The sequence below is a fragment of the Methylobacterium platani genome, from assembly GCF_001653715.1.
GTDB classification, from domain to species: domain Bacteria; phylum Pseudomonadota; class Alphaproteobacteria; order Rhizobiales; family Beijerinckiaceae; genus Methylobacterium; species Methylobacterium platani.
In genome coordinates this window covers 1-51,449 of the sequence record NZ_LWHQ01000011.1, presented here as the reverse complement: position 1 = coordinate 51,449, position 51,449 = coordinate 1, and the positions used below count along the sequence as shown (strand labels likewise).

The following is a 51,449-nucleotide window of genomic DNA, read 5'->3' as shown; positions in this document are numbered from 1 at the left end:
ACGGTGGAGGCGCGCAACCTGCTGCGACCCATAGGTCTGCGGCAGCAGGCTGAGGAGCTCGATGACCCCTCTGAAGGCGAGCAAAGAGGGGGTGAACGGCGGCGCGCAGCCAGCCGTCGAGAACTGCATGTGCATGGTGGACCGTGCCCTGGGAAAGCGTCGGTCCAATCATCAAAGCATGGTCTCAAAGCGACGTCAAGCGGTTCAAAGTGAGATCGCGAAGCCGAGCAAAGCGGCGCCTTGTTGGGCGCGGGTGGCAGCCTGGTCACGCACAGGTTTCTCGTCGCCCAACGCAACGCGAAAGCCCCCAGACCGGGGATCCCGAGCTGGGGGCCTCAACCGCATGGGCGCAACACGGCGTTACTCTTCGGTTGGTAAGCTGATAATGCGACCGAATGCGAAAGGTTTCAGGGCCTTAGCGGCTTCGACTGCCGTTCGCGCGCCTTGCGCCGGGTCGTCCCCTGTGCGCGCGGTGTATAACTACGCGCGCTCGCGGGGATTAGAACCTAACTTATAACTACAGGGCCGACAGGCGGCGGGATCCGGAGGGTTCACCATGAACCGTTCTGACATGCTCGTCGCTTGTCGGTTCTGGGTCCGAACCAAGAAGAAAATACCTATGGGAGATGCAGCATTCCGAGGGATGGTCTCTATACTCGTATGGCGCGACCCTAGATGCTCAACAGCTCGTCCCAGGGTACAACTCGATGCAAAGACTTGACCCGTTCGCGCTCAAACTCGATCTCAGCGGGCGGGTTGAACTGCTCGACGACGATTTTGGTTGGCGTGCGCCTCACGAGGCGCTTGATGTAGCCCTTGCCTGACTTGTGCTGAAGATCGTCGCTCTCACTGTCGGAATATAGCTCGATAACTACATCGTCTCCGATGGATGCCGGCCGGTCCGGATTAACATAGAGAACAGAGCCCTCCCTATGCGCCGGGTACATGGACTGACCAACGACATAAGCTGCGTAGGCACGTCTGGCATTTGCTAGGCCCGGAGGCCTTCTGACGTGATCCACTGTTGCCCCGTTGAACTCGAAATCTGCATCCTCACCTCCGACTGTAACCCCCATCACGGGGACGTCCAGAGGTAGCAACGCAACACGACTGGCGAGATCAACAGGATCAGGGCCAGCTATGCGCGCATTGGGAGGGGCTGCTGCAATCGTTGCAGGGGCCGGCGGCGCTGAGGCATCCGGCTGCTCGTGCGCCAATACCTCTTCGACTGCACGGCGGTAATCATCTTCGCTAATCCCGTACAACTCACATATCTGACGCTTACGGGTAGGTGATGGGATAGTTCTTCCCCGCTCCCATTGGTTTATCGCCTGGTTCGTAACGCGCAATTTGTCCGCGGCCTGCTGAAGCGTCAGGCCGGCGTCTGTCCGAGCCTTGGCGAGGAGGCGAGCCAGTGCGTTTGCCATGGAGGCACTGAACGCCATGTGCTCGAGTTGTCCACCAAGCTTGATCAAGTTGGAAACCCCTTGCAAAGGCTTTGAAGCCGTGCTTTGAATGAGGGATGACCCCTGACGAAGCTCTCAACCTCGCCATCAGGTGTGCCGGCAGCCGAGTTGCGCTCGCCAAGCGCCTCGGCATCAGCTCGCCGGCTGTTGACCAGTGGGTCAAGGTAGGGAGGTGCCCGAAGTCTCGGGCGCTCGAGGTGGAGCAAGTGACTGGGGTTCCCCGTTACTTGCTCCGCCCGGATCTCGATCAGGAGCCATCGCGACCTGTCGTTCCGCAGTACGACATGGTCATTTTGGGTAGCTGATCTTTGTATTCCTTGCCTGTTTTGCCTTCCTCCTCGGGTCGCTCGACGTTCCCAGCGACTTACGACCCGAGGATTTCAGACTTTGGTGTTCCCAGCACCTCGTCGCGTTGGCCTAGCTATAAAAGGACTTTGTGATGCTCATGTCCAGCGCGATCGGGGGACAGATGTCCCAGGCCTCAACTGCACAGTCTGCGGTTGCAGGTCGCGTCGGGGATTACCTCCGTAGTAAATACCCGAACAAGACTGCAGATAACGTGGCTGCCGATACCGGCTTGAAGGCAGATGCCGTCAAGAAGGCGCTGGCTCGCGGTAGCCTGCTCAACGGTGAGGGCATGCTTGCGCTGATCAGGGCCTATGGCCTCGACTTCCTCGCCTACGTCATGGCGGGTGGCGAAACGCCGGCATGGCTCACGTCATCTGGACAGGAGGAAGCAATTTCGTCTCGTGATCAGAAGCTCGCTCAGATCAAGGCGCGTCGTACCGCCACGAGCTGCTGATCTAACTACGAAGAGGGGTAATCCCCATGATGCACAACTGCCTCAGCTTCAAACCCTACATCGTCGCGCTTCCGCTATTGATCCTCGGATCGGTCGCGGATGCGGCGATCAACTGCGCCGAAGCCGCCCAGGGCGCGGCCCGGCGCATCAAAGCGTGGAGCGCCCGGCAGTAGGCCGGACCCACGTCACCACCATCAAACCCAGGAGTTGCGTATGGGCGCGGACACGAACCCCACGGCAGCCGAGGAGATCCGGCTCGGCGTGGCGAACAGCTGCCTGAAGCTGCCCAAGGACGCCACCGAGCGCCGGGAGCTCGTACAGGCTCTTTTCGACAAGGCGGACCGGCAGAAGAACGACATCGCCAACGCGAAGTCGGAGGCCGGGCTGCAGAGCCACGAGAACCGGCTGCAGAACGTCTTCGGCGTCGCCAGGGCGACCCAGCGGATCCTCAAGGTGCTGGGCCCGCTCAAGCCCGGCGACCGGGCCGCGGTCCTGACCCAGACCGGGCTCCTGTCGCAGGACATGGGCTGGTGCGACAAGGACCTGGTCATGATGGCCGAGGAGGCCGAGGCGGTCGCCGGCCAGGGTCAGGACGATCAGGGCAGCATGTTCGACAAGACCACCGCCGGCGCGCGGATGGGCGGCGAGCCCACCCCTGTCGAGCCCGGGTCGACCCCCCCCGAACCCGGCCCGACGCCGGGCCTCTCGGTCGAGGAGTACACCCGGCGGTTCCAAGAGGCGCACGACGCCTGGAAGGCGAAGGGTGGGCGCGGCCGCCGGCCGAAGGCGTTGGTCGACGCCGAGAAGGATCTCGAGGAGGCGAAGCGGGCTGCCGAAAAGCCGACCCACGAGCAGATGCGGGAAGCCAACGCCGAAGGCGACGCTCACATCCGCAAGCAGGTCGCGGAGAGCGGCGGCTCCCCGGTCCCGGACACCGCCCACCGCGGTGACGAAGACGAGGACATCGACGACGAGATCCCGGGGCGGGGCCCGCTGGCCGGCGCCACCGGCCAGGGCACCTACACCATCAACTGATCCGCGCGATGCGGATCCTCGCCCTGGACGTCGCGACCCGGACCGGCTTTGCCATAGGCCGGCCCGGGAAGATCGAGAGGTCCGCCTCTGTCCGGCTCAAGCGCCCCGATGAACCGCTCTACGTGGCGGGTCGCAACATCGGGTTCTTCCTGCGGGACATCTTCACCATCCGGAGCGAGCGGCCCGACGTGATCGTGGTCGAGGCTCCGCTCCCCCCGGGCGCCGAGCGCGGCGCGATGTCGGCGATCCTCGCGTGGGGATGCCTGTTCGTCATCGAGTTCATGGGCGCCCTGTTCGAGATCCCTGTCCGGCATGTCGACGCCGGGCAGGTCCGCAAGTTTTACACGGGCCGCGCGCGTTGGGTGGCACCCCCAGGCTTCTCAACCGCCAAGGATTCGAACCGTAAATACGGCAAGCTGAAAGTCATCGAGCGGGCGAAACAGCTCGGTCACATTCCGTCCGACTGCAACGACGACAACCGGGCCGACGCCTGTGCAGTCCACTACTACGCATCGGTCAAGTGGTACGGCCACCGCGAAACCGAGCTGACCCTCTTCGGGGCTCCCACCCCGAACCGCGCGGCCTGATCGCCGCATCCTCCCCCGCTCTATCCCAGGAGAGCACCATGTCCGATACCGCCCTCAACGACATCGAGAAGCAGACCGCCGTCGCCGCCATGGTGGCCGCGCTCGTCACCGAGTACGTCAAGAACCAGCCGCTGACCGTCGAGCAGATCCCGACCGTCTTCGCTACCTTCAAGACCGAGATCGAGGCGCTCTGGGGGTTCACCCCGACTGCCGCTGCGTCTGCGGCGGAGCCGGCGGAGGAGGCGGTCGAGAAGCAGACGCCGGCGGCGATCCGCAAGTCAATCAAGCCGGAGGCGCTCACCAGCTTCGTGGACGGCAAGCCCTACAAGACCTTGACCCGGCACCTCACGAAGCACGGTCTGACCCCCGACACCTACCGGCAGAAGTTCGGCCTCCCCGCCGACTATCCGATGACGTGCTCCGCCTACAGCGAGCAGCGGTCGCAGCTCGCCAAGAGCAGCGGTCTCGGGCAGAAGCGGGTCGCGTGATGGCAAGGTTCCGCAAGAAGCCCGTCGAGATCGATGCCGTCCGGTGGACAGGTCGCGAGATCGAAGGCGGGGCGCCTGACTGGATCAAGGCAGCGAACGAGTTGGACCCGCTGGTCCCCGGCGGCATCATCCGGATTGATGACACGGTCCACGTCTTCACACTCGAAGGCAGGATGATCGCCCAGCCCGGGGATTGGATCATCCGCGGCGTGAAGGGCGAGCTTTACCCCTGCAAGCCGGACATCTTCGCTGCGACCTACGATCCGGTCGCCTGACATTCGACCCGCCTGTCCCAGCAGGCGGCACTACCCGAGCCCGGCCGGGATCGCCGGGCAACCTCCCCTTCCCCCTGAACCATATGAGGCCGCGGTGTCCCAGCACCCGAACGCTTCCCCGTCCGCGCTCGCCAGCGCGCTCCTCGCCACCGTAGGCGAGCTGCTCCACGTCACCACCCGGCTAACCCAGATCTCCCGCGACCTGGTCGAGAGTACCGCCCTGCAGACCGGCGACGTGCAGCTGCGCCAGCGGATCGCGGATCTGGCCGACAGCATCGCCACGGCCGGTGCGGAGATCGTCCCCGCCGCCGCGGCGCCCGGCTCCCGCGAGGAGCGCCGCGGCATGGTGCTTGACCTCTACGCGACGACGGACCTGCCGCTCGTTGCTATCGCCCGGCGGGCCGGCGTCGACATCGGCACCCCGAAGAAGATCCTGCGCAAGGCGCGCGCCGAGGGCGACCGCCGAGCCGCTCAAGGAGATCTCTGCCGCCAGCCCGCGGCGGACCAAGCTGCCCCCCTCCGCTACTCAGCCAGCGCCCCACACGACGGGCTGCCCGAGAGTGCCGGGAAAGCCTCACCTGATCAGCCGGTGGAGGATGGGGCGACGCAAGAACCGGCTCAAGGTGAGGAAGTCGTGCCGACGTCGAGGGCGGGGGAGGAGTTAACGACTTCCGATGATCCCGCCCCGGCGCCGGAGTTGATCGTTGGGGTGGACCTCGGGTCGACCCCGGACCGGACGGGCGTGTTCGTCCACACCCCCGCCGGTGACGTCCTCGAGGTCCAGGCCCCGACCCAGATGGAGCTGGCCGACGAGCTGACGGACGAGCCGGCCCCCGTCTCCACCCGCAGCAGCGAGAGGCAGATCGAGCGTATCGCTGAGGCCGCGAAGCGCGTCGCCGCCAAGGCGCAGCCGAAGCCCAAGACCACGCCGGCGGGGCTCGCCCGGCGCGTCGCCCCGAAGCTCGAGAAGACCCCGGAGCCGGCCGCGCCGCCGGCGCCGGTCACCCGGGCGGTCGTGCCGACCGAGAGCGAGGTCGGCCTGCCGATCCTCCTTGTCGACCGGAAGGCCAAGACCGTTACCGGCCCTACCGGGGTCTGGGGCGGCTGCTCGTCCATCGTCCTCGACGTGTGCGAGCGGCTTGCCGATGGCCGGCTCTACGGCCACCCCCTGATCCAGGGGATCGCCAAGGTCGCGCGCGAGGAGACCTTCGGCCTGATGCTCGCCCGCTGGAAGAGCGAGCTGAAAGCCATCGGCGTCGAGGTCTACGACGGCAAGGGCTACGGTATCCGCCTGCAGCGGCAGGAGCCGGCGTGATGGGTACGCCGCGCCGGATCTGGACCGATCCGGAGGTCGCGTTCCTCCGGAAGAACTACCCGCAGAAGGGCGGGCCCTGGTGCGCCGAGCGATTGGCGCGCCCCCTCGTTGCGATCCAAGACAAGGCGCAGCTGCTCGGTCTCCGCTCGGCTATCCCGCGTGGCGGCAAGACCCTCCGGGTATCCTCGGGGCTGATCGACGACGCGATCCGCGCCGCCTACCAGCAGCCGAAGGGCAGCGGCGCCATCGACAAGCTCGTCCGGCAGTACGGCGTCTCGCGCACCTACGTGAGCCGCCGCGCGCTCAAGATCGGCGCCCGGACCCTGCTCAACATCACCCCCTGGTCGGAGGAGGAGATCGAGATCCTGCGCCAGAACGCGCAGGCCTCGAACAAGCACATCTCCCGGCTCATGGCAGAGCGCGGCTACCGGCGCACACCGTCGGCGGTCAAGACGGCCCGGTCCTCGGGCGAGATCGACCGAACCGAGAGCGAGCTCCACACCACGGGCGACGTGGCGCGCCTGCTCGGCGTCTGCCCGGCGACACCGTGCGGCTGGGTCAAGCGCGGCCTCCTGATCCCGGAGCCCGGCACCGGCGCCGGCGAGGCCCGGGTCCTGATCTCCGACCTCGAGCTGGCGCGGTTCATCGTCACCAACCCGGCGGCGATCAACCTCCCGAAGCTCGAGCCCTCGAAGGAGTGGTTCATCGACCTGCTGGTCCGGAAGGGCGCTCTGGCGCTGCTGTCCAGGCCCCGGTCGAAGCGCGACGCGATCCTGCAGGCGGCCCTCGCCAACCCGGAGATGTCGCGCCGCCAGATCGCCGAGCTCCTCGAGATGGAGCCGAAGATCGTCACGGTGGTGATGTCGAAGCTCCGGTCCGAGGGCCTCCTCCCCGACGCCAAGAGGGAGGCCGCATGAGCGCCGACCTCGCCTTCTACCCGGGGATCCACCAGCCTGGGAACGCCTGCACCTTCCAGCGGGCGTTCATCAGCATCAACCGGCTGCGCGGCCGGCTGAAGCCCATTACCTGCCCGGACGTCGTCATCGACAGCGGCGCTTTCACCGAGCTGGAACGGTTCGGCCGCTATAGGCACGGGGTCGAGGAATACGCTCGCGAGCTGCGGCGCCTCCACGCCGCCGGCGTCGTCAGGATCACGGCTGCTGTCGCCCAGGACTTCATGTGCGAGAGCTTCATGCTCGCGCGCACGGGCCTGACGGTCGCCGAGCATCAGAGCCTCACCATCGAGCGGTACGATGCCCTGATGGTGGAGCGGCTGCCGTTCCCGATCCTGCCCGTGCTGCAGGGGTTCGCCCCCCAGGACTACGTCGCCCACCTCGAGGCCTACGGCGACCGGCTCGAGCCCGGCCACTGGGTCGGCGTCGGCTCGGTCTGCAAGCGCAACGGGCGACCCGAGCAGGTGGTCGCGGTCCTCTCGGCCATCAAGCGCCGGCGGCCCGACCTCCGGCTCCATGGCTTCGGCGTGAAGCTCACCTCCCTGATGCACCCGGGCGTCCGGGAGATGCTCCACAGCGCCGACAGCATGGCGTGGAGCTACTCCGCCCGGAAGCAGGGTCGGAACGGCAACGACCCGCTCGAGGCCAAGCGGTTCGTCGAGCGCGTCATGGCCGCCGCCGGCCGCGCCTTCGAGCCCTGGCAGATCCCCCTCCTCAGCATCGGAGCCGCCGCATGATCCCGCGCAGCGAGAAGGACGCGACCGACGTCCTGCGGGCCCTCGAGGCCCAGATCCGGCAGGCACGCCAGCAGATCGAAAACCACATCGTCCAGCGCACCAACTGGGAGGAGCGTCTCGCCTACCTGCAGGACCAGGTCTGGGCGGTGAAGACGCTGTGGCCCGGCGCCGGCGGCGAGAAGCCGGAGGCGCGGTCATGACCCGCGTTCTCATCTGCGGTGGCCGCGACTTCGTGCTTTACGCCCGCGGCCGGGCATTCCTCGACGCGCACCACCAGCGCACGCCCTTCAGCCTCGTGCTGATCGGCCTCGACCCGCGCCGGCAGTTCGGCGCCGACGACATGGCCGACCGCTGGGCGGAGGAGCGCGGGATTGATCGTATCCTGTTCCCGCCGAACTGGGTCCTCCGCGGCAAGGGTGGCGGCCCGCACCGCAACGGGCTGATGATCTCGGCGCTGAACGTCGACTTCCAGCCGGAGAAGGTGATCGGCTTCCAGACCGGCGGGCCGGGCACGACCGACATGCTGAAGCGCGCCCGCGCCGCAGGCCTCGAGGTCGTGGAGGCTCGAGCCTGATGGCGGGCATTGAATTCGAGGCATTGGGCGACTGGGCTCGCAAGCAGGAGGAGGCGGAGGCTGAGAAGGCCGCCGCCGTCCGCGTCCACGAGGATCACCCCTGCGAGGTCTGCGACCGCCCTGCCAGCTTCGGCTTCGGCCCCGGCGGCTGGCACGGCCTGCGTAAGCCGCGCGCCTGGTTCTGCGGGAAGCACAAGCGGTTCGGCGAGGAGCTGCTCAAATGATGGCGCTCCCCTCCTCCACCAAGATCAGGGCCTATTACAACGAGATCGATCCCTATGCCGCGCAGTGGCTACGCAACCTCATCTCGGCGCGGCTCATCACGGACGGTGAAGTCGACACCCGATCAATTGTCGATGTTCGACCTGCTGATCTCAGAGGCTTCCACCGCTGCCACTTCTTCGCTGGCATCGGCGCCTGGGACTACGCCCTCGACCTCGCCGGCTGGTCCCACCGGCAGGTCTGGACCGGCAGCTGCCCCTGCCAGCCCTTCAGCCTCGCCGGCAAACGAGGGGGGTTCGCCGACGAGCGCCACCTCTGGCCTGTGTGGTTCGACCTCATCCGCCAGTGCCGTCCTGAAGTCGTCTTTGGAGAGCAGGTTGCGAGCAAGGACGGCCTCGCGTGGCTCGACGCTGTTCACTCTGACTTGGAAGGTCAGGCTTACGCCGTCGGGGCTGCCGATCTGTGCGTTGCGGGCGTCGGCGCCCCGCACATCCGGCAGAGGCTGTGGTTCGTGGCCGACGCCCGTGGCCACCGACGCGGCCAAGCGGGGGGAGGTCTCTCCGCGGCCGGGCGCGATGGGTCTGTGCGAGACGGTGGTGCTGGCGCACTGGCCGACCACCCAGGCGAACGATGGGACGGGTGCCAACTCGCCGGAGCGGCAGGAGCGCCGGCGGCTCGAGGCCCCGAAGCGGGAGGGCGGCGGGCCGCCGGGGTTCGCGAACCTGCGGGATGCGGCGCAACTGGCGGCGTGGGCGACGCCGGCTGCCAGTCCGACCAACTCGTCGCCAGAGGCATTTCTGGCGCGCAAAGGGAGGGGGAGCGACGGAGCAATCACGGATCTGGGAGCGCAGGCGCAACTCGCCTCCTGGGCCACGCCGCAGAGCCGGGACTGCAAGGGCTCGAGGACTGGGGACGCGCTCTACAAGCACAACGCTCGGCCGCTGAACGAGCAGGTGGCGATGCTGGTCCCGGAGATCCCGTCTCCGGCTTCTGGGCCGACGCCGACTGGATCCTCTGCCGGGACGGCAAAGCCCGGCCAGTTGAACCCGGCACATTCCCGCTGGCTCATGGGCTTGCCGGCCGCGTGGGACGCCTGCGCGCCTACGGGAACGCGATCAATCCGGAAGTCGCGGCCCTCTTCATTGAAGCGTTCCTCGACGTGAGGCCCTGAGGACCATGACCGAACACGTCCGCGCCCTCCCGATCAACCTCGAGAGCGAGCAGGCCCTCCTCGGGGCCGTCCTGCTGCACAACAACATCTATCCGAAGGTCGCCAACATCGTGTCGGCCGACCACTTCGCCGAGGAGATCCACCGCCAGATCTGGACAGTGATGTCGGCGATCATCGAGAAAGGGGAGGCCGCCACCCCGATCACGCTCAAGACCTACCTGGGCGACGCCGATCTCGGCGGGCTCACCGTCAGCCAGTACCTCGCCCGGCTCGTGGCGGAGGCAACCACCATCGTGAACGCACCGAGCTACGCTCGCACGGTGCGGGCGCTCGCGGCCCGGCGGATGATCATCAGCCTCACCGGCGACATCTCGGGCCTCGCCTACGACATGCCGGTGGAGGAGACCGTCGAGGCGCTGTTCGCGAAGCTCGAGAAGCGGATCGAGCAGGTCCGCCCGACGATCTCGCCGGACGACGAGGGCTTCGTCGACTTCGGCTCCATCGACAGCCGGGACGTCTACGAGGCCTACCAGAACGGCGGCGCCATGACCGGGGTGTCGACGGCGCTCGAGGGCCTGGACGACAAGCTCGGAGGCCTGCAGTCGTCCGACCTGATCATCCTGGCGGGCCGGCCGGGGAGCGGCAAGACCGCCCTCGCAACCCACATCGCCTACCACGCCGCGGTCGACGCGAAGCTGCGGATGGATCGCGGCGAGGACCCGGGGGTGGTCGGGTTCTTCTCCCTCGAGATGGGCAAGCGGCAGCTCAAGAACCGCATTATCTCGAGCCTCGCCGACATCGAGTATTGGAAGCTCCGGCAGGGCAAGGCCAGCCGCGACGAGATGGAGCGGTACTTCGAGGCGGAGCGCGCGCTGCGGAAGCTCCCCCTGGACATCGACGAGACCGGCGCGCTGTCGATCGCCCAGGTCGCCATGCGGGCTCGGCACCTCAAGCGCCGCAAGGGCCTGCGCCTCCTCGTGGTCGATTACCTGCAGCTGATGCAGGGCACCAAGAGCCGCGGCGACAACCGCGTGCAGGAGGTGACCGAGATCACGACCGGGCTCAAGGCGCTGGCGAAGGAGCTGGGGGTCCCGATCATTGCGCTGTCCCAGCTCTCGCGCAAAGTCGAGGAGCGCGACGACAAGCGCCCGATGCTGTCCGATCTGCGCGAGAGCGGCAGCATCGAGCAGGACGCCGACAGCGTGATCTTTGTGTACCGGGAGGAGTATTACCTCAAGGACCGGGCACCGAAGAACAACCCGGAGGCCTATGCGAAGTGGGAACGCGCCATGGCGCTGGCCGCCGGCGTCGCCGAGCTGATCATCGGGAAGAACCGGCACGGCGGCTCGGGCTGGGTCGAGGTCGGGTTCATCGCCGATTACACCCGCTTCACGAACACCCCGCCGCCCAAGCCGATCATGCCGGAGGAGGCCCAGGAGCGCGTCCGCAACTTCAAGCCGTCCAAGCTCGGACAGCAGGTGCTCGACGTGCTGCAGGCCCTGCTGATCAGCAAGGGCCAGGACCCCAGCGAGGAGGTCCGGAAGGCGAACCCGCGGCTCTCCGCTGGCGCCAAGGTGATCCCCCTCGAGGTCTGCGTCGAGGCTTTCAAAGACAATTGCTACCCGATGCTCTCGGATAACGCCCTCAAGACCAAGTTCTCGGAGGGCATGAACAATCTGAGGGACGGAGGGTGGGCGGCCTACGCCAAGACGGGCGACCAATATTATTGCTGGTTGCCCGCCCGTTCTGCCGAGTGATCCACAGCGTGAGTGCGTATCCCATGCCGTTCGACGACAAGGTCTTCGAGACCTACCGCGCGACCATTGACCGTCGCGACCTGCTGCGCAAGGAAGCCGGCAACCTGCGGGAAAGCGCCCAGCGCCTCGAGGAGGCGGGCGCCGTCGCCCAGGCGGATCTCGTGCGTGGCCGCATCGGCCCGCTCGAGGAGGAGGCGGACAAGGCGGACGAGCACGCCGAGCACCTGTCGGCCAGCTCCGGCCAGAACCTCGCCCGGCGCCTGCGCTCCGCCCTCAAGCGGGAGCTCGCCCTCGCCCAGGCCGATGCCGCCCAGGCGCGCAGCTTCAAGGAGCTGGACGCCGGCCTCGAGTTCGATCGCCGCACCGCCGGCGGCAGCCGCGAGATCCGGATCGGCAACGCCCGTGGCCGGGCCGACCAGCGCGTGACCCTCGCCAGCTATTCCGCCCTCATCAAGGACCAGGCGGAGCGCACCGAGGCCCGGCTCCGCGCCATGGCGGCGTTCGACGACCTGTGGCACAGGGCCGAGAAGGGCCTCTATCCGGAGCCGCGGTTCGAGCCGCCGGTCGACACTACCGCCGGGCCGTCGGGCGTCACCGCGGACCGCGTGGATGGGCTGGCGGAGATGCAGCGCCTCGTCGCCTACGTCGGCCGGCAGGCCCAGGCCATGCTCTACCTCCGGATCGTCGAGCGGATGGAGTTCACCGCCATCGCCCGGCTCATCGGCCGCGACAAGCGGGACGTCTCCGCCCTGGTCCTGTCCGCGGTCGACAGCGCGGCAGCGTTCTTCGGCTACGCCCGGCCGGCGCCGGAGATCGAGCGCCTCAACGAGGTGCTGGCGTTGCCCTGACCCATTCGCCCCAGAGGGGGCGTTTCCCCGGGACCGACCCAGCGGAACCCGGGTTTTTCACCGTGACAATCCCAGGAGAGAACCGTGAAGGGACCTGAGTTCACGAGGCGGCTGTCGGAGCTGTCCGGCGTCGCGATCGGCGACGTCGAGGCTGTGCTGCAGGCCCAGGGCGACATCATCGAGAGCGCCGTCCGCCAGGGCGACGAGGTGTATCTGCCCGAGGTCGGCAAGATGCAGGTCCGCGACCGCTTCGAGCCGACCACCCGCCACCGCGGCACGGGCGAGCTCATCCCCTCGCACGCCCGCAAGAGCCTCCGGTTCAAGCCGCTCAAGCGCCTGCGCGACGCGGTCCGCGCCTTCGAGGGCGCCTGATCCGGGTTGGCGGCGGAACGCAGCTTCCCAGGGCACGGTCCCGCCGCCTGACCCACCAAATTCCCAGTGGCAGGTCCGCCACGGCCACCCTCATCCCAGTGAGGCCGACCATGACGAAGCGAGCTCATACCACAACCGAGTTGATCCCGTTGGTCGAGGACCAGGGCGACCCGGCCGCCGGCGGTCGCGGCTGCACGGAGGGCAGTTGATGAGCCTGGATAGCTCTCGTCACGACCGGCTTGTGGAGCTCGAGGCAGAGAACGCCCAACTCCGTGCCAGCGTCAACGCGCTCTGCGATGCCGCCGCAGCGATCGTCTCCTATGACGGCGATGACGCCAAGCCACCGATCACGGACCTGCTTCTCATGCTCGAAGCCGAGGTTGCGCGTGCCCGCCCCGCCAGCGACGATGGATCCTGATCGCCTCGAGTACCCCCTCTCCCGATCCGGAGAGGGGATCTGATGCCCTCGAGAGGGGGTGCTTGATCGCCGAGCCGGCGGCGTGCCACCTCTACGGGATGAAAGCTGCTCCCGTTCTCCTCGCGCTTGCCCTGATCGCCGCTGCCGCCCCGGCCGCCGCCGAGATCCACCGCCGGGTCGCCGTCGACTACGCCCGGTTCGGCGCCTGCGCCTATCAGGCCCTCGATCGGGCCTATCCCGGCTACATCCGCTACGCCGATCTCCGCGGCGCCGACACCATCCAGATCACCCACGGCGGCCAATCGGCCGGCTGGCTGTTCACGGTCGACGTCAGCGCCTTCTCCATGGAGATCCGGAAGGCCGGCAAGGGCGCCGACGTGGTGATCAGGTCGAAGGGCTCACTGCTGGGCCCCGACAGCCAAGGCGAGGACGCCTGGAAGGAGATCGCCCCCTGCGCAGGGGCTTGATGCCCTCGAGAGGGGGAGGCTCAGACGGTGCGCTCCGACGGGTAGTTCCAGACGTCGACCTCCGGCTCACGAGGGAGCTTCCACTCCGCGGCTCGGAGCGCCTCGAGCGCCAGCTCCTGCAAGTCGATCATCCCGGTGAAGAACACCTGATGCTCTCCGAGTTGACCGAGCGTGCCGTCCACATCCCCCACGTTCATGATCGCCAGATGCAGCTTGATCGCCTGGACGGCGCGCTGGACCCGGTCCTTGGGTGTCGGAAGGTCGGACTGCTGTTCCGGGGGCGGCCCCTCGTCCTGCGTCATTTCGATGTCCTTGGGAGGGGGGGGTCGATGCCCTCGGGTAGGGGTCAGACGTCGCGGCGCGCCCACGCCTTGAAGCGGTCCTGCTGATCCGTCGGGATCGCCTCCGCCTCATGCAGCAAGGTCCAGGCTTCGCGCGCGCCTCCCGGCACTCTCAGCGTCGCCAGCAGGACGTCGAGGTAGACCGGAATATCCTCCTGCCCTGACAGCCAGGACCGCACCCGCTCCACCCGGGTCGACAGCAGGGTGGCGAGCATCTCAAGATCCAGCCCCCCAACGCGAAGGGCCTCCTGCAGCTGGGTCGCCGACAGCCGGCGCCGATCTCCCGCCTTCTGGCGCAGCTGCTGGAACTTCTGCGGGGTCATGTTCGACATGAGGAGCTCCTGAATTTTGGGCCTAATGCCCTCGAGAGGGGGTGTCCGGTTTGGGGGTTAATCCCCTCGGGAGGGGGTGGGTGTCGATGCCCTCGAGAGGGGTGTTGATCGCCTCGAGAGGGGGTGACGGGGCGCGCTCCCGGCCGGGCGCCAGCGCCTGCCCGGATGCGCCTGCGCCCGCCCGCCCAGTCATGCGCCCGCCGGCGCCCGCCCGCCCGCCCGCGCCCAGGCGCCCAGGCGCCCGCACCCCCGCGCGACGCCCGCGACGCCCGCGTGAGGGCCTCGAGGGGGCGGATAGGGCCCTGGATCCCCAGATTTGAGCCGTGGCGCCCGTCGGCGGGTCGCGACCTACATCCGGACCAAAACGGGCCGGAACGGGCGCCACGGGCCCGCTAATGGGATTTTTCCTGTACAGGCCTATTATCCCCCAAGGTCCATAGGGGGACGGCCCCGGGACAGTCCTGGGATTGAGCCTGCAGAGGTAGGCGCGCACGACCGCCCCCGGGGGAGCACGCCCGGGATCGGGCCCGCCCTCCCGGGATGGGCGCACGACAGCCGACGGCCCCCGGGGTGCTCGAGGCACGCCCGGAGGCCCTACGGCGCGCGTGGGTAGCGCCGTCGCCCTGCGGATGATGTGAGGCACGTCCCGCCCTCCCGCGGCGCCTGAAACGGCTACGGAGCCCCGCCACGGGCCCCGGCTGTCGTCTCACGGTAGCGTCAGGCTCTCCGGCGTGGCATCGCGGCGTGGAGCATGTACCCCCAGACGCGGCGCGCCTGATCGTCGGTCGGCTCCACCGTGCCATTACCAAACTCAGTCCATGCTGAAACCTTGCGAGATCTCGCGCATAGACCTGGCATCTCAGCAAATTGATTAAGTACTTCGTGCGGATCATCGCCCTCATACAGTCTGGGGCCGTAGGTTGCTTCGGTCTCGCACTTAGATAATGAGACTTCGTCGCTGTAGATTTGGCGCAGGCGTTCCGCCGCCTCCGCATAGACACCACCGCCGAATAGCGTCACGGCCTCGTCGATAGACGGATACCGCCGGGCGATACCGAATTCCGGTGCTAGGTCGTCGGTGGGGTTAGTGATTGACGTGTCGCAGACGGTGATCAGACGGCGCGCCTTCTCCGTGAGACGGTCCGGGTCGAGGCTGACGGGCGTTGCGTAGAGCAGATGATCCGGGAAACGCTTCGCCTCGACGGAGCTATTGCGGCGGTAGGTGGTCGCGAACGTGAACGTCAGCATGGTGGTGCCTCCTCGCATGGTGCGGCTGGAAGGGCGGGCTGAAGCACGCCCCTCGGGTCGCATCACAACGGCAGGTCGAACGCATCGGCGATCGCGCGGGCCTCGGCCTCTGAGAGGAGACCGCGGCGGGTGAGTTTGTCCAGATGCTCCCGCATGGCGTCGTCGAGATCTTCGACCGGGATCCATCCTGCCAGCGCGGCGAGTTCCGGGCCCCACTGCTGCAGGGTCGGAGACATGGGGGCGAGATCAGCCACGGGCAGCCCCCAGAGCAGTGAGCACGCTCCGGAAGGTGGCGGAGCCGGCCGACGAGGGGTGCATCTGGACAGCCCGCACCGCGCGCGCCTCCTCCGCCGACATGGTCGCGTCGAGATCAGCCCCGAACGGCGCAGCCTTCTGAGCCGCGAAAATCTCCGCCACGCGGGTTGACGGCAACACGGCTTGAGCCGCCTTGAATACCTCCCGCGCCGCGGCGTGCTCACGTGCCAGGATCTTCCGGGCGGTATCCTCCCATTCCCGATCCCCGTGGCCGCGCCACACCCCGCCGCCGGTCAATTCGATCTTGTCGCCGAACTGGCCCAACGAGCGGCCGGCATAGGTCAGGAGCACTTCGCCTTGCGTGACGCTGAACCGTTTGCGCTCGATGGTCAGCAGGTTGCAGTCGAAGGGGAGGGTCTGGTCGAGGTAGTCTGCGGACTGCTGGTTCCGCCGGATCGCGGCCGTGAGACGTTCGATCAGATCAGCGTCATCCGTCATCACGTTGAAGACGTGGCTGTATGTCAGGAAGTTGCCGAAAAACGAGGTCATGCCGTTGGAGCATTCCTCGACGAAATTGCCGTAAGCCTCGAAAGAGCGGTCCAGCGTGTCACTCTCGAGGCGGGCGAAAAGCGCCTCGAGGGGCTGAACCGAGCCGGAGCCGTTGCTGAGGATTTCGGTGGTCATCGACTTTGTCCCTTGGTGCTCACGATTGAGCGTGAAGATCATCTAGCTGTAGACGGCAAACCCGTCAATAGGGCTGTACAGGAAAAATCATTCAATCTTGCGTCCCTGCGAGGCGAGGCCCGCGACGACCAGGCGCCGGATCATCTCCGGGCGGGACGGGAGATCCTCCTCCCCTGCAGCTGCAGCGTCGACCGCGCGCGTGAGGGGCGCGGCGAGTGACAGGTGGATGCTAGTGTACCCTTCGCCCTCTGCGAGCCGCGGGCGCCCTCTGCGAGGCTTGGTGCTGTTTTCGTCCGCCATGTCGAAATTCCCTGTTGCGTAAGCCGAAAAAATCTGTACAACAAAAAGCACCGGAGCGCAACGCTCCGCCCCGCCCGATTGTGGGCCCCAAGGGGAATACAGATGACACATCCCGCCTTTCGCGCCGGTTACGTCTCCGCCCTCTACGCCATCGTCGAGATGATCCACGGCAACGCCACCCCGGCGGACGTGGCCGGCTACATCGTCGCCCTGGGCGCTCTGGGCGGCGCGGTGTCCCGCGCGGTCGAGGATCAGGCCCACGATGGCACCTTCGCCGCCGCCGTCTTCGACATCCTCTGCAACGGCTGAGGGAGCCGGACCCATGACCTACCCGACCAACGTCAGTGCTGGCGCTCTCTCTCGCGCCGATCTCGAGGCGCTCAAGCCCGGAGACCGCGTCTATCACCGCCACCACAGCCTCGGCCGCCGGCTGGTGATCTGGGAGGCTGGGGAGCCTGCCCCCTGGTACTGCGACACCGGCGAGACCGAAGGGCGCAAACGGTCCCTGATGTGCTTCGCGTACCACGTCGACGACCAGGGATGCGCCAAGTACACCGGACAGACCAGCTTTACCGTTTTCTCGGACTAGACTGAAGAAAAACGCAAGCATGCGCGATTTTGTGCTTGCGGCTCTCGTATTTTGCTGTACAACTTAAATCACAACAACGGAGCAGCCCAGATGACCGCCCCCAAGACCTTCATCCTGATCAACACCCTCACCCGCCAGACCCAGAGCAAGCCCCTCCCCCGCCGCATCGCCCAGACCATGGCGGACCAGCTGAACAGCATCATGGGCGCCGGGGTCATCGTGGTGGCCCCCGCCGGATGGGAGGCGGTGGGGCTGAACTAAGCCCCTCCCACCCCGGAGGGGTGGCGCGCCTCAGGGGCCCCGCGCGGGCCTCTCAGCCGCGCCATGTGGACCACCGCCCGATTGTGGGCCATCCAAGGGATACCAGCCATGATCGACGCCAACGCGGCCCCCTGCCCCGCCCCGGCCCCCTTCGGCCCCACCTACAGCCCGCCTCCGGCCGCCGCGAAGTGGCGCAAGCTCGCGGCGAAGCGCGACCTGTCAGAGGACGAGGGGCGCGCCTACGGCGCCGCGGTACTTGAGGGGATCCGCGTCCAGCAGCGGGCCGCGCTGCAGCGGGAACTTCCCACCCACCGGCACCCGTGCGCCAGCGGCACCACCCACACGGACGGCAAGCGGATCCTCGCGGCCATCCGCGCCCAGAACGCCGCTCGGATCGAAGCATCCGTGAAGGCAGACCGCGCCGCCCGCACGGATGCGCAGCTGCTCGAGCAGTACGAGGCTGCCATGGCGGAGAAGCGTGCTCGCCTCGCCCGTGAGGCTGAGGCCCCCGCCCCGGCGCACGTGGTCGTCCCCGTGCCGGCCCCTGAGGCTCCCGCCGCCGCCCCGGTGCAGTCCCAGCCGGATCCCGTCGCAATCCCGGTTTCGCCCCGGGACGATACCGCCCGCCCGGTCGTCGCCCACTGCAGCTCGCACCGTGCCCGGGAGCGCCTGCTCCGCGCCTCCCGCGACGGCACCGCCTATGCCCCGGCCGGCTCGAGCAAGGGTGGCGCCTTCCGCCTCACCATGGCCGATGCAGAGCGGTGCGCCGAGATCACGGGGGTGCGCCTCGTCGGGATGCCCAGGAAGCCCAGAGCCGTCATCGAGCCGGCTCCGGCGCCCGTGGAGGCTGTCGCGCCCCCGCCCGCCCCTGTCCCCGCCCCGCGGCCCGTGCTCGCCGCTCAGGCGCCCCGTAGGCCCCTCCACGTCACGGCTCGGAGGTCCGGTGCGCGCACACCGCTACGCAGTCGAGGCCGGATGGTGGGTCGTCCGGTCCCCATCTCGCGCGGTTATCTCCGCTCGACCCTCAGGGTGAGAGTAGAAAAATCAGCTGATCTGTCGATTTCTGCAGATTTGCAGTTGACGCCCGAAGTCTCTCCAAATACAACATCAATACAGCCAAAGGAGAGACCAAGTGCTCAACGACCTCGCCGCCGCCCTCAACGAGATCATCGCCCAGGCTGCTCCGGCCGCTCCGGAGCCCACCCTCGAGGAAGCCTTCGCTGCTCTCCTCGCCGGCACCACTCCCACCCGCCCCCGCACCTACCGGATCCGCTGCACCCTCACCCGTTGCGTCATCGCCTTCGTGGGCTGTGTCGACGAAGCCCGGGACACGGTCCGCGCCTGGAACGCTCTAGCGGCCCGCCCCCGGTACGAGGTCGAACTCGCCTGAGGCCGGTCCCTACAGGTTCACGGGGCGTTCCCATTAGCGCCCCGGTTTCATCCCGGTTTTGTGACGTGACGCCGCGCCGAAACCCGCAAAACCCGACCCCCTCAAGGGCATGCGGGAGTTTTCTCAAGTAACACATTGAGAAAGCAAGTGTTTTTCAGGTTGCGAGTGTGCGCAGTCGCAGCTATCCCCTTTCCTACAGCTTGAATTGCGCCTGACGCGGTGCGGCCCACACTCGAGGCCCCGCCGACGGCGCTCCCTCACAGTCCCGCCCCTCAAGCCTGCCGCCCTCACGGGCCGCGGGCCGCATGCGTCTGGGAAACGCATGGTGCGGCGGGACTGGCCCTATAGGAGCCGCGCCCCGTGCCACCCCGCAAGCCCCGTCTTCGGACGTTGGCGCCCCTGGTCGCGACCGCGGACAGCCGCACCGTCCCGCCGCCGCCCAAGGAGCGGGATGCGGAGTTGGGGACCGCGGCCCACCGGGCGTGGAGCCTTGAGGTACGGCGCCGCGCCGGATGGAAGTGCGAGGAATGCGGCGCCACAGGCGTGCGCCTCCACGCCGACCACATCGTCGAACGGCAGGACGGCGGCGCCCTTCTCGACCCACGCAACGGGCAGGCGCTCTGCACCGGCTGCCACACTCGGAAGACCACGGCCGCTCGAGCCGCCCGCCATGGGCTCACCTGATGCGTCCCTTCGATATTCCAGGCCGGACCCGCATGGCGGCCCAGCCAACGGGCCGCGTCATCCCCGTCACCGATGAGCCGATCGTCTCGAGCCGCCCAGACGTGGCGCCGATCCCCCAGACCGTTTCGCGCTGGATGCTGACGGACGACGAGCGGGCCCGCATCGCAGCAGGTGCCCACGTCCAGATCAGCGTGAGCGACGGCACGCATGCCGACATCATCGTTGTGGTGTCCTACCCCGATGAGGACGGCGAACCGTGAGGAGCGGCTCGCCGCGGGAGCGGACCCCATGAGGGTCGTCGCCCGGATCATCGAGGGGCTCGCCTACGTCCTTGCTCTGTGGGTGGGCCTCGCCCTCGCAGGCTGCCCCCTCGGTGACCTGGTCGAGAACCCCAGGAACGGCCCGCCCGTGGTGCTTCCCACAGCACCAGGTCGACCCGCCCTCCTGAGGCGGTAGAGACCCACCCCACAGCAGCCCCGTACAGACCGGAAGCCGCTCTCCCCCCAAGGTAGCGGCACCTCCCCCGTTCGCCCGTCCTGGACCAGCCTCGTGGATCCTCAGCCCGGGAGCCCGCTCACCCCTACAGAGGGGAGGGGGGGTCGAAAGTCCGGCGGAGGGAGGGGGGATGACCGCACGGGGACCCATTCGCAGAATTAATTTTGCCCCGGGCCAAAACCGTCATGAAACCGGGATGGCCTCGGCAGGAAACTGGTAGCGTACCCGCACATGCCTGTGACAGCAGCGAAATCCGGATCGAAGGGCGGCCGTCCGCGGAAGGATGGTCCGCGCGACGCGGCGGGCCGGCTGATCCGGAAGGAGCGGCTCGCTGGCAAGGCGTTCACCCAGCCGATCGGGGCGGAGCATGGGCTCCCGCTGCAGGTCGAGCAGATGGTGGCGGCGGGCGAGCGAAGGGAGACGATCGCACGCGCGGTCGGCTGCACGGTCGCCGAGCTCGAGGTCCGGTTCGCGGACGAGCTCGAGCACGGAGCGGCTCGGCGCCGCGCCGAGATCATCGACATCATGTGGCGGAAGGCGCGTGAGGGGCATCCTGGCTCCATCAAGGAGCTGGTCGAGATGACGGGCGCCGCGGTGGCGGAGCGGTCCTTCCTCGACGGCGCCGATGCGACCGACGAGGACGACGAGCCCTCGGCGCAGCCCGCGGCCCGCCGGCGCCGCCTCGGGAAGAAGGAGCAGGCCCTGGTCGACGCCGAGGGCGCCGGATCGGGGACGGAATGGGGCGACGACCTCGCGCCCCCGAAGGAGACGCTGCAGTGAGCCAGACCCAGCACGATGCCCGTCAGGCGACGACGGAGGAGCACTTCGACCAGTACCTCCGGAAGGGCACACCGCCAGTCGCAGCGTCGGAGCTGGCGCGGCGGCCGGGCCCGATCCTGATGTCGCGAGCGAACCCGGATGGGGCGAAGCTCGAGGACCACCTCGCTCAGCTGATCGACGAGCTGAGGGCGAAGACCGCCAACGTGCGCGGCGATGCCAGCCCGGTGGCCGAGATCGTGGCGCGCCACAACGTCCAGATCATGGACCTGCTGGCGGCGGCCCGCGTCCTGCAGCTCGGGACGATCGAGGCGCTCGCCCAGGTGGCGCCCGATCCGGGCCCGCGGGGCACGCCGCGCGTAGGGGTGTGAGCCCGGGTTCACCCCAGGGCCATCCCGGGAGAATACCAGCGGGGAGCGCCGCGAGCGCCTGATGCCTGCCTCGGCGGGCTGCAGGGCCGAAGCCCCACCCGATCCGTTGAAGACCCTCCCCCCTCTGCGGGGGAGGATGGTCGGGTCAACAGCGGTACGAGTTTGCCGAGGTAGCTCAGATCGGAGAGCGGCCGCCTTGTAAGCGGATGGTCGCCGGTTCGATCCCGGCCCTCGGCTCCATGGATGTTGTGACGTAGCTCAGTCGGTAGAGCGTCCCGCTGTTAACGGGTCGGTCCCAGGTTCGAGGCCTGGCGTCACAGCCACAGTTCGATGCGACAGGCGTTTGACTTCCCGTCCAATAACCGGGGGCCTGCACTCGCCGGTCGCATCGATCCAGTTCAGCGGGCGCGCCCTTCGCGGGGCGTGGCGGCGCACCAGCCGGTTGCGGATGGGTGCGGGCGTGCCGGAAGCGCGGGATGCGCGGTCAGCGCCTGTCGAAGCGGACAGGGGACACGGGATCAACACGCTGGGCGGACACCGCCCGCTGATGAGTTCGGCTCGGTATCCGAGGCGCTCACGTCCCACCGCCGCAAGGCTGGGGCGCGAAGCGGGCGGGCACCGGGCCGTCCGACACGACCGACGGACGAGGCTTTGGCCCGTGAGCCAGTAGGTGGTCAGTACGCGCGGATTAGCACGCCGCGCCGAATGCCCGCGGTGGGAGCCCGAACGAGCAGCTGCCAGGAGTAGGGCGCTCAACCACTGCAACCGAACGCAAGCCGGGATGGGTAGCGAGCGGTCGAGTTCGTGTCGGAACCCTTACTGCAGCCCGTGGCCCCAGGGCCCTGATCTCGGCGTGCCGACGGCAACACGATGAAGCCGCCGGCCGACCGGGTTCGGGAAGAGGGGCGCCCTTCAGTCCGGCCGGGAGAGAGCCATGCGCCACGTCCGCCACCTGCTCGCTCGCTTCCGTCTGTCCCAGCGCGCTGTCTGCGAGGAGAGCGCGGGCCGCGGCCTGTACGACGACTTCCACGACTATCCGGACACGGAGCACGGCTCGCCCTGGCACCTCGTCGACCTGACGTGTCGCCACTGCGGCAAGACCTTCCGGATCTAAGCGAGGCCACATGCTGACCGGCTACCTGATCCCCTACATCGGGCGCGTGATCACGCCCTGCGATGCCGACGGCATCCCGGGCATGGACGACGAGGAGGTGGCGGGCTGCCACTTCGAGTGCCGCGCCTGGGTCGTCTCGTGGTTCGGCTTCGCCGGCGTGTTCCCCTATGGCGAGGTCTCGCCCCGCATGGTCGACGACGCCGATCCGCGCCGCTACGCGCCCGGCGACATGGCCAAGGGGCTGATCTGACCCGTGAGCGTTTGGAGGCTCTTCAATTTCGTCGCGATGACAGCATGGCTGTTCAACGCCCTCTGCGTCGCCACGGCGTGGTGGCATGGCGTGCCACTCAGCGGGTTCGTTGCGCTCGCCGCTATTTGCGGCATGGTCGTTGGCGCGATGTGGTGCGCTGAAGACGTGTGGCCCTCGCTGAACGGCAGCCCGCGCCAGTGACGACCTGGTCGACCGCCGTCCCGGACTGGGAGAGGCGCATCATGGATGGGGCGTCCCTCGTCCCAGACCTGCCTCTGTTCAAGGCGGAGGCGGACCGGGCGGTCCGCGTCTTCAACCGCTTGCGGATCCCGGATGTGATCGGCAAGCCGACCATGGCCGAGGCCGCCGGCGAGTGGCTGCGCGACATCGTCCGGGCGGTGTTCGGCGCCTACGATCCGGCCACCAACGAGCGGATGCTGCAGGAAGCGTTCGTCCTCGTCCCGAAGAAGAACAGCAAGACCTCCGGCGCGGCATCCATCATGCTGACCGCGATCATCCTCAATCGCCGGCCGGAGGCGGAGGGCCTGCTGATCGCCCCCACGAAGGACGTGGCGGATCGATCGTTCAAGCAGATTGCCGGCACGATCCGGGCCGACCCAGAGCTAATCAAGGTCTTCCACATCCAGCAGCACATCCGGAAAATCACCCACATCCGGACGGGCGCGACGATCGAGGTCAAGGCCAGCGACACCGACGTGATCACGGGTGCGAAGGCCACCTACATCCTGATCGACGAGACCCACGTCTTCGCGGCCAAGAGCAAGGCCTCGGACATTTTCGTCGAGATCCGGGGCGCCCTCACGGCCCGGCCGGACGGGTTCCTGATCCAGATCACCACCCAGAGCAAGGACCCGCCGGCGGGCGTGTTCAAGGTTGAGCTGGCGAACGCCCGGGACGTGCGCGACGGCAAGCTCGACCTGCCGCTGCTGCCGATCCTGTACGAGCTGCCGGAGGCCTACTCCAAGGACGGCGGCTGGGAGAACGAGAATTACTGGTCCCTCGTGAACCCGAACCTGGGGCGCTCGGTCAACGTCGCGTTCCTGCGGCGCGAGGTGCTCAAGGCCAAGCGCGAGGGGCCGGAGAAGATCCGGCTGATCGCCAGCCAGCACTTCAACGTGCAGGTCGGCTCCGCCCTCCGGACGGACCGCTGGCCCGGCGCCGAGTTCTGGGAGAAGCGTGCGGATCCGGACCTCACCCTCGAGGAGCTGCTGCTCCGGTGCGAGGTGGTGGTGGTCGGGGTCGACGGCGGCGGTCTGGACGACCTCTTCGGGCTCGCGGTGCTCGGCCGGGACCGCGAGACCAGGCACTGGCTCTGCTGGTCGCGCGCCTGGGCGCACACCAGCGTTCTCGAGCGCCGGCCGGGCATCGTCGCCCAGCTCCGCGACTTCGAGAAGGCGGGCGAGCTGACCATCGTCGATGACAAGCTCGAGGACGTGTCCGAGATCGTCGACCTGATCGCCGGGATCCGCGACCGCGGCCTGCTGGGCGGCGTCGGGGTCGACCCGGCGGGCCTGGGCGAGCTGGTCGAGGGCCTCGCGGCCGAGGAGATCACCCAGGAGGACGGCGGCCTCGTCGGCGTGCCCCAGGGCTTCGGCCTGATGGCGGCGATCAAGACCGCCGAGCGCAAGCTGGCCAACGGCACCTTCGTCCACAGCGGCTCTTCGCTGGCGGCGTGGTGCGTCGCAAATTTGAAGATCGAGCCCACCGCCACGGCAGTGAGGGCTACCAAGCAGAACGCCGGCGACGCCAAGATCGACGTCGCCATGGCGCAATTCAACGCGGTCTTTCTACTGAGCCGCAACCCGGAGCCACTGCAGCCCCGCAGTGTCTACGAGGATCGTCCCCTCCTTATCGTCTGAGGCGAGCGAATGGGCTTGATTGACTGGTTCCGCTCGTCTGCACCGACGGCGGAGAGCGCCGCCGTGTCGGCGCCCCGGGCGGAGGCGGTCTACCTCGACCTCCTCGACCCGGCGCTGCTGACCTACATGCTGGCGGACCAGCCGTCGGACAGCGGGATCTACATTTCGACCGAGAAGGCGCTCCGTAACCCGGCGGTGCTCCGGGCCGTATCCCTGATCTCGTCCGGCATCGGAATGCTGCCGCTGCACCTGATCGAGAAGGCGACCAAGGAGAAAGCTGACACGGTCCCGCTGTTCCGGGTCCTGCACCGCAAGCCGAACCCCTGGCAGACCGCCTATGAGTACCGCCAGCTGCAGCAGCTGCGGCTCCTCACCGAGGGCAACGCCTACGCCCGGATTATCCGCTCGGTCGACCTGCGGACCCGGAAGGACAAGGTGGTCGCGCTGATCCCGATGGATCCGCGCCAGACCGTGGTGGGGCAGAACCCGGACTGGACGCTGTCCTATCGCTACCAGCCGCCGACGGGCGGGCCGGAGGAACGGATCGCCGGCCGCGACGTCCACCACGTCCGCGGACTGACGACCGACGGCATCCGCGGCATGTCGATGGTTCGGCAGGCGGCCGACGCCATCGGTCTGGCCATCGCCGCCGAGCTGGCGCTGTCCAGGCTCTACAAGCGCGGCTCGTTCGTGAACGGCGTGCTCGAGACCGACAAGCGCATGTCGCGCCCGGCGATGGAGAGCCTCAAGGCGCAGTGGTCGAGCCTCTACGAGGGCGCCGCGAACGCCGGCGGCACGCCGGTGCTCGAGGAGGGTGTGAAGTACAAGGGCATCGGCCCGAACGCCCGGGACGCGCAGTCGAACGAGACCCGCGCCCGGCAGATCGAGGAGATCGCTCGGATCTTCGGCGTGCCGCGGCCGCTGATGATGGTCGACGACACGTCCTGGGGCTCGGGCATCGAGGCGCTCGGCCAGCTCTTCGTCCAGTACGGGCTGAACCCGTGGTTCGAGGCCTGGGAGCAAGCCATCGTCCGCGATCTGATCGATGAAGCGGATGCGGATCGGTACGAGGCCAAGTTCAACGCCGGCGCCCTGCTGCGCGGCAGCCTGAAGGATCAGGCGGAATTCTTCTCCAAGGCGCTCGGGGCCGGCGGCCAGCGGCCGTTCATGAGCCAGAACGAGGTCCGCGACGTCATGGACATGCCGCGCTCGGCCGACCCGGGCGCGAACGACCTGACCAACCCCATGACGCAGCCCGCCCAGACAGATGCGGCGGGAGGAGAGGGGACGGCACTCAAGGGGGCCAACGAAAATGTCGCGTGAGACCGAGACCCAGGACGCCAAGAAGGCCGCCCAGGCGGCGGAGGCGCGCCGCCAGATGGAGGTCGCGCAGGAGCGTGCCGAGCACCAGGCGCCGCGCGCGATCATGCGCCGGCCCGGCTCGCGGGTGCCGCGCATCATGTCGAAGGCGCGCCCCGGCGCCCTGCCGATGCCGGCCCAGCGCAACGTCTCGGCGTTCACCGACCCCAAGGTCTTCGACAAGTGGTCCGCCGACGCCGCCGGCGTGCGCGCCGTCGAGGCCGACGACCACGTCATCACGATGTTCGACGTGATCGGCGAGGATTTCTGGACCGGCGGCATCACGGCGAAGCGCATCACCGCGCAGCTCCGCGCGATCGGCCCGCGCCCGGTCGAGGTGCAGATCAATTCGCCCGGCGGCGACATGTTCGAGGGCATCGCGATCTACAATGTGCTCCGCGAGCACCCGCAGCCGGTCACCATCAAGGTCATGGGCATGGCGGCGTCGGCCGCGAGCATCATCGCGATGGCCGGCGACACCGTGGAGATCGGCACGGCGTCCTTCCTGATGATCCACAACTGCTGGGTCGTCGCGATGGGCAACCGGCACGACTTCGCCGAGGTCTCCGACTTCCTGTCGCCCTTCGACGAGGCGATGGCGGCGGTCTACGCCGCCCGCACGGGCCAGGACGTCAAGCAGATCGCCAAGTGGATGGACGCCGAGACCTACATGTCGGGTCAGACGGCCATCGACCGCGGCTTCGCGGACAGCCTGCTGCCCGCCGACAAGCTCAAAACGGACGAGAAGACCCAGGCCGCGGACCGGGAAGTCAACGACCTCCGCGCCGCCGAGCTGGCGCTCGTCCGGTCGGGCATGACGCGCGCTTCCGCGCGCGCCCGGCTCGAGAAGATCAAGGGCACGCCGGGCGCTGCCCTCGAAGGAGGTACGCCGGGCGCTGCCTCCGATCCCGGGGAACCGGGCCACGTCGCGCCAAAAGCCGACGATCCCGACGTGCTGGCAGGCCTGCGCGGCCTGATCGCGTCGATCCAGTCGTAATCCCAGGAGAAAACCCTGATGTTCATGCCCAAGACCGCCGCGGTCGTGGCCGGTGCCTATGCGCTCGCCATGCCGCCCCGGCCGGCTCCGCGCGCCCTGGTCGGCGCGACGGTGCGCGCCGATGCCACCGGCGACGTGAAGGAGCTGATCGGCACCCTCGCGAAGTCGTTCGAGGCCTTCAAGGCGGAGAACGACAAGAAGCTGTCCGACGTGGTCCACTCCGAGAAGGTGGAGCGCATCAACGCCGACATCACCAAGCTGCAGGCCGCGGTCGACGAGCAGTCGAAGGTGGCCGATGCCGCCCAAAAGGCCCTCGACGAGCTGAACGCGAAGCTCGCCGCCGGCCAGATGCGCCCCGGCGAGAGCACCGGCGATCTGCCGGCCACGCCGCCCGAGTACGTGGCCGCCTTCAAGGCGTTCATGCGCCGCGGTGACGAGGATGCGGTGCGCGCGGCCGCGGTGAAGGCCGCGATGGACAAGGGCAGCGACGCGAACGGCGGCTTCCTCGCCCCGATCGAGTGGGACCGCACCATCATCGGCCGCCTGAAGCAGATCTCGCCCATCCGCGAGAACGCCCGGGTGATCTCCATCACCGGCGCCGGCTTCAAGAAGCTGTTCACGGACCGTGCCGTCGGCTCGGGCTGGGTGGGTGAGACCGCGCCGCGGCCGGCCACCTCCACCCCGCAGGTCGGCGCGCTCGACTTCGTGACGGGCGAGCTCTACGCGAACCCGGCGATCAGCCAGCAGCTGCTCGACGACAGCGCCATCGACCTGCAGGCGTGGCTCGCCGGCGAGGTGGAGTACGAGTTCGCCCGCCAGGAGGGCATCGCCTTCCTGTCCGGCAACGGCACCAACAAGCCGTTCGGCATCCTGACCTATGTCGACGGCGCGGCGAACGCCGCCCGGCACCCCTGGGGCGCCATTCAGGTCACGAAGACCGGCGCGGCCGCCGCCCTCACCGGCGACGGCTTCATCGACCTGATGTACTCGCTCCCGGGCGAGTTCGCGGGCAACGCGAAGCTCTACATCAACCGCATGTCGGTCGGGGCGACCCGCAAGCTGAAGGACGGCCAGGGGAACTACCTCTGGCAGCCGTCCTACCAGCAGGGCCAGCCCCAGACCCTGAACGGCGCGCCGATCGTGGAGCTGCCGGACATGCCGACGGTGGCCGCCGGCAACATCGCCGCGCTCTACGGCGACATGGCCGCGACCTACCTGGTCATCGACCGGATCGGCATCTCGGTCCTCCGGGACCCCTTCACCAACAAGCCCTACGTCCACTTCTACACCGTGAAGCGGGTCGGCGGCGGCGTGGTGAACCCGGAGCCGATGCGCGCCCTGCAGGTCGGCGTCGCCGCGTAAGCGGCTCGAGGCTGGTCGGGGCGCTCCGGCGCCTCGACCCCGTCGGCGGCCGGCAGCCCGTCACCTTCCCCGCAACGAGCAGAGGAGGAGCGCCCATGGCCTCCACCAAGAGCAACACCGATCCGGCCGAGAAGCCGAAGGGCGATCCGGCCGACGTGAAGCCGGCGACGAGCTTCGCCCCCTCCGGCGCCCCGGAGCAGGACGTCCCCGGGGTCGATGTCGGCCATCCGGCGCTCGACGCCAACCCGCGCGCTGGCACCACGGCCGACCAGAACCGCATCGACCTCAACGACCCGACCCTCTCGGGGGCCGAGGCGGTGAAGCGCAACCTCGAGGCCCAGAAGCCGGCCGCCGAGGAGAAGGCCGAGAAGCCCGCCGAGTAAGCCCCGCGAGGGCCCCAGCCAACCGATCCGGCCCTCCTGGGGCCCTCGCATCCGAGGACACGATGCTGACCGTCATCACCGCGGCCACGAACCGCCAGCTCACCACGCCTGACCGGGTGAAGGCCATCCTGGGCGTCGATGCGTCGGACGCGCGGCTCGCGTTCCTGATCGATACCGCCACCAGCAGCATCGAGGGGTTCTGCAACAGGGTCTTCGCCCAGCAGACGGTGCGCCAGACCATGTGCGGCAGCGGCGCCAGGGCGATCCTCTCCCAGGCACCCGTCACCACGATCACCGCGGTGACGCTCGACGGCCAGCCGCTCGGCCAGGACGATTACAGCCTCGAGGGCGACGCCCTCTATCGGATGCGCCGCGGCGTGCGGGCCCTGTGGCAGGGCAGGGCGCTCGTGGTCGACTATGTCGGGGGGTACACGCTGCCGTCGGACGAGCAAGGCGCGGCGTGGACGCTGCCCGCCTCCGTCGAGCGCGCCGCCATGCTGCTGGTCGCCGCCGCGGTCTCAAGCACCGGTCGCGATCCGCTCCTGAAGAGCGAGAACGTCCAGGGCGTCGGCTCCTTCAGCTACGCCGCCCCAGGGTCGACCTCCACCGGCGGGCTCGGGCACGGCGAGGCGGAGGCGCTCCTCGCGCGCTTCGAGATGCCGGTGGTCGCATGAGCCCTGATCAGGCCATCGCGGCGCTCGACCGCCAGCTGCAGGCCCACGGCCAGACCGTGAAGGTGCGGCATGCCGGGCAGGCCTACGAGCTGCGCGCCTTCGTGCGCGGGGTCGCCCAGGACCCCACCGACATCGGCGGCGGGATCACCCAGAACGAGCGCCTGGTCGTCCTGTCGCCCACCGGGCTCCGGGCTGCCGGGTGGCCGGCCGGCGCCGATACGGAGGAGATCGACGCAGTGACGGTGGACGGCCGGATCCGTGGCGTCGATGCCGTGGTCCCGGTCTCCATGGCGGACGTCGTCGTCCGCTACGACGTGACGATCCGCGGCTGATGTCCGGGCGCATCAACCCGCTGCAGCGGGACATCGAGCTCCTGATACAGGACACGATGGGACCGGAGGCGCAGGCCCAGTACCTGCGCGAGCACGCCGAGCAGGAGCACCGGCGCGCCCTCGACCAGAACGAGGCCTCGCTCGGCTATCGGCCGGAGCACGACCTCTTCGTGGACGGGACGAAGCGCGAGAGCCTCGAGCGGCTCACCGTGAGCAGCCGCATCGTTTTCGAGTACCACCTGCTGGTCGACGTGATCGAATTCGTGGACGGCTTGCTGCAGATGCACTCGCCGGTCCTGTCGGGTGAGTATCAGGCCAGCCACGTCTGGTTCGCCGACGACAAGGAATTCGACATCAACAACGTGCCGCCGGCCGAGCAGTACGCTGTGATCAACTTGCAACCCTATGCCCGCAAGATCGAGCGCGGGCTGTCGAAGCAGGCGCCGGACGGCGTCTATGAGGGCGTCTCGGTCTTGGCGAAGCGGCGCTACGGCAACGTCGCCTATGTCGGCTACGGCTACAGGTCCGTCCCCTTCGGCGCGATCGGCGCCTGGGCGGGCTCGGCCTCGGCCGCGAAGATGGCGCGCGAGGTCCGCGGCGGCCGGCCGAGCCTGCACGAGGAGTGGCTCACCCGCCAGCCTGCCATCATCATCGACCCGGGGCGGAACTGACATGGCCGGCAGGAAGGTCAAGGCGGCGTGCGAGAGCCGCATCCTCGAGGGCTGGACGCGCTGCCCCCTGGTGACCCCGAACACGAAAGGCAAGACGCCCAAGGACGGCAGCCCCTACCTCGAGATCTCCTATCCGATCTCGCGGGCCCGGACGATCTCCGTAGGCGCCCCGGGCAACAACCTGATCCGCGAGAGCGGCACGATGCGTCTGGTTCTCTACGTGGCGCGCGGCGCCGGCACCGCCGAGGGCGAGATCTGGCTCGAGGAGCTGGCCGCCCTGTTCCTCAACAAGAAATTCGACGGTGTGACGACGTTCGAGCCGTCATCCCCGGTCTTTGATGACCGCAACGATCTCGCCAATTACTACGGCATGTCGTCCTCGGTCGAGTATCAGGCCGATTATTTCGGCTGATCGTTGCCCCCGCTACACGGAGAATGGACATGGGCATTGCATCGGGCAGTGGGCGGCAGCTCGCCTACATCTCGGAGACGGCGTTCGGCGTGATGCCGGCCACACCGACCATGAAGGTGCTGCGGATCACCGGCGGCGCCCTGCGCAGCAACAAGAGCACGGTCACCAGCGATGAGATCCGCTCGGACCGGAACGTCTCCGACGAGCTGCTGGTCGGCATGGACGTGACCGGCACGCTGAATTTCGAGTTCTCGGCCGGCACCCTCGACGACGTCCTCGAGGCGGTGATGTGCGGCGCCTGGACGGCCGACAAGCTCGTGAACGGCACCCTGGCGCGCTCGCTGGCGTTCGAGGAGCGCCTCGACCACGGCGGCGGCGCCTACAGCTTCCGCCGGTTCCTGGGGTGCCAGATCAACTCGCTGACCCTGACGGTCCCGACGCGCGGGCTGATCACGGGCTCCTTCACCGTGATGGGCCAGAAGGAGGTGGTGTCCAAGACCCCGATGGCCGGCGTCACCTACACGGCGGCCAACACCAACCCGATCGAGACCTCGTCCCTGGGCGTCGGGCTGCAGTTGCAGATCCCGGGGGTGACCGACCCGGTGAAGGTCCGCAGCATCGAGCTGACCATCGCCAACAACATGCGGACCCGCCCGCTGGTCGGCACGCCCTACACGGACAGCTTCGGCTACGGCCGGGCCGACGTCACCGGCAGCTTCATGGCCTACTTCGAGAGCATCGACCTGTATCAGGCCATGCTCAACCATGCGGCCGGCAGCATCGTCGCCACCCTGGGGTCGGTCGCGGGCAGCCGCTACGCGATCACCCTGCCGTCGTCCCGCCTCCTCGACGGTGAGGCCGCGCCGGGCGGCAACACCGACGACGCCATGATCACCCAGCCGTTCCGGGCGAAGTATGACGACACCGCCAAGGGGTCGATCGTCGTCCAGCGCGCCCAGGCCTGACGGAGGCACCCGTGAAGACGGTCAAGATCATCGAGACATTCGACGCTTACCCGACCGGGCGGGCGCTGAAGACCTACGCGAAGGGTGACGAGCTCGAGGTCTCCGACGAGTTCGGCGACCTCATCATCGGCAAGGGCCATGCCCGCGAGGTCGCCGCGAAGGCGGCGGCCGCGGCGGCCGAGACCACGGAGGCGCCGGCGAAGGCGACCTCGACGAAGGAGCAGAGCGCGTGAAGCTGTCCAGCCTCAAGATCAACTCGGCGGTCCTCGAGCAGGGCCGGTGGGTCGGCAACATCCCCGAGATGGGCAGCATCCGCCTCAAGGTGCGCGGTCTCGGCAACAGCGATTACCGGGCCCTGATGGATCGGCTGATCGACAGCGTGCCGCGTGAGGAGCGGATCCGCGGTCTCTCGCCGGAGAAGCAGGACGAGTTCGTCGCTACCTGCCTGCGCGACACCGTGCTTGAGGGCTGGGACGGCTTCCAGAACGAGGACGGCAGCCCGCTGCCCTTCGACAAGGAGCTGGCCGGCAAGATGCTCCTCGACCCGGACTTCCAGCGGTTCAACCGCGCCGTCCAGTGGGCGGCCAACGTGGTGTCGATCGAGAGCGAGGCTGACACCACGGACGCGGTGGGAAAGCCCTAAGCGCCCTCCGGTGGCACTTTCAGTGGGGCGACAAGCTCGCTGACCTGCTGCAGATCGACGAGGAGCGCCGGCTCGAGGGGAAGCCCCCGCCGCCGGCGCTCCTGCAGCGCCCCGAGCTCCCGGAGCTGGCCAGCCTCGCCTGGGACGCCTTCTGGGACCTCACCGGCGAGCGCCCCCTCGGTTTCGGAGCCCAGGGTCGCATCCCCTGGTCCGCGGTCGACCGCTGGGGCGCGCGCTACGCCATCGCTGGGGAGCAATTCACCCGGCTGAAGCGCATCGTCCAGGCCCTCGACGCGGCATGGCTCGAGCACATGAACAAGCCGGCCGACAAGCAGCCGCCTACCGGGGGCTGATGACGCTCTTCCTCTCGCCGGTGGCGGTGTTCACGCACACCGTCTCCGTCGAGTTGCCTCCGTGCCTCGTGATCGAGCCGGCGCCGGCGATCGTCACCCACAACAGCACCCACGGCATGTCGACCCCCCTGCCTGCCGGCGGCGCTTAGCCTGGAACCCCTGATGGCGTCCACCGTCGAGACCATCCGCCAGCTGACGATCCAGGCCCGCACCGTCGGCGTGGACGAGGCTCGGCAGAAGCTCGAGAACACCAGCCGGTCCCTCGGGACGATGGAGGGTGCTCTCGCCAGGGTCGAGCGCGCCTATGAGCCGCTCCGCACCGCGACCGACAAGCTGACCGCGGTCTCGCGCACCCTCACCCTCGCGGTCGCCGCCGGCAACATCACCCAGGAGCGGTCGAACCAGCTCTATGACCAGGCGGTCGACAAGCTGACCGGCTACAGCCGGATCGTGCAGCAGGCCACCACGGCCGAGATCCGCGCCCGGGAAGCACGCGAGGCCTCCGCCCGCGCCGCGGCTCGCCTCAGCCAGGACAGCCTGAATTCCCGCCTGGGGGTGCGTACGGCGCCGGCCCGGGATTACGAGGCCGACTTCCGCGCCGCCGCCGCCGCGGCCGATGCGCTGCAGGGCAAGCTGGTCCCGCTGATCGGGGTGCAGCAGCGGTACCTCGCCGCCCTGACGGAGATCGGCGGCGCTCAGCGCGCCGGCATCATCACCGTGGACCAGGGGATCGAGGCCCGCGCCCGGGAGACCGCCTCCTACCAGCGGAACCTCGAGGTCATCGAGCGCACCAGGGTTGCCGTGCAGGCTGCCAATCAGGCGGTCGTGAACAAGCAGCTGGGCGTCGCCGCGCCGTCGGGCCGGGATGGCGGCGCCGACATGGAAGCCGCAATCCAGGCGGCTGAGCGGCTGCGGGGGAAGTACGATCCGCTCTTCGCCGCTCAGATGACCTACCGCGCCTCGCTGGCGGAGGTTCGCAGCCTCCTCTCCACCGGTGCGATCACCCAGGACCAGTACGCCGCGGCGGTCGACCGCGTGAAGACGGCGTTCGTCGCCCAGATGGAGGCCCAGGGCCGGTCCTCGGTTGCGACGCGCGCCGCCGCCGCCGCGGCGAAGGAAGCCGCCGCCGCCGAGGAGGCTCGGGCCGCCGCTGCCGCGAAGTGGAACGCCCTCAGCATGGTGGGCGCCAAGGCCTACCGCGAGGCGACCGACCCGAACGCGCGGGCGAATGCGCGCCTGTCGTCCCTCAGCGGCCCGGCGCCCATGTCGGCCGCCGAGCGGGATGCCCTCGCTGCCGCCGTCGATCCTCTGGCGGACGCCGCGCAGAAGCGCGATCGGCAGCTGGCCCTGGCGGACAGGGCGCTCAAGACCGGGGCTGTCAACGAGGAAGGCTACCGGCGCTCCGTCGCGCAGACCACCGCGGTGTTCATGGCGCAGGAGCGCGCGATCGGCACCTTCATCCGGAACACGGAGCAGGCGGCCAAGGGCGCGAAGCTCTCGGCCTACGAGATCCAGAACCTCAGCTTCCAGTTCAACGACGTAGCCACCTCGCTGGCGAGCGGCATCCCGCTGATGCAGACCGCCGCCCAGCAGGGCGGGCAGATCTATCAGGTCATGGCCGGCTCGAAGGGCGGCGTGAAGGGCGCCCTGGTGGGCATCGGCGAGATGGCGCTCGGCGCTGTTCGAGGGCTCGGGCTCCTGGGTGGCGCCTTCAGTGCCGTGGCGGCGGTGGCCATCGCCGGCGCGGTCGCGTGGCGCTCCTACGCGAACACCCAGAAGGAGGTCCGCGACGCGCTCACCGGGGTGGGGCGCGGGTCTGGCACCACCGTCGACCAGATCAACGCGATCGCCGCGGCCTCGGCGGAGGCGGGAGGCGTGTCGACGCGCGAGGCGCGCAGCATGGCGGCCGCCTTCGCGGCGACCGGGCAGATCGGCTCGACGATGTACGGTGAGCTGATCAGCAAGACCAAGGATTATGCCCTGTCGACGGGCCAGGAGCTGGCCGACGCCGCCAAGGAGCTCGGTGGCGCGTTCGCGGATCCGACCAAGGGGGCCGACCTCCTCAACGAGCGGCTCGGCGGGCTCAACGACCGCACGGTGCAGAGCATCCGCAACCTGCAGGCCCAGGGCGACCGGCTCGGGGCGCAGCGCGCGCTTTTCGAGGCGCTCAGCCAGAACGTGACGCGCTCCTCCGACCTGATGACGGGGTGGGGCCGCATCATGGAGACGGTCGGCAACAAAATCTCCGGCATCTGGGACAAGGTCGGCGAGAGCATCGACAAGGCCATCACCGGCGGCACGATCGAGAACCAGATCTCCACCCTCGAGGCGCGGCTCGCCCAGCTCGACCGGATGCGCGGCGGCCTGGGCGGTCTGTTCGACTATCGGAACAACGCCGAGACGGCGGAGGTGCAGCAGCAGCTGGGGGCGCTCCGTTCCGAGCAGGCCCGCCGCCGGCAGCAGGGTGAGAGCGTCGCGGCGGCCGGCCGGAACCGCGACGTGATGGACCTCGCCCGGAGCCTCGACCCGGCGCAGAAGGAGCTGCAGGACACCACCAACGCGGCCGACAAGCTCCGGCGCGCCATCTCGGACCCGATCCGCTTCGGCCTGGACGGCGCGCAGCTGGCGATGATCCAGGCTCAGTTCGAGCGCCTGCAGAACGTCACGCGCTCCATGCGCGAGGATATGGAGCGGTTCGGCTCGGTCGCCGCGGGCGATGCGGTGCGCGGGGCTCAGAACGCCAACGCCAACGTCGGGCTGAACAGCGTCGACAAGGCCATCGCGGAGCGGCAGCAGAAGCTCGACGCGGATCTGCGCGCCAAGGGCTGGGACGCCCTCACGAGCAGGGACGAGGTCAACCGGCAGTACATGGACAAGGCGAGCGCGCCGAACCTCGACGCTCGCGATCTCTCCTCGCTGCAGGCCGAGCGCGAGGCCCGGCTCCGGGTCATCGCAGAGCGGGACGCCTACATCACGGTCGCCCAGACCGAGATCTCCACGATCCGGAAGACCGCCGAGGAGGCGGCCAAGCGGACCGCCGTGTCGGGCGACTTCGTCTCCGCGATGATCAACGTGGAGAGCCGCGGCGACGCATCGGCACGCAACAGCCGCTCCTCGGCCACCGGCCTCGGGCAGTTTATCACCGAGACCTGGGATCGCCTCTTCAAGAAGACGTTCCCCGAGCGGGCCTCGGGCATGTCGGATCCTGAGATCGCCGCTCGACGCACCAACCGCGACGACAGCATCGCGCTGATCAAGGTCTACGCCGAGGAGAACCAGCGCGCCCTCGAGAAGGCCGGCCTCGATACCTCGAACCGGAACCAGTACCTCGCGTGGTTCGCCGGCGCCCAGGGGGCGATCAAACTCCTGCGGGCCGACCCAGGCACCGACGCCACCTCGCTCCTCGGGCAGCAGGCTGCCAAGGCCAACCCGACGATCATCCCGGGGAAGAGCGCCGGGGATGTGATCAACTGGGCCGACCGCACGATCAACAAGAACCAGGCGGGCGTGCGCAGCACGGAGCGCGAGGCCGGCATCCTGCGCTCGCAGGTCACGCTGACCGAGCAGACGACCGAGGCGGAGAGCCGCCGGGCCAAGGTGCAGGAGCTCCTCAACGACGCGATCAGCCGCGGCACCGAGGTCGGCCGCCAGTTCTCGACCGCGCAGGAGCTGCTCGGCGCCAAGGCGGACAATCTCACCGACACCGCGCGCAACGAGCGGGCCGCCATCCTCGAGGTGGCGGACGCCTACGCCAAGCAGGCCGCGGCGGTGCAGAACAGCGCGCTGATGCGGGACCTGCTGTTCGAGCGCAGCCAGATCGGCCGGAGCACCGACGAGGCGGCGGTCGCATCCCGGCTGCGCGGCACCGGGCTAGGGATGGACAGCGCGGAGGCGAGCGCCCTGCGGCTGAACCAGACCCTGTCCCAGACCAAGGACATCGGCAAGGACGCCTTCGGCGGTTGGGTCTCGGACATCATGCGCGGCACCAACGCCCTCGACGCCCTGAAAAACAGCCTGATGCGTGTCCTCGACAAGCTGCTGTCCTCGACCACCGACAAGCTGTTCTCGGGCCTCTTCGACGGGATCGGAAAGGCGGGCGGCGGAGGCGGTTTCAGCCTCTTCAACCCGTCGAGCTGGTTCTCCGGCGCGGGCGGCGGCGGGGTCGACGTCGGCGCCTCCTCGTGGATGCCGAAGTTCGCGACCGGCGGCTACACCGGCGCCGGCGGGGTCCACCAGCCGGCTGGCGTGGTCCACCGCGGCGAGGTGGTGTGGAGCCAGCGCGACGTGGCGCGCGCCGGCGGCGTGGCGGCGGTGGAGGCGATGCGCCTTGGCATGCGCGGGTATGCCGTCGGCGGCCCGGTGGGCGATGGCTACAGCCGGCAGCCGCCGGCGGCGAACCAGAACCAGGGCGGCGGCCCGGTGGCGGTCGCGGTGAATGTGAGCAACGTCCCGGCCGATCACAGCGCCAGCGCGACCGTGACCCAGACCCCGAAGGGGCCGCGGGTGGACATCCAGCTCGAGAAGATGGTGGGGGGCATGGTGGCTGATGGGCGCCTGGATACCGTGATGCGCAAGCGGTACGGCATGAGGGCGACCGGCTGATGCCCGCCTCCTGGCCGGCAGGCCTCCCTTATGCCGTCAGCGCGCAGGCCTACGGCGTGACCAACTCCGGCCCGGCGCCGGTCGCGTCGCAGGCCCAGTCCGGCAAGATCCGGATGCGCCCGCAGTTCACGCTCCGCATCTCGCGGCTGTCCTACGGCTGGGAGTGGACGGACGCTCAGCTGGCGGTCTGGCGCGCCTTCCTGCGGGACACGTTGGGCGATGGCACCGGCGAGTTCACGATGATGGTCTGGATCCAGTCGGCCCGCGCCTATCAGACCCGGACGGTGAGCATCGTTGGCGGGTCGGACGCGGTGGCGGAGAAATCCGCCGGCTTCGACCGCACCCTCGTGACCTGCAATCTCGACGTCAGGAACCTCTGATGCCGATTGCCGCAACGCGCGCCTGGGAGGAGGCCGCGGCCACGATCGACACCAAGGAGCGGATGCTTCCGACCCTCGAGTTCCTGCACAGCGTCTTCGTCGAAGACGGCTCGCCATCGCCGATCCGGACGGTGCGCAACACCGAGGACATGACGTTCCGGCTCGATGGCGCGGCACCGCTCAACCCCAACGAGCAGGTGCTGTTCAAGGCGATCCCCTTCGGCATCGACTATCCGCGCATCGACAAGCTGGGCATCGAGGCGCCGGTGTGGCTCGACAACGTGAACCGGGAGGTCGCGCGGTACCTCGAGGCGGCGACGAAGCTCAACGAGCCGGTCATCGTCATCTTCCGAGGCTACCTGCTCTCGGATCCCGACACGGTCGGCTTCGGCCCGTTCCGCCTGCAGCTCCGGAATGTGAAGCGGAAGAGCTCGCGCCTCGAGGGCGCGCTGGTGATCGCCGACCCGACCAAGCTCCGCGTCATGCGGGAGATCTACGACCAGGTGCGGTTCCCCGCCCTGCTGGCAGCAAGCGGCGCCTGAGGAGGCCCCATGAACCGCCGTTCCATCCTGAAGCTGCTGGGGCTCGCCCCGGTGGCCGCTCCCGCCGTGGCCGCGATCAAGCCCTCCCCGGGCATCCCCATGCGCGAGAATGTCGTCACGCCGCACGGCCAGATCGTGCACCACACCGTCGGCTTGGTGAGCGGGGTCGGATCCTACCGGGCGCACGCGACCCGCAGCGATGGACCGGTGGTGACGCCCCCGATGCGTGTCCGGGTCGGTGCAGATGATCGCGTGACGCTCGCCATCGAGGCCGCGCCGATCGGGCGGGGCGCGCTTCGTGTGCGGCGGAACGGCCTCCCCATCTTCACGCTGCCCGGAAACTGGTCGCTGGCCTACCCGGGGGACTACGTCGGCCGCCCGACCTCGACCGCCTTCTTCGACGCACCGGGTCAAGGCGAGCACGCCTACACCCTCGAATGCGACACCGGGGGCGAGGTGAGCCTTATCGCGACGGTGGCGTGATGTCCGAAAACGCCATCGGCGCCCTGATCCTCTGGGCCCTGCTCGCATTCATGGCGCTCGGCGTCCTGACCGCGCCCGTCTGCCGCGAAGGTGAGGCGCTGGTGCGCAGCGGCATGTCGACCGTCTGTGTTCAGGCCCGCCGCTGATGTCTCACACCCACGCCGGCCCCGTCACCATCCCCGCCTGATCCCACATGACCAGCCGCCTCGACCTCCTGAACGAGCTGATCGGCCAGCCCTACCGGCTCGGCGCAGCCGGGCCCGACGCCTGGGACTGCTACCACCTCACCCAGCACCTGCAGCGCGAGCTCTACGGGTACGGGATGCCGGACCTGACGTCCGTTGCTGCCACGACCCGCGCGCAGGCCGAGGCCATGCTGGCGCATCCTGAGCGGGGCAACTGGTGCGAGATCCCGGATCACGAGGTCCGGGACGGCGACATCGTCCTGATGGGCAACGTGCTCCGACGAGACTTCCACCTCGGGACCTTCGTGGTCCCGACGACCGCCGGCGTGGTGATCCACGTCGACCAGGGTCGCGGCGTCGTCGCCGATGACCTGCCGGGGCTCCGCTCCATCGGCTTCACCTACACACGTCTGTTCCGCCGGGCCTGATCACCATGCTCACCGACAACCTCGCTCGCCGCGCCGCCGCGGAGGATGACGCGCGCCTGGGCGCCGGCCGGCCGCCGTGCGCCATCAGGGTGACGCGCGTCCTGCAGCTGGTCGACGCAACGGCGGAGGACGACGAGGGCGCCACGATCCTGCCGATGGCGGAGGCGAGCGCCGTCATGGGAGAGACGGTCGAGGCCTACCTCGCGCGCGTAGCGTGGCGTCTCGACCTGCCGACGGTCTGCCGGATCAACGGCGAGTATTACGGCCGAGCCGAGTGGGCGGCCCGCCACATCGGGCTGAACGACAACGTCGAGTTCATCAGCCGGCCCATGGGTGGCGGCTCGAGCGGCAGCACCACCGGCAAGAGCATCCTGGCGATCGTCGCCATGATCGCGCTCACGGCGGTGGCCGGCCCGGTGGGCGGGTTCGTCGCCGGCGCGGTCGGCCTCACCGCCGGTACGGCGGCGTTCGCCATCACCTCGTCGCTGGTCGGCGCGCTCGTTGTCGGCGCAGGCTCGCTCCTGCTCTCGCACTTCCTGCAGCCCAAGGCGGGCGGCAAGACCGGTAGCACGGATGCGCTCTACTCGTTCGGCCTGCAGGGCAACGCCGCCCGGCCGATGCAGCCGATCCCCGTGCTCAACGGCCGGGTCCGCTTCGCCCCCGACTTCGCCGCGCCGGTCTACAGCGAGTATGCCGGCGATCAGATGGTCGATTACGGCCTCTATGCCTGCACCTGCGGGGACATGGACGTCGAGCAGGTCGAGCTGGGCGACACGCCGATCTGGACCAAGGCCGAGGGCTACAACCCGTCGTACCCGGGCATCGAGATCCAGTTCGTCCCCCCGGGCGAGCAAGTCACCCTCTACCCGGTCAACGTGCAGACCGCGGACGAGCTGCAGGGTGCCGAGCTGACCACCGAGTACACCCCGGGGGTCATCGTCAACGCCGCGGGGACCGTCGCCACCGAGCTGATGGTCGATTTCATCTGGGGTGGGGGCGCTTACGTCACCTACAAGGACCGCCAGCTGCCGGTCCCGACGGACATTGAGGTGCAGGCGCGGACCGTCAACGCCGCCGGCGCGGCGACGGGCGCCTGGGTGCAGGTCTTCCGCAACATCTACAGCCAGAACAAGCAGAGCCAGATCCGGGTCACCGAGCGGATCCCGGTCCCCGGGGGGCGCTACGAGGTTCGGGCCCGCCGTCAGAACCCGCCGATTGCCGAGACGCAGAACGCGAAACTGGGGGGCACCGACGCGGTGACGTGGACGGCTCTCAGGGCCAAGATCAATGGGCCGCAGAGCTTCCCGCGCGTCTACACGATCGCGGTCAAGGGCGTGGGCAACAAACAGAACAGCGGCGTGTCGGGCGGCCAGCTGCGGGTCACCGGTACGCGCAAGCTGCCGGTCTGGGAGGATGGGCAGTGGGTCGTCAAGCCCACCCGGTCGATCGCCTGGGCGGCCCTCGATTGGTGGCGCAACTCGGACTATAGCGCCGGCCTCGACCTCGCGAACGTCGATTTCGCGGCGTTCCTGGCCTACGACCGCCTCTGGGCGCAGCTGGGTCACACCTTCGATTTCCGCTTCACCGAGGTGCAGACCCTCGACGAGGTGCTCGAGACCGTTCTCAAGGCGGGACGCGCCTTCCCGGCGCCGATCGGCGACAAGCTGACCCTGACCCGGGAAGAGCCGCGCGGCCTCGCGCGCATGCTCTTCACCGACAACGACATCGTCGCCGGCTCACTCGAGATCGACTATGCGCTGGCCGATCAGGCCTGGGCGGACGGGATCATCGGCGAGTACCTCGACGAGACGTCCTGGCGCGTCGCCGAGGTGTCGTCCGCGCCCGACGGCGTGGTGCTCACCAACCCGGCCCGGGTGCAGCTGCAGGGCTTCGTTCAGCGCGTCCAGGCCACCGGCGCGGTGCGCTACATGGCGGCCGAGAGCCAGTACCGCAGGACGACGGTGTCGTGGACGGCCCGGATGGAGGGACGCCTCCTCAAGCGGGGTGACCTCGTCCGGATCTCCACCTCGGAGCCCGAGACCTGGGGCTCAAGCCACGAGATCGTGGGCAGCGCGAATGGGGGGGCGAACCTCCGCCTCGACCCGCCGCCGATCTGGACCGAGGCTGCCTCGCACTGGCTCGAGATCCGCCAGCGCGACGGCCGGCCTTTCGGCCCGGTCAGAGTAACGCGCGGGGCGAGCGACGCCGACCTGGTCGTGAACGCCGGCGATGCGTCGAACGCCGCCTCCGCGGCCGCTGGGCAGTACGGCTTCCAGGTCTCCCTCGCCGACGCGGTGGCGCGCGACGATAGCGAGGAGGCGCCCTGGGCGGCATTCTCCCCGGGCCAGCCCCGCGCCTACCCGGTCCTGATCACCGAGGGTGACCCGGACGAGGACGGCGAACACATCCACCTCAAGGGCACCCTCGACGCCCCGGAGGTCTACGACACCACCGAGACAGGCGTCACGCCGCTCCCCCAGGTCCCGGACCTGTTCTCGAGCGCCCTGCCGGTCATCCTGGGGCTCACCGCCAGCATCAGCCAGCGGCAGGCGACACTGGTCCTCTCCGCCGGCTGGCTGCCAGCGCGGAACGCGGCGACCTACGAGTGGGCCCTCAGCTACGATGGCGGGGTGACCTGGGCGGCCGGCCCGGCGACTGACCGGACCACGATCGAGGTCATCGTCGGCGCCTCCGACGACATGCTCTTCCGGGTGCGCGGCGTGACGCCGGGCCTGCAGCCGGGCGGCTGGACGATCACCCCGGTGATCGCTCCGCCCCTGCTGATCAACGGAGACCTGTTCGACGATCTCAGCATCAACATCGGCAAGCTGTCGGCGCAGCTTCAGAAGGAACTCGGCGCGATCTACGATCTGGGCCGCGGCACGCTGGCGCTCGGGCAGCAGCTGACCGTCGACAAGTTGGCCGAGGCGCGGGGCCTGATCGACAGCGCCCGCGAGGCTACGCGGCTCGCCCTCACCACCGGCGACGACACGTTCCTCGGTTCTATCCGGCAGCTGGCGGCGGCGGTGGACCGCCTCGCGGCCGAGGCCGCGACGGAGACCACGCGCAGCTACGAGCAGAGCCAGTTGCTCAAGATCGCCGACGGCAGGTCTTTCGCGGCGATCGAGCGCGAGACGCGCCTGCGGGTCTCCGGTGACGAGGTGCTGGCGTCGATCACCACCACCCTCGCGGTGCGCCTCGACGTCGCCGAGGGCGGCATAGTCGGCAACGCGACGGCGATCCAGGGTCTGTCGACCCGGGTCACGAATGCCGAGGGGACGATCACCGCGCAGTCGCAGTCGATCACGCAGCTCTCATCCCGGATCGACGCCAACGACCTCGCGCTGTCCGGCCAAGCGACCGCGGTGCAGTCGCTCACCACCCGGGTCACGCTCACCGAGGGCAACATCTCGTCGCTCTCCGAGAGCCTGACGGCGTTGCGCTCCACGGTGACGACGCAGGGCGGCCAGATCTCGGCCAACGCCACGGCGATCGACAGCGTCCGCACGCTGGCGGAGAGCACCGACGGCCGGGTGACGTCTGAGGCGGCCCGCACCACCGCGCTTGAGGCGACCGTCGCCGACCAGGGCCGGCAGATCAGCGGCACGTCCACCGCCCTGTCGGCGCTGACGGTGCGTACCAGCACCACGGAGGGGCGGATCGACAGCGAGGCCTCGCGCCTCGACGCGCTGTCCTCGACCGTCTCGGCCCAGGGCGGCCAGATCGCCGGCACGGCCGACGCGGTGTCGCAGCTCACCACGCGGACCTCCGCCGCCGAGGGCCGCATCGAGAGCGAGGCGCGCCGGACCGACGCGCTGGCGGCCGAGGTCTCGACGCAGGGCGGGCAGATCGGCGGGCAGGCTCGCGCGATCGACGATCTGGGCGCCCGGACGACCGCCACCGAGGCCGGCGTCACCAGCGTCGCGAACCGCGCCACCGCGCTCGAGGCGACCGTCACGACGCAGGGCGGGCAGATCGCCGGGCAGGCGACGGCGACCCAGCAGCTATCCGGGCGCGTCGATGACCTCGACGGCCGGACGACCGCCAACGCGAGCTCGATCACGTACCTGAACAGCTATCTGGCCGGCGTCGACCAGAGGGTGGCCGGACAAGCCGAAGCTGCGCAGTCGCTTACGACGCAGGTCCAGAACATCGACGGGCGGGTCTCGTCTCAGGCGAAGTCAATCACGTCGCTGAGCACCACCCAGGACGGGCACACCGCGCAGATCACGACGCTGGCCGCGTCCTACGACGGCGTGCGGGTCCAGTACGGTGTCACGGGCTACGTGGACGGGCAGGCCGGCGGGTTCGTGCTCACCGGCGCCAAGAGCCTGGATGGCAGCGCCACGTTCAAGTTGCTGGTCTCGGCCGACCTGTTCGTGGACGGCTTGATCACGTCGCGGATGCTCTCGACGACGTCGCTGATTACGACCTCGGCCCAGATCGGCAACCTGACCGTCGACAACATCAACGTGAAGGACGGCGCGATCTCGGGCCTCGTGTCGGCGCAATCGAACGGCCAGCAGACGAGCGTGACCATCAACGTTCGCACGGCGCGAGCCGTGGCGGTACTAGCCAGCCGTATTGGCGATCTCAGCTCACGTTTCTCCCAAATCGGAACCAGCACAGGGGCAATTCGGATCTATCGTGACGGCAACCTGATCGGGGCAATTCCCGCGGATTTCATGATGGACTTCGATCCAAGCCCGAACGTAAACAGATCATATCTACGTCTCGGCCCCACCACATACCCAATCCTAGATTATCCTGGCGTCGGGTCTCACACCTATCAGGTAGTTGACGATAACAACGTCAATATCGGCGGCGTATACATCAGCGTTCAGGAGAGCAAGTGAGCATGGGGCCGTATATCTCGGAGCCCGTGCCCTTCGTGCGGCACGACGAAGCCGGCCGGATCACCGAGCGAGGCCGGATGGAGATGCGGTACATCGTGGCCGAGGATGCCGAGCACGGCGGCATCCTGGCGGGCGAGGCCGCCGAGGATACGCACCACGTCGAGGATCCGACCGGACCGGCCCGGCGTCTGCGGCTGCGGCGCGCCCTCGTCGTGGCGTTCGACACCCGCGAGCCCGTCCCCGGCGCCCCGGCGCGTGTGGTCCTGCCGCCTGACACCCTCATCACCGTGGCGGGCCCGGTCACCGGGACGGCGCGAGCCGGCGGCGCGGTCGACCTCGTGCTCCGGGTGCCGGGCACGTACCGGGTGACTATGGAGGCATGGCCGCGGCGCCCGGTCACCGAGACGCTGACGGTGCCGGTCACGGAGGGGCCCGCCCCGGAGGCGCCGGCCGGTGCGGTGGTGATCGGGCCCGACCTCGAGACGGTGCGGGCGCGGGCGAAGGAAATCGCCACCTTCCACTATGCCGCCCTGGCTCTGATCTCCCGGCCCGCCGGGCTGCAGGCGGCGGACCTGCTCAAGGCGGCCGAGGCCGAGAAGGTACTCGCCGGCGGCGAGAGCGAGTGGATCGCCGAGGAGGCCGCCGAGCGCGGTCAGGATCCCGCCGTGCTGGCCGCGGCGATCGTCGCCGAGAGCACCAAGACGGTCGATCGCGAGCGGGAGCGGGTCCGCGTCACCCAGGCTGTCGCCCGCGCCACCACCGAGAGCGAGGTCGTCGCCGCGCTGCAGGCGGCCGGCCTCGAATTCGTCCTCCCCCCGGGGCCGTGAGCCCCATCACCCAGGAGCCATCCATGGCCGCCGATACCGCCCAACCCACCGCCGTCACCCTGGTGCAGAACGCCCAGAACCAGGTCGTCGCCATCAAGGTCAGCGAGACCGCCATCCCGGTCCTCACCGCCGGCATGATCCCCGGCGCCGGCTGCACCAACCTCGCCCTCACCATCGCCAACGTCACCGTCGGCTACGAGAAGCAGCCGGCCTGAGCCGCGCGGCGGGCTCGACGCCCGCCCGCCACCACCGTCGAGCCTGACGCTCCGGGAGCATCCACCACATGGCTACCTCCGCCGGCCTCGTCTCCGTGACGACGGGGTCTCTCGTCGTGTCCGGGACGCTGACGTCGTTCGTGGCGGCCGAGGGCGACCAGCTCGTCCTGCGCGGCATCACCGCGCTGATCTCCCGGGCGATCTCGCCCAGCCAGCTGCAGCTCAAGCAGCCCTGGCCGGGCCCGGACATCACCGGAGCGTCGGACTGGGACATCTCCCTGACCGGCCCGTACTGGAACCAGTCGACCACCACCAACCTGCGGCTCAGCCAGTTTCTGGCGCAGTTCGAGGCCGGCCCGATCAAGTGGGACATGGCCGGGCCGCCGGGCGACCGGGCGAAATACAATGACCAGGGCGTCGGGTTCATCTTTCTGAGCCTCGGCGACCCCTGGACGCTCTACACCAAGGTCGCGAATACCGGGGCTGAGAGCGACTGGTCTCCGGGCCAGGCCATCCGCGGCTCGCCCGCGGAGAGCACCGTCGAGGCGCAGGCCGCGCGTGATGATGCGCGCCTCGCCGCCGGGGCCGCAGGCGGATCGGCCGGCACAGCCCAGACCGCGGCCAGCCAAGCGGCCGGTCACGCGGGGACGGCCCTCTCCGGCGCCTCGACGGCCTCCACGCAAGCGATCCTCGCCGCGCAGCAGGCTGCCGCCGCCGCCTCTGCCGCGGCCCAGGCCGAGAGCCTCGCGCGCCTCGTCGGCGCGCTCTCCTACGACATGGGCACCCTGGGCCAGCCCCCCGATGGGTCCACGAATTTCGATTTCGGGAGCCTCTGATGGCCGATCCCCGCCAGCCCCTGCGCGTCCTGCGCGGCAACGAGGCGCAGTTCGCCAGCTACGTCGGCCTGTCCGGCGAGCCGGGCTATGCCACCGATAGCCGGCGCCCGCGGATGATGACCGGCGACAAGCCGGGCGGGATCATCCTCGCCGGGCTCGATGACAACGGGCAGGCTAACTCCCTGCCTGCACTTGGTCGGCCGCTCGTCGACCACTTCGGCGATATGATCAACATCAAGAACTTCCCCTACAACTGCAAGGGGAACGACATCGACCCGGATACGGATGGGCTGCAGCGCGCGCTCAGCGACATGGTCACGACCGGTCGGCCGATCTTCATCCCGCCCGGCCGCTACCGTTCCGGGCAGCTCCGTTACCCCGTGTCGGCGGCGTACTCGCAGATGGGCTCCATCTTCGGGTACGATAAGAACCTGACGCAGATCCGGCGCATCGGCGACAACCAGTCCTTGGGATTGCTCACCATCGGCGACCCCAATGCCACGAATTTCACTGCGAACATCAATATCTCGGGCCTGACGCTCAACGGCATGGACCCGAACTTGCCGGTGTTGGTGACCTACGATCTTGTCAAGTCGGTGCTCCGCCAGATTAACTGCATTGGCGGCAGCGTTGGTTATCAGATGTATGGTGGCATCACCAACATGCTGTTCGACTTCAACTGCGACAACAACGGTACCGGCCTGATGGCACGGGGCTTCGCTTCGAAGGCCGGCGGCGGTATGCCGAACCACATCCACATCATCGGTGCGTTCGGCGGCAACCTGAAGTACGGCCTCGACATTGACGGCGGCGTCAACTTCATGCTCGACGGCTGCGACGTCGAAGGCAATGGCAGGACATTCGATGCGGATAGTGGTGGCCTCCTCGTCGGACCCAACATGGGCGGTGACATCTCTCGTATCCGCAACTATCCCGGTGTGACCGCTCGTAACTGCTGGTTCGAGGCGAACAAGGGCAAGGCGGACGTCCGGTTGCAGAGCGGGCTCAACGCGATCGAGCACAGCAAATTCTTCTCGACACCCGACGCGACCCGCCACGACGTCCTCATAGAGGGCGGCAACTATATGATCGTGAACTGCGCCACGGGAACCGCAAAGACAGCCAACCTCAAGGACAGCATCAACTGCGAGCGCGGCAACTACGTTATTGGTGGACTTTTCCCTGGCGTTGATCTCGTTAGATGCTCCGTACTCGCCGCGCCGACGCTGCACAATATCAATAACCCGCTCAACGCGACCGAGGGATTGAACGTCTACAATCAGCCGGCTTACGCTCACGCCGGCATGACGGTGGATGGTCCGACGAAGATTGCCGGGCCGTTTCTCAATGCGGGTGGGGTGAAAGTCGCCGCTTCCGGCGGTAACTACTTCGTTCCCGAGGGTTCGGGATGGGTGATGTTCACCCAGACCAGCGCCATCGCGAACCAGGGTTGCATCCTGCCGGTGGCCGCCGGCGACGGGCACCTCATCGAGATCGGCACGATCGGCACGATCACGAGCCTCTACGTGGCGGCCCAGGGGGGCGCGACGGTCATCGGCACCTCGTCCGATCCGGCCAACCCCACGAAGCAGGGCGACCCGGTCACCCTGACGGCGTCCACCCCGCTCCGGTTCCGCTACGACGCCGCCGGCACGCGCTGGCTGCGGACCTGACGCCCGGCGCGCCGGGCCAACGCACCACCCCTGACAATCCGGAGATCCTGATGACCGTCGCTGAGATCCAGCGCGCTCTCCTGGCGCGCGGCTATGACCTCGGGCCGGCTGGCGCCGACGGCGATGCCGGCGCCCGCACCATCGCCGCGGTGACCGCGTTCCAGCGGTCGGCCGGCCTCGTGCCGGACGGCATCGCCGGGCCGCTGACGCAGAAAGCACTCGCCTCGGTCGACCTGACCGAGCGCCGCGCCGAGCCCGAACAGCCGGCGTGGCTCGTCCTGGCGGCGCACGAGGTCGGCACCCACGAGGGCGTCGGCAAGGCGAACAACCCGGTGGTGATCCGCTACTTCGCCGACGCAGGCTTCGGCGGGGTGAAGGACGACGCCACCGCCTGGTGCGCGGCGTTCGTCGGCGCCATGCTGAAGCGCGCCGGCCGGGCGCCCTCCGGCAGCCTCGCGGCCCGGTCCTACGAGGGCTGGGGCGTAGGGCTCAAGGAGCCGGCCCTGGGCTGCATCGCCACCAAGAAGCGCGCCGGATCGGCATGGCAGGGTCACGTCGGGATCGTCGTCGGCGCCAACGCCTCGACCATCTACCTGCTCGGCGGAAACCAGGGCGACGCGGTCAGCATCGCCGGGTTCAAGCGGGGCGAGTTCACCGCCTTCCGCTGGCCGGCCGACGTGCCGCTGCCGGCGGCGACCAAGCTGCCCACCACCATCGCCGGCGCCAAGTCGGGCGTCAGCGAAGCCTGACACCCCGGACCTCGACGGGGCGAAGACCCGCGCCGGCCGGGCCAGCCGAGCATCCATGATAGCGGCGCGCCCATCCACGATAGCGGCCGCACCATCCATGACAGGACACCATCATGCACCGCATCTTCCTCGCGGCGCTGGCGCTCGCCTGCGTCTACTCCCCCGCCATGGCCGGCGGCGGCCGGATCGAAGGCATGCCCGCCGCCGGTGGTTTCGCCCACGGCCTCGCCTTCGGGCTCCTGCTGCTCGGCGCCCTGGCGCTGGCCGTCGCCGTCTACATCCCCGTCTTGGTTCGGGTGCTGGTTCTGAGCACCCTCATCGCGGCCATGATCAGCATCGTCGCCGGGCCGGCGTTCGCCGCTGAGTTCGCCGCCGACACCACCAGCGTGACGCTCTCCGCCGCGCCCTGGATCTCGCTGCTGCAGGAGATCGTCATCACCGCGGTGATCCCGGCGGTCGCCGCCTACGCGATCCAGGCCATCCGCAAGGTCTACCCCTGGGCCGCGCTGTTCCTCACCCAGGCCCGGGTCGAGCAGATGGCGAACGCCGTCACCGAGTACGCCATCAACGCGGTGCCGGGCGCCGTGAAGGAGGGCAAGCTGTCCATCAACGTGGGCTCGGCGGTGATCGCCAAGGCGGTGCAGCGAGCGGTCGACGCCGCGCCGGCAAAGGCGCTCGAGGCGGCCGGCGGGCAGGCCGGTCTCGCCGAGATCGTGTTCCGGAAGCTCAGTCTCGAGGACGGCGCCAACGAGGGCAACACCCTGGCGCCTGTCGTGGCGCGGCTGCCGGCGGCGAACCGGTAAGCCGGGGAGACGCTGACATGCGCCGCTTCGAGCTCGGGCGAGGGCAGGTCGATGCTCGATAGCGCCATGGGCAAGTTGCTGGATCAGGGACTGGTGGGCGTGATGCTCGTCCTGTTCCTGATCGCAATCATCTACCTGCAGAAGCGGCGCGACAGCGATGCGGAGGCTCGACTAAAGGAGAGCAGGGAGACCCTGCTCACCGCGGCCGAGACCAACCGCATCCTGTCCAGCATCAAGGACACGCTCGCGGGCGTCGCCCAGAGCCAGACGTTCCTGACCGCGACGGTGCAGGCGATCGATGCGAACGCGAGGAGCGCGCTCGCCAGCCAGACCGAGAGGGACATGCGCGTCGAGCGCATGATCGAGAACGCCAGCGAAACGATCCGTGAGATCGAAGGAGCAGCCGCGACCAACAGGGGGTTGTTGGAGCGTGCCCTCTCTGCGCTGGAAGCCCGGGGGCGCTAACCGTGGGAGTGCTCCGGGCCATGTGGAACCTGATCTCGCGCCGGTCGCAGGACCGCGCTGCTGAACAAGCTGCGGTGAGCGCCGCGCTTCGCGCCGAGCGGGCCAAGACCGTGGCGCAAATTCACGACATCGAGGTGCAGGCGGCGCGGCTGTCCGGGTCTGACGCGCTGATGATGAAGCACCTCGAGCAGACGCTGGCGATCGCCGGCAGGAGCAGGAAGGGCCGCCAGTGATGAGGGTGTTCCGGTATCGGGCGCTGATGGCCCTGGTGGCCGTGGTGCTCGTGTATTCGTTGTTGGTGCCGGCGATCCCGATCCGGCCGCGGGGCGACGGGCTGAGGGCGATCTTCCTCATCCTGTCCGGGTGGGGGATCTTCGCCTACTGGCGCCCGTTCCGGACGGCGATGACCACCGAGGGCTGGCCGAGCGGGCCATACCTCTACGCGACGATGATCTTCCTGTTCTGCAGCGCGCTCAACCTCAATATCGCGTTCGGCCTGTTCTGGCGCCTCGCCGGGCAGCCGGCGCACCTGGTCAACAACCCGTTCTTCGACTTCTGGGTTGTGCTCGGGATCATCGCGCTTGCCATCGCGGTCACCGTGCCGGACCTGTTCGGGAAGGACGTGCCGCCGCGCGACAAGATCCAGCTCGGGGCCGTCTGGTCGGCCATGTTCATCCTGGTGGTCTACCTGACACTGGTCCGGCCCGACCTTTCCAGCCTCGCAGACCTCGTCCGGCCGATCACCGATCACGGCTACGAGTACGACGATCCGAGGTGATCGGATCCGACTGCAGAATGACTGTCCCGCCATAGCCACGACTTGGAAAGGGTTTTATCCCAGGATCCTCCCGGAATTATACGGAGAGGGTCATGAGCCGGATCATCGGGTTGGTGCAGAGCAAGGGCGGGGTGGGCAAGACCACCACCGCCTTGAACCTCGCGGCGGAGCTCGCCCGCCGCGGGCATAGCGTGCGGGTCCTCGACGCGGATCCGGAGGCCAATGCCGCCGCAACAGCGAAACTCGGACGGCTGCCGTTCGCGGTCGCCGCCCACCTGATCGAAGGGCGTTCTGACGCCGGCGCCTGGGCGAAGGTCGTCAAGGACGGCTCGGCCGATTACACCGTGGTCGACGCCCCCGGCGCCATGGGCGCAGCCTACGGCGCCACCGTCGCGGTCTCCGACATCGTGCTCGTCCCGGCCGGCGCCACGGCGCTTGAGCTGCGGGGCGCGGCCAACACCGTGAAATTCGTCCGGGACTTCCGCCGCTCGCGTGGCGGCGCCGCTCCCGAGATCTTGGTCGTGCCCTCGAGGGTCGACCGGCGCACCGTGGCTGGACGCGAAGCCGTCGCCACCCTCGCCTCGCTGACCGAGCCGGTCTCTCCCCCCATCAGCAGTCGCCAGCCGGTCGCGGACAGCATCGCCGCCGGCGAGACCGTCGCGGCAGGATCGCCGTCGGCCGCCGAATACGCCGCGCTCCTCGACGCGGTCCTGACGCGCCTCGGCGTCGAGGTGACGGCATGAGCAAGCGCCCCAACGTCGCCCACCTGCTCGCCCAGCAGGTCGCCGAGGACGTCGCCCAGGCCGCCGCCGCGCCGGAGCCCGCCGAGCCGGAAGCTGCAGCCGAGCCCGTGAAGCGCAAGCCCGGCCGGCCGCGCAGTCAGCGCGAGGTCGCGAACAAGCAGACCGTCTACCTCGACCAAGCCCGGTACGACGCCCTGCTGGCGATCTCTGCCGACCACGGCCGGAGCATCCATTCGATCATCCTCGAGGGGATCGACAACATGATCGGCCGGCCG

The 51,449-nt window shown here is 68.9% G+C and carries 69 protein-coding genes and 2 tRNA genes (1 of these 71 running past the window's edge); 63 read left to right on the top strand and 8 right to left on the bottom strand.

Going from position 1 to position 51,449, the window contains the following annotated elements; genetic code table 11:
* Both A5481_RS06305 and A5481_RS32185 read right to left on the bottom strand, forming a co-directional pair.
* Window positions 1-135, bottom strand: the start of a protein-coding gene (locus A5481_RS06305) for a hypothetical protein (protein WP_048432270.1). Its footprint begins 165 nt before the window's first position; the window shows 135 of its 300 coding nt (coding positions 1-135); its start codon is at window positions 133-135; the stop codon falls past the left edge of the window.
* 536 nt (window positions 136-671) lie between these two features.
* Window positions 672-1,445, bottom strand: coding sequence for an XRE family transcriptional regulator (locus A5481_RS32185; protein ID WP_082172945.1), 774 nt, complete (start codon window positions 1,443-1,445; stop codon window positions 672-674).
* Between the two features lie 77 nt (window positions 1,446-1,522).
* Here A5481_RS32185 and A5481_RS32180 point away from each other — a divergent pair, with 77 nt between their 5' ends.
* The 19 genes from A5481_RS32180 (at window position 1,523) to A5481_RS06230 (ending at window position 13,487) form a co-directional block, all read left to right on the top strand.
* A complete protein-coding gene (locus A5481_RS32180; RefSeq protein ID WP_082172946.1) occupies window positions 1,523-1,771 on the top strand; it encodes a transcriptional regulator in 249 nt (82 codons plus the stop codon).
* A 134-nt stretch (window positions 1,772-1,905) separates the two neighbouring features.
* Window positions 1,906-2,268, top strand: a complete 363-nt coding sequence (locus tag A5481_RS33310) for a hypothetical protein (protein ID WP_156311715.1) — start codon at window positions 1,906-1,908, stop codon at window positions 2,266-2,268.
* Window positions 2,269-2,294: 26 nt separating this feature from the next.
* On the top strand, window positions 2,295-2,441 hold the full coding sequence (locus tag A5481_RS33305) for a hypothetical protein (protein ID WP_156311716.1): 147 nt from the start codon (window positions 2,295-2,297) through the stop codon (window positions 2,439-2,441).
* A gap of 40 nt (window positions 2,442-2,481) precedes the next feature.
* Window positions 2,482-3,303 (top strand): hypothetical protein, encoded by an 822-nt coding sequence (locus A5481_RS06300; RefSeq protein ID WP_048432272.1) that lies wholly within the window; start codon window positions 2,482-2,484, stop codon window positions 3,301-3,303.
* Between the two features lie 8 nt (window positions 3,304-3,311).
* A complete protein-coding gene (locus tag A5481_RS06295; protein ID WP_053082236.1) occupies window positions 3,312-3,890 on the top strand; it encodes a RuvC family protein in 579 nt (192 codons plus the stop codon).
* Between the two features lie 38 nt (window positions 3,891-3,928).
* On the top strand, window positions 3,929-4,378 hold the full coding sequence (locus tag A5481_RS06290; RefSeq protein WP_048432273.1) for a Ros/MucR family transcriptional regulator: 450 nt from the start codon (window positions 3,929-3,931) through the stop codon (window positions 4,376-4,378).
* On the top strand, window positions 4,378-4,653 hold the full coding sequence (locus tag A5481_RS06285) for a hypothetical protein (protein ID WP_048432274.1): 276 nt from the start codon (window positions 4,378-4,380) through the stop codon (window positions 4,651-4,653). The genes A5481_RS06290 and A5481_RS06285 overlap by 1 nt, the downstream gene beginning before the upstream one ends.
* A 94-nt stretch (window positions 4,654-4,747) precedes the next feature.
* Window positions 4,748-5,968 (top strand): hypothetical protein, encoded by a 1,221-nt coding sequence (locus A5481_RS06280; protein ID WP_048432275.1) that lies wholly within the window; start codon window positions 4,748-4,750, stop codon window positions 5,966-5,968.
* A complete protein-coding gene (locus A5481_RS06275) occupies window positions 5,968-6,885 on the top strand; it encodes a myb/SANT-like DNA-binding domain-containing protein (RefSeq protein WP_048432276.1) in 918 nt (305 codons plus the stop codon). The genes A5481_RS06280 and A5481_RS06275 overlap by 1 nt, the downstream gene beginning before the upstream one ends.
* Window positions 6,882-7,658 (top strand): deazapurine DNA modification protein DpdA family protein, encoded by a 777-nt coding sequence (locus A5481_RS06270; RefSeq protein WP_053082237.1) that lies wholly within the window; start codon window positions 6,882-6,884, stop codon window positions 7,656-7,658. The genes A5481_RS06275 and A5481_RS06270 overlap by 4 nt, the downstream gene beginning before the upstream one ends.
* Window positions 7,655-7,858: a hypothetical protein gene (locus A5481_RS06265; RefSeq protein WP_048432277.1), complete on the top strand. Its 204-nt coding sequence runs from the start codon at window positions 7,655-7,657 to the stop codon at window positions 7,856-7,858. Before A5481_RS06270 ends, A5481_RS06265 begins: the two co-directional genes overlap by 4 nt.
* Window positions 7,855-8,232, top strand: coding sequence for a DUF2493 domain-containing protein (locus A5481_RS06260; RefSeq protein ID WP_048432278.1), 378 nt, complete (start codon window positions 7,855-7,857; stop codon window positions 8,230-8,232). The genes A5481_RS06265 and A5481_RS06260 overlap by 4 nt, the downstream gene beginning before the upstream one ends.
* The gene (locus A5481_RS06255) at window positions 8,232-8,456 is read left to right on the top strand and encodes a hypothetical protein (protein WP_048432279.1); all 225 of its coding nucleotides are present in this window, start codon (window positions 8,232-8,234) and stop codon (window positions 8,454-8,456) included. Before A5481_RS06260 ends, A5481_RS06255 begins: the two co-directional genes overlap by 1 nt.
* Complete coding sequence (locus tag A5481_RS32175) at window positions 8,453-9,625, top strand: DNA cytosine methyltransferase (RefSeq protein WP_245298628.1); 1,173 nt, start codon at window positions 8,453-8,455, stop codon at window positions 9,623-9,625. The genes A5481_RS06255 and A5481_RS32175 overlap by 4 nt, the downstream gene beginning before the upstream one ends.
* A gap of 5 nt (window positions 9,626-9,630) precedes the next feature.
* Window positions 9,631-11,382, top strand: a complete 1,752-nt coding sequence (locus A5481_RS06250; protein WP_064503829.1) for a replicative DNA helicase — start codon at window positions 9,631-9,633, stop codon at window positions 11,380-11,382.
* An 8-nt stretch (window positions 11,383-11,390) separates the two neighbouring features.
* The gene (locus A5481_RS06245) at window positions 11,391-12,230 is read left to right on the top strand and encodes a hypothetical protein (RefSeq protein WP_156311717.1); all 840 of its coding nucleotides are present in this window, start codon (window positions 11,391-11,393) and stop codon (window positions 12,228-12,230) included.
* Between the two features lie 84 nt (window positions 12,231-12,314).
* Window positions 12,315-12,602 (top strand): HU family DNA-binding protein, encoded by a 288-nt coding sequence (locus A5481_RS06240; RefSeq protein WP_048432281.1) that lies wholly within the window; start codon window positions 12,315-12,317, stop codon window positions 12,600-12,602.
* A gap of 208 nt (window positions 12,603-12,810) precedes the next feature.
* Entirely contained in the window at window positions 12,811-13,020 is a 210-nt protein-coding gene (locus tag A5481_RS06235) for a hypothetical protein (protein WP_048432282.1), read from the top strand.
* Window positions 13,021-13,082: 62 nt separating this feature from the next.
* Window positions 13,083-13,487, top strand: a complete 405-nt coding sequence (locus tag A5481_RS06230; RefSeq protein ID WP_048432283.1) for a hypothetical protein — start codon at window positions 13,083-13,085, stop codon at window positions 13,485-13,487.
* A 20-nt stretch (window positions 13,488-13,507) separates the two neighbouring features.
* Here the strand turns inward: A5481_RS06230 and A5481_RS06225 are convergent, their stop codons facing one another.
* The 5 genes from A5481_RS06225 to A5481_RS06210 form a co-directional block, all read right to left on the bottom strand.
* A complete protein-coding gene (locus A5481_RS06225; RefSeq protein WP_048432284.1) occupies window positions 13,508-13,789 on the bottom strand; it encodes a hypothetical protein in 282 nt (93 codons plus the stop codon).
* 44 nt (window positions 13,790-13,833) lie between these two features.
* A complete protein-coding gene (locus A5481_RS06220) occupies window positions 13,834-14,160 on the bottom strand; it encodes a hypothetical protein (protein ID WP_048432285.1) in 327 nt (108 codons plus the stop codon).
* Window positions 14,161-14,877: 717 nt separating this feature from the next.
* On the bottom strand, window positions 14,878-15,408 hold the full coding sequence (locus A5481_RS06215) for a hypothetical protein (protein ID WP_048436883.1): 531 nt from the start codon (window positions 15,406-15,408) through the stop codon (window positions 14,878-14,880).
* Window positions 15,409-15,470: 62 nt separating this feature from the next.
* Window positions 15,471-15,644 (bottom strand): hypothetical protein, encoded by a 174-nt coding sequence (locus tag A5481_RS33300; RefSeq protein WP_156312121.1) that lies wholly within the window; start codon window positions 15,642-15,644, stop codon window positions 15,471-15,473.
* Window positions 15,645-15,654: 10 nt separating this feature from the next.
* Entirely contained in the window at window positions 15,655-16,347 is a 693-nt protein-coding gene (locus A5481_RS06210; RefSeq protein ID WP_053082580.1) for a hypothetical protein, read from the bottom strand.
* A 402-nt stretch (window positions 16,348-16,749) separates the two neighbouring features.
* On the opposite strand from A5481_RS06210, the gene A5481_RS06200 reads away from it, so the two are divergent.
* The 32 genes from A5481_RS06200 (at window position 16,750) to A5481_RS06060 (ending at window position 39,229) form a co-directional block, all read left to right on the top strand.
* Window positions 16,750-16,956, top strand: a complete 207-nt coding sequence (locus A5481_RS06200) for a hypothetical protein (RefSeq protein WP_048436880.1) — start codon at window positions 16,750-16,752, stop codon at window positions 16,954-16,956.
* A gap of 13 nt (window positions 16,957-16,969) precedes the next feature.
* Window positions 16,970-17,236, top strand: coding sequence for a hypothetical protein (locus A5481_RS06195; RefSeq protein WP_048436879.1), 267 nt, complete (start codon window positions 16,970-16,972; stop codon window positions 17,234-17,236).
* A 90-nt stretch (window positions 17,237-17,326) separates the two neighbouring features.
* On the top strand, window positions 17,327-17,497 hold the full coding sequence (locus A5481_RS33295; RefSeq protein ID WP_156655609.1) for a hypothetical protein: 171 nt from the start codon (window positions 17,327-17,329) through the stop codon (window positions 17,495-17,497).
* Between the two features lie 1,132 nt (window positions 17,498-18,629).
* Window positions 18,630-18,887 (top strand): hypothetical protein, encoded by a 258-nt coding sequence (locus tag A5481_RS06185; RefSeq protein WP_048432703.1) that lies wholly within the window; start codon window positions 18,630-18,632, stop codon window positions 18,885-18,887.
* Between the two features lie 360 nt (window positions 18,888-19,247).
* Window positions 19,248-19,571, top strand: a complete 324-nt coding sequence (locus tag A5481_RS35675; RefSeq protein ID WP_082172989.1) for an HNH endonuclease — start codon at window positions 19,248-19,250, stop codon at window positions 19,569-19,571.
* Between the two features lie 32 nt (window positions 19,572-19,603).
* The gene (locus tag A5481_RS06180; protein ID WP_048432704.1) at window positions 19,604-19,831 is read left to right on the top strand and encodes a hypothetical protein; all 228 of its coding nucleotides are present in this window, start codon (window positions 19,604-19,606) and stop codon (window positions 19,829-19,831) included.
* 466 nt (window positions 19,832-20,297) lie between these two features.
* A complete protein-coding gene (locus A5481_RS06175; protein ID WP_156311755.1) occupies window positions 20,298-20,846 on the top strand; it encodes a hypothetical protein in 549 nt (182 codons plus the stop codon).
* The gene (locus A5481_RS06170; protein ID WP_053082281.1) at window positions 20,843-21,214 is read left to right on the top strand and encodes a hypothetical protein; all 372 of its coding nucleotides are present in this window, start codon (window positions 20,843-20,845) and stop codon (window positions 21,212-21,214) included. Before A5481_RS06175 ends, A5481_RS06170 begins: the two co-directional genes overlap by 4 nt.
* A 164-nt stretch (window positions 21,215-21,378) precedes the next feature.
* Window positions 21,379-21,454: transfer RNA gene (locus tag A5481_RS06165), tRNA-Thr, on the top strand.
* Window positions 21,455-21,461: 7 nt separating this feature from the next.
* Window positions 21,462-21,537, top strand: a tRNA-Asn gene (locus A5481_RS06160).
* Between the two features lie 611 nt (window positions 21,538-22,148).
* Window positions 22,149-22,328, top strand: coding sequence for a hypothetical protein (locus tag A5481_RS06155; RefSeq protein WP_048432705.1), 180 nt, complete (start codon window positions 22,149-22,151; stop codon window positions 22,326-22,328).
* Between the two features lie 10 nt (window positions 22,329-22,338).
* A complete protein-coding gene (locus A5481_RS06150) occupies window positions 22,339-22,578 on the top strand; it encodes a hypothetical protein (RefSeq protein WP_048432706.1) in 240 nt (79 codons plus the stop codon).
* Window positions 22,579-22,820: 242 nt separating this feature from the next.
* Window positions 22,821-24,458 (top strand): terminase large subunit, encoded by a 1,638-nt coding sequence (locus tag A5481_RS06145; protein ID WP_048432708.1) that lies wholly within the window; start codon window positions 22,821-22,823, stop codon window positions 24,456-24,458.
* Between the two features lie 63 nt (window positions 24,459-24,521).
* Entirely contained in the window at window positions 24,522-25,781 is a 1,260-nt protein-coding gene (locus tag A5481_RS06140) for a phage portal protein (protein ID WP_053082282.1), read from the top strand.
* On the top strand, window positions 25,771-26,814 hold the full coding sequence (locus A5481_RS06135) for a head maturation protease, ClpP-related (protein WP_245238699.1): 1,044 nt from the start codon (window positions 25,771-25,773) through the stop codon (window positions 26,812-26,814). The genes A5481_RS06140 and A5481_RS06135 overlap by 11 nt, the downstream gene beginning before the upstream one ends.
* 18 nt (window positions 26,815-26,832) lie before the next feature.
* Window positions 26,833-28,176 (top strand): phage major capsid protein, encoded by a 1,344-nt coding sequence (locus A5481_RS06130; protein WP_082172990.1) that lies wholly within the window; start codon window positions 26,833-26,835, stop codon window positions 28,174-28,176.
* A gap of 95 nt (window positions 28,177-28,271) precedes the next feature.
* A complete protein-coding gene (locus A5481_RS06125; protein WP_048432710.1) occupies window positions 28,272-28,559 on the top strand; it encodes a hypothetical protein in 288 nt (95 codons plus the stop codon).
* Window positions 28,560-28,621: 62 nt separating this feature from the next.
* The gene (locus tag A5481_RS06120) at window positions 28,622-29,233 is read left to right on the top strand and encodes a phage gp6-like head-tail connector protein (RefSeq protein ID WP_048432711.1); all 612 of its coding nucleotides are present in this window, start codon (window positions 28,622-28,624) and stop codon (window positions 29,231-29,233) included.
* The gene (locus A5481_RS06115; RefSeq protein ID WP_048432712.1) at window positions 29,230-29,565 is read left to right on the top strand and encodes a hypothetical protein; all 336 of its coding nucleotides are present in this window, start codon (window positions 29,230-29,232) and stop codon (window positions 29,563-29,565) included. The genes A5481_RS06120 and A5481_RS06115 overlap by 4 nt, the downstream gene beginning before the upstream one ends.
* Window positions 29,565-30,236, top strand: a complete 672-nt coding sequence (locus tag A5481_RS06110; protein WP_048432713.1) for a hypothetical protein — start codon at window positions 29,565-29,567, stop codon at window positions 30,234-30,236. The genes A5481_RS06115 and A5481_RS06110 overlap by 1 nt, the downstream gene beginning before the upstream one ends.
* A gap of 1 nt (window position 30,237) precedes the next feature.
* Window positions 30,238-30,648, top strand: a complete 411-nt coding sequence (locus tag A5481_RS06105; protein WP_082172991.1) for a phage tail terminator-like protein — start codon at window positions 30,238-30,240, stop codon at window positions 30,646-30,648.
* A gap of 29 nt (window positions 30,649-30,677) precedes the next feature.
* Window positions 30,678-31,613, top strand: coding sequence for a phage tail tube protein (locus A5481_RS06100; protein WP_048432714.1), 936 nt, complete (start codon window positions 30,678-30,680; stop codon window positions 31,611-31,613).
* 11 nt (window positions 31,614-31,624) lie between these two features.
* Window positions 31,625-31,846 carry a hypothetical protein gene (locus A5481_RS06095; protein ID WP_048432715.1) on the top strand — a complete coding sequence of 74 codons (222 nt, stop codon included), beginning with the start codon at window positions 31,625-31,627 and terminating at the stop codon, window positions 31,844-31,846.
* Window positions 31,843-32,256, top strand: a complete 414-nt coding sequence (locus A5481_RS06090; protein ID WP_048432716.1) for a hypothetical protein — start codon at window positions 31,843-31,845, stop codon at window positions 32,254-32,256. Before A5481_RS06095 ends, A5481_RS06090 begins: the two co-directional genes overlap by 4 nt.
* Window positions 32,257-32,300: 44 nt before the next feature.
* On the top strand, window positions 32,301-32,609 hold the full coding sequence (locus A5481_RS35890) for a phage tail assembly chaperone (RefSeq protein ID WP_425350157.1): 309 nt from the start codon (window positions 32,301-32,303) through the stop codon (window positions 32,607-32,609).
* Window positions 32,609-32,758 carry a hypothetical protein gene (locus tag A5481_RS33290; RefSeq protein WP_156311756.1) on the top strand — a complete coding sequence of 50 codons (150 nt, stop codon included), beginning with the start codon at window positions 32,609-32,611 and terminating at the stop codon, window positions 32,756-32,758. Before A5481_RS35890 ends, A5481_RS33290 begins: the two co-directional genes overlap by 1 nt.
* A 13-nt stretch (window positions 32,759-32,771) precedes the next feature.
* Window positions 32,772-37,211 carry a phage tail length tape measure family protein gene (locus A5481_RS06080; RefSeq protein WP_048432718.1) on the top strand — a complete coding sequence of 1,480 codons (4,440 nt, stop codon included), beginning with the start codon at window positions 32,772-32,774 and terminating at the stop codon, window positions 37,209-37,211.
* A complete protein-coding gene (locus tag A5481_RS06075; RefSeq protein WP_048432719.1) occupies window positions 37,211-37,591 on the top strand; it encodes a hypothetical protein in 381 nt (126 codons plus the stop codon). The genes A5481_RS06080 and A5481_RS06075 overlap by 1 nt, the downstream gene beginning before the upstream one ends.
* The gene (locus A5481_RS06070) at window positions 37,591-38,133 is read left to right on the top strand and encodes a DUF1833 family protein (protein ID WP_048432720.1); all 543 of its coding nucleotides are present in this window, start codon (window positions 37,591-37,593) and stop codon (window positions 38,131-38,133) included. The genes A5481_RS06075 and A5481_RS06070 overlap by 1 nt, the downstream gene beginning before the upstream one ends.
* Before the next feature lie 9 nt (window positions 38,134-38,142).
* Entirely contained in the window at window positions 38,143-38,616 is a 474-nt protein-coding gene (locus tag A5481_RS06065; protein WP_048432721.1) for a hypothetical protein, read from the top strand.
* Window positions 38,616-38,762 (top strand): hypothetical protein, encoded by a 147-nt coding sequence (locus A5481_RS33285; RefSeq protein WP_156311757.1) that lies wholly within the window; start codon window positions 38,616-38,618, stop codon window positions 38,760-38,762. The genes A5481_RS06065 and A5481_RS33285 overlap by 1 nt, the downstream gene beginning before the upstream one ends.
* Window positions 38,763-38,809: 47 nt before the next feature.
* Window positions 38,810-39,229 (top strand): NlpC/P60 family protein, encoded by a 420-nt coding sequence (locus tag A5481_RS06060; RefSeq protein WP_048432722.1) that lies wholly within the window; start codon window positions 38,810-38,812, stop codon window positions 39,227-39,229.
* A 259-nt stretch (window positions 39,230-39,488) separates the two neighbouring features.
* Here the strand turns inward: A5481_RS06060 and A5481_RS35670 are convergent, their stop codons facing one another.
* Window positions 39,489-39,617 (bottom strand): hypothetical protein, encoded by a 129-nt coding sequence (locus tag A5481_RS35670; RefSeq protein WP_280945087.1) that lies wholly within the window; start codon window positions 39,615-39,617, stop codon window positions 39,489-39,491.
* A gap of 28 nt (window positions 39,618-39,645) precedes the next feature.
* Between A5481_RS35670 and A5481_RS06055 the strand changes: the two genes are divergently transcribed.
* The 12 genes from A5481_RS06055 to A5481_RS06000 all read left to right on the top strand — a co-directional run.
* Window positions 39,646-44,085 carry a host specificity factor TipJ family phage tail protein gene (locus tag A5481_RS06055; RefSeq protein ID WP_245298627.1) on the top strand — a complete coding sequence of 1,480 codons (4,440 nt, stop codon included), beginning with the start codon at window positions 39,646-39,648 and terminating at the stop codon, window positions 44,083-44,085.
* Window positions 44,082-44,912, top strand: a complete 831-nt coding sequence (locus A5481_RS06050; protein ID WP_156311749.1) for a hypothetical protein — start codon at window positions 44,082-44,084, stop codon at window positions 44,910-44,912. The genes A5481_RS06055 and A5481_RS06050 overlap by 4 nt, the downstream gene beginning before the upstream one ends.
* Window positions 44,913-44,935: 23 nt before the next feature.
* Window positions 44,936-45,127 (top strand): hypothetical protein, encoded by a 192-nt coding sequence (locus A5481_RS06045; RefSeq protein ID WP_048437327.1) that lies wholly within the window; start codon window positions 44,936-44,938, stop codon window positions 45,125-45,127.
* Window positions 45,128-45,195: 68 nt separating this feature from the next.
* Window positions 45,196-45,963: a hypothetical protein gene (locus tag A5481_RS06040; protein ID WP_064503827.1), complete on the top strand. Its 768-nt coding sequence runs from the start codon at window positions 45,196-45,198 to the stop codon at window positions 45,961-45,963.
* Window positions 45,963-47,636, top strand: a complete 1,674-nt coding sequence (locus tag A5481_RS06035) for a hypothetical protein (protein ID WP_048432248.1) — start codon at window positions 45,963-45,965, stop codon at window positions 47,634-47,636. The genes A5481_RS06040 and A5481_RS06035 overlap by 1 nt, the downstream gene beginning before the upstream one ends.
* Window positions 47,637-47,686: 50 nt before the next feature.
* A complete protein-coding gene (locus A5481_RS06030; protein WP_048432249.1) occupies window positions 47,687-48,385 on the top strand; it encodes an NlpC/P60 family protein in 699 nt (232 codons plus the stop codon).
* A gap of 113 nt (window positions 48,386-48,498) precedes the next feature.
* The gene (locus tag A5481_RS33280) at window positions 48,499-49,188 is read left to right on the top strand and encodes a hypothetical protein (RefSeq protein WP_156311709.1); all 690 of its coding nucleotides are present in this window, start codon (window positions 48,499-48,501) and stop codon (window positions 49,186-49,188) included.
* Window positions 49,189-49,239: 51 nt separating this feature from the next.
* The gene (locus A5481_RS06020; RefSeq protein WP_048432250.1) at window positions 49,240-49,653 is read left to right on the top strand and encodes a hypothetical protein; all 414 of its coding nucleotides are present in this window, start codon (window positions 49,240-49,242) and stop codon (window positions 49,651-49,653) included.
* A gap of 20 nt (window positions 49,654-49,673) precedes the next feature.
* On the top strand, window positions 49,674-49,886 hold the full coding sequence (locus A5481_RS06015) for a hypothetical protein (RefSeq protein WP_156311710.1): 213 nt from the start codon (window positions 49,674-49,676) through the stop codon (window positions 49,884-49,886).
* On the top strand, window positions 49,886-50,431 hold the full coding sequence (locus A5481_RS06010; protein ID WP_082172944.1) for a hypothetical protein: 546 nt from the start codon (window positions 49,886-49,888) through the stop codon (window positions 50,429-50,431). Before A5481_RS06015 ends, A5481_RS06010 begins: the two co-directional genes overlap by 1 nt.
* A 92-nt stretch (window positions 50,432-50,523) precedes the next feature.
* Window positions 50,524-51,174 carry a ParA family protein gene (locus tag A5481_RS06005; RefSeq protein WP_048432253.1) on the top strand — a complete coding sequence of 217 codons (651 nt, stop codon included), beginning with the start codon at window positions 50,524-50,526 and terminating at the stop codon, window positions 51,172-51,174.
* Window positions 51,171-51,449: hypothetical protein (locus tag A5481_RS06000; RefSeq protein ID WP_082984903.1), on the top strand; the 279-nt coding region annotated here is incomplete at its 3' end. The genes A5481_RS06005 and A5481_RS06000, both read left to right, overlap by 4 nt.

What these genes read in the sequence shown, in the direction of transcription:
- A5481_RS32185 (WP_082172945.1), bottom strand. Translation starts at nt 1,445, where the DNA reads ATGGCGTTCAGTGCCTCCATGGCAAACGCACTGGCTCGCCTCCTCGCC.
- A5481_RS32180 (WP_082172946.1), top strand. Translation starts at nt 1,523, where the DNA reads ATGACCCCTGACGAAGCTCTCAACCTCGCCATCAGGTGTGCCGGCAGC.
- A5481_RS33310 (WP_156311715.1), top strand. Translation starts at nt 1,906, where the DNA reads ATGCTCATGTCCAGCGCGATCGGGGGACAGATGTCCCAGGCCTCAACT.
- A5481_RS33305 (WP_156311716.1), top strand. Translation starts at nt 2,295, where the DNA reads ATGATGCACAACTGCCTCAGCTTCAAACCCTACATCGTCGCGCTTCCG.
- A5481_RS06300 (WP_048432272.1), top strand. Translation starts at nt 2,482, where the DNA reads ATGGGCGCGGACACGAACCCCACGGCAGCCGAGGAGATCCGGCTCGGC.
- A5481_RS06295 (WP_053082236.1), top strand. Translation starts at nt 3,312, where the DNA reads ATGCGGATCCTCGCCCTGGACGTCGCGACCCGGACCGGCTTTGCCATA.
- A5481_RS06290 (WP_048432273.1), top strand. Translation starts at nt 3,929, where the DNA reads ATGTCCGATACCGCCCTCAACGACATCGAGAAGCAGACCGCCGTCGCC.
- A5481_RS06285 (WP_048432274.1), top strand. Translation starts at nt 4,378, where the DNA reads ATGGCAAGGTTCCGCAAGAAGCCCGTCGAGATCGATGCCGTCCGGTGG.
- A5481_RS06275 (WP_048432276.1), top strand. Translation starts at nt 5,968, where the DNA reads ATGGGTACGCCGCGCCGGATCTGGACCGATCCGGAGGTCGCGTTCCTC.
- A5481_RS06270 (WP_053082237.1), top strand. Translation starts at nt 6,882, where the DNA reads ATGAGCGCCGACCTCGCCTTCTACCCGGGGATCCACCAGCCTGGGAAC.
- A5481_RS06265 (WP_048432277.1), top strand. Translation starts at nt 7,655, where the DNA reads ATGATCCCGCGCAGCGAGAAGGACGCGACCGACGTCCTGCGGGCCCTC.
- A5481_RS06260 (WP_048432278.1), top strand. Translation starts at nt 7,855, where the DNA reads ATGACCCGCGTTCTCATCTGCGGTGGCCGCGACTTCGTGCTTTACGCC.
- A5481_RS06255 (WP_048432279.1), top strand. Translation starts at nt 8,232, where the DNA reads ATGGCGGGCATTGAATTCGAGGCATTGGGCGACTGGGCTCGCAAGCAG.
- A5481_RS32175 (WP_245298628.1), top strand. Translation starts at nt 8,453, where the DNA reads ATGATGGCGCTCCCCTCCTCCACCAAGATCAGGGCCTATTACAACGAG.
- A5481_RS06250 (WP_064503829.1), top strand. Translation starts at nt 9,631, where the DNA reads ATGACCGAACACGTCCGCGCCCTCCCGATCAACCTCGAGAGCGAGCAG.
- A5481_RS06235 (WP_048432282.1), top strand. Translation starts at nt 12,811, where the DNA reads ATGAGCCTGGATAGCTCTCGTCACGACCGGCTTGTGGAGCTCGAGGCA.
- A5481_RS06225 (WP_048432284.1), bottom strand. Translation starts at nt 13,789, where the DNA reads ATGACGCAGGACGAGGGGCCGCCCCCGGAACAGCAGTCCGACCTTCCG.
- A5481_RS06220 (WP_048432285.1), bottom strand. Translation starts at nt 14,160, where the DNA reads ATGTCGAACATGACCCCGCAGAAGTTCCAGCAGCTGCGCCAGAAGGCG.
- A5481_RS06215 (WP_048436883.1), bottom strand. Translation starts at nt 15,408, where the DNA reads ATGCTGACGTTCACGTTCGCGACCACCTACCGCCGCAATAGCTCCGTC.
- A5481_RS33300 (WP_156312121.1), bottom strand. Translation starts at nt 15,644, where the DNA reads ATGTCTCCGACCCTGCAGCAGTGGGGCCCGGAACTCGCCGCGCTGGCA.
- A5481_RS06210 (WP_053082580.1), bottom strand. Translation starts at nt 16,347, where the DNA reads ATGACCACCGAAATCCTCAGCAACGGCTCCGGCTCGGTTCAGCCCCTC.
- A5481_RS06200 (WP_048436880.1), top strand. Translation starts at nt 16,750, where the DNA reads ATGACACATCCCGCCTTTCGCGCCGGTTACGTCTCCGCCCTCTACGCC.
- A5481_RS06195 (WP_048436879.1), top strand. Translation starts at nt 16,970, where the DNA reads ATGACCTACCCGACCAACGTCAGTGCTGGCGCTCTCTCTCGCGCCGAT.
- A5481_RS33295 (WP_156655609.1), top strand. Translation starts at nt 17,327, where the DNA reads ATGACCGCCCCCAAGACCTTCATCCTGATCAACACCCTCACCCGCCAG.
- A5481_RS06180 (WP_048432704.1), top strand. Translation starts at nt 19,604, where the DNA reads ATGGCGGCCCAGCCAACGGGCCGCGTCATCCCCGTCACCGATGAGCCG.
- A5481_RS06175 (WP_156311755.1), top strand. Translation starts at nt 20,298, where the DNA reads ATGCCTGTGACAGCAGCGAAATCCGGATCGAAGGGCGGCCGTCCGCGG.
- A5481_RS06155 (WP_048432705.1), top strand. Translation starts at nt 22,149, where the DNA reads ATGCGCCACGTCCGCCACCTGCTCGCTCGCTTCCGTCTGTCCCAGCGC.
- A5481_RS06150 (WP_048432706.1), top strand. Translation starts at nt 22,339, where the DNA reads ATGCTGACCGGCTACCTGATCCCCTACATCGGGCGCGTGATCACGCCC.
- A5481_RS06145 (WP_048432708.1), top strand. Translation starts at nt 22,821, where the DNA reads ATGGATGGGGCGTCCCTCGTCCCAGACCTGCCTCTGTTCAAGGCGGAG.
- A5481_RS06135 (WP_245238699.1), top strand. Translation starts at nt 25,771, where the DNA reads ATGTCGCGTGAGACCGAGACCCAGGACGCCAAGAAGGCCGCCCAGGCG.
- A5481_RS06130 (WP_082172990.1), top strand. Translation starts at nt 26,833, where the DNA reads ATGTTCATGCCCAAGACCGCCGCGGTCGTGGCCGGTGCCTATGCGCTC.
- A5481_RS06125 (WP_048432710.1), top strand. Translation starts at nt 28,272, where the DNA reads ATGGCCTCCACCAAGAGCAACACCGATCCGGCCGAGAAGCCGAAGGGC.
- A5481_RS06120 (WP_048432711.1), top strand. Translation starts at nt 28,622, where the DNA reads ATGCTGACCGTCATCACCGCGGCCACGAACCGCCAGCTCACCACGCCT.
- A5481_RS06115 (WP_048432712.1), top strand. Translation starts at nt 29,230, where the DNA reads ATGAGCCCTGATCAGGCCATCGCGGCGCTCGACCGCCAGCTGCAGGCC.
- A5481_RS06110 (WP_048432713.1), top strand. Translation starts at nt 29,565, where the DNA reads ATGTCCGGGCGCATCAACCCGCTGCAGCGGGACATCGAGCTCCTGATA.
- A5481_RS06105 (WP_082172991.1), top strand. Translation starts at nt 30,238, where the DNA reads ATGGCCGGCAGGAAGGTCAAGGCGGCGTGCGAGAGCCGCATCCTCGAG.
- A5481_RS06100 (WP_048432714.1), top strand. Translation starts at nt 30,678, where the DNA reads ATGGGCATTGCATCGGGCAGTGGGCGGCAGCTCGCCTACATCTCGGAG.
- A5481_RS33290 (WP_156311756.1), top strand. Translation starts at nt 32,609, where the DNA reads ATGACGCTCTTCCTCTCGCCGGTGGCGGTGTTCACGCACACCGTCTCC.
- A5481_RS06080 (WP_048432718.1), top strand. Translation starts at nt 32,772, where the DNA reads ATGGCGTCCACCGTCGAGACCATCCGCCAGCTGACGATCCAGGCCCGC.
- A5481_RS06075 (WP_048432719.1), top strand. Translation starts at nt 37,211, where the DNA reads ATGCCCGCCTCCTGGCCGGCAGGCCTCCCTTATGCCGTCAGCGCGCAG.
- A5481_RS06070 (WP_048432720.1), top strand. Translation starts at nt 37,591, where the DNA reads ATGCCGATTGCCGCAACGCGCGCCTGGGAGGAGGCCGCGGCCACGATC.
- A5481_RS06065 (WP_048432721.1), top strand. Translation starts at nt 38,143, where the DNA reads ATGAACCGCCGTTCCATCCTGAAGCTGCTGGGGCTCGCCCCGGTGGCC.
- A5481_RS33285 (WP_156311757.1), top strand. Translation starts at nt 38,616, where the DNA reads ATGTCCGAAAACGCCATCGGCGCCCTGATCCTCTGGGCCCTGCTCGCA.
- A5481_RS06060 (WP_048432722.1), top strand. Translation starts at nt 38,810, where the DNA reads ATGACCAGCCGCCTCGACCTCCTGAACGAGCTGATCGGCCAGCCCTAC.
- A5481_RS35670 (WP_280945087.1), bottom strand. Translation starts at nt 39,617, where the DNA reads ATGGCGACGATCGCCAGGATGCTCTTGCCGGTGGTGCTGCCGCTCGAG.
- A5481_RS06045 (WP_048437327.1), top strand. Translation starts at nt 44,936, where the DNA reads ATGGCCGCCGATACCGCCCAACCCACCGCCGTCACCCTGGTGCAGAAC.
- A5481_RS06040 (WP_064503827.1), top strand. Translation starts at nt 45,196, where the DNA reads ATGGCTACCTCCGCCGGCCTCGTCTCCGTGACGACGGGGTCTCTCGTC.
- A5481_RS06035 (WP_048432248.1), top strand. Translation starts at nt 45,963, where the DNA reads ATGGCCGATCCCCGCCAGCCCCTGCGCGTCCTGCGCGGCAACGAGGCG.
- A5481_RS06030 (WP_048432249.1), top strand. Translation starts at nt 47,687, where the DNA reads ATGACCGTCGCTGAGATCCAGCGCGCTCTCCTGGCGCGCGGCTATGAC.
- A5481_RS33280 (WP_156311709.1), top strand. Translation starts at nt 48,499, where the DNA reads ATGCACCGCATCTTCCTCGCGGCGCTGGCGCTCGCCTGCGTCTACTCC.
- A5481_RS06020 (WP_048432250.1), top strand. Translation starts at nt 49,240, where the DNA reads ATGCTCGATAGCGCCATGGGCAAGTTGCTGGATCAGGGACTGGTGGGC.
- A5481_RS06015 (WP_156311710.1), top strand. Translation starts at nt 49,674, where the DNA reads ATGTGGAACCTGATCTCGCGCCGGTCGCAGGACCGCGCTGCTGAACAA.
- A5481_RS06010 (WP_082172944.1), top strand. Translation starts at nt 49,886, where the DNA reads ATGAGGGTGTTCCGGTATCGGGCGCTGATGGCCCTGGTGGCCGTGGTG.
- A5481_RS06005 (WP_048432253.1), top strand. Translation starts at nt 50,524, where the DNA reads ATGAGCCGGATCATCGGGTTGGTGCAGAGCAAGGGCGGGGTGGGCAAG.